A 55,293-nucleotide genomic window follows, 5' to 3' on the forward strand; every position below is an offset into this window, starting at 1 on the left:
CCGCCGCTAGGTCCAGTAGCAAGCTACCTTTCCCCGCTCGACTTGCATGTGTTAAGCCTGCCGCCAGCGTTCAATCTGAGCCATGATCAAACTCTTCAGTTTAAAATCAATAGTACCTTAAAAGGGTACCAATCTTGGCTCATCAATTTTCTGACAAATATTTCTCAAATAAACTTCGAGTAATTTCTACCATCAATCAATGAAAATAATTTCGACTGATCAACTAGTAAAAATCCACACAAGTTGTTCTTCATAATCTCTTAATGATCTTTCTAACATCTCGTCAATGCTAGAAGCTGGACTTCAATAAACTCAACAACTCAACGCTTCGCGTTTCGTTCGTTTCCGTCTATCTCGTCGGTATGGTGCTCATTATAGGGCAATTTCTTACACGTGCAAGTGCTTTTGACTCACAACAATCACGAGTGTTTTATTTTTATGCACCAAAACAGAACACATCTCACTCAAATAATACATAAGCACATGATATTTATCAAAAATATCATGTGAAATTAAATTTTAAATATTTTGCTTAGTTTTTTGCGGGCGCTGTTTTAATCACCACACTATTAATAATTACAGGTGAAACTGGCACATTTTGATGCATACCATGGTTTGCAGTTGACACTTTGGTAATTTTATCGACGATATCCATACCTTTAGTGACTTTACCAAACACAGCATAGCCAGCATTCATTGCACTTTTATTAAGAAAGTCATTATCAACTACATTGATAAAGAATTGACTGCTTGCTGAATCTGGATGATTCATTCTTGCCATAGCCAATGTGCCACGGGTATTTGATAAACCATTATAAGATTCGTTTTTAATGGCAGCCTTCGTCGGCTTTTCTTGCATAGTTGCATCCATACCACCACCCTGAATCATAAAACCAGGAATAACACGGTGGAAAATGGTACCGTTATAAAAATTCGCCTTAGCGTAGTCTTCAAAGTTCTTGGCTGAAATTGGTGCTTTATCATTAAAGAGTTCGATTTCGATATTGCCTTGATTGGTTTTCATTTCTACAAGGGTATTGGCTGCCCAGCTACTTAAACTTAGGGTTGTCGCTGTGATTGCTATTAAAGCCTTTTTTAACATTTGCTAACTCTTCTGATTCATGTCGTACTTGTTATTGACTGTATATTAGTCTGTGATGATTAAAAAGTCGTTATTCTGCCATTATTAAAATGAGAAAAAGTGATGACACTATGCAATGTGGAAAATTCGAAAATTGAACATTTCCCACCTTGGCATTTACAAGGTGATGCTTTTATTTTGAATTATTGGATTTCTCCTTCTTTTATTCAACAAGCGCAGGCTTTTCGTTTAGCCCCCTCTCCACTTGGACGAGTTGTACAAGTACTTTTGGTCCGCTATCACGAATCCCCTGTTGGGCCTTATGATGAACTACTGATTATGGATCATCCATTGCTCAGTAAAAAAAGGCTAAGCTCAATTCCTAAAATATATGTTTCAACTGAGGCTTCAGTGGTACATGGACAAAACTTATGGGGTATTCCTAAAGAACTGGCTAAGTTTGAATGGCAACAACATGAGCAAGAGCTTGTGTGTATCGTGCAGTTTCAACAGCAAAAAATGCAAATACATTTAAAGAAAACCCGTGGCACACGTTCTTTTTATATTAATAGTCATCATGTACCAGCCTCTATGTTAAAAATACAGCAAGCATGGCAAGGTAAACGTTATCAATTTTCGCCCCAATTTAGAGGTCGTATTCGTAAACTTGCCAATGTGCATTGGGAAAATACCCAAGCCATTTTTCCTGATTTTTCGCAAGCTCGATTATTACAAAGTTTTTATGTACCCACCTTTAATTTGGTCTTTCCGCAAGCAACCATTAAAGATAAGTAAATTGGCACTAAAATAAAAAAGGTGTTTCACGTGAAACACCTGTATAAAGAATTGAATCGATCAAATTAATTTAGCTGTGCTTATCCCAAAACTTACGGAATTTTTCACTGGTCTCAATCAGATATTTTTTCGCACGATGTGACACTGGTGTTAAGTTGATGAAGCCATGTGTTTGATCGGTATATTCTTGATAAAACACTTTCACACCTTGCTGGCGCAGCTTATGCGAATAAATTTCACCTTCATCGTGTAATACGTCATGTCCAGCGGTAATCAGATAGGTGGGAGCAATGCCTGTGAGCTGACCATAGGTCGGTGAAATTAATGGGTCATCCAATGCAACATCGTGCTTGTTTGCATAGAGCTCAGTAACCGTATCAATATCTTGTTCAGTTAAGACCAATCCATCTTTATATGCATAGAAAGATGGATGACGACTTTTAAAATCCACGACTGGATAAATTAATAATTGAGCTTGAGGTGCAAACACTTTTTTTGCACTACGCTGCGCCACTACAGTTGCAATATTACCGCCAGCGCTATCCCCTGCGACCGCAATTCGATTTTTCAAAATTTTAAATTGACGACTATTTTGATAAGTCCACGCTAATGCATCTTCACAAATTTGAATTAATTGAGCAGGACTAGCTTCAGGTGACAACGGATAATCAATACTGAGCACTTGCGCTTTGGCATGTACAGCCAATAATCGACATGCTTCATCATGCGTAGCTAAACTGCCGACAACAAAGCCGCCGCCATGATAAAACACGATCATCGGTAATTTTTTATTCGGTGCAGGATGATAATGCCGCGCAAACACCGTTCCACTTTGCAATGGTAAGCGAATATCTTGAATTTGTTTTACTGTAGTTGGCTTTGACTTAATCGAGTCCATTTGAAGTTCAAACAGCTTTCGAGACTTTTGATAATCTTCGGTAACAAAACCTGACTTTCCTTGTTTGAGCTGGGCAGCCATCATGCACTTCACCAGCGGATCGAGCTGAGGGAAAATAAAAGGATAGTCGAGTCGTTTAGCGAGGCTTTCTTTTGCAAAATTTGGCAGTCGATCCAGTAAACGTGCAGCCGTACCTTGGCCTTTATCTTTGAAATTTTTTAATGATTCATTTAAAGCAAACATGCCATATCCTTAGATTTATGCTCTTCATACTTTCTACATGATCATGGGCTAATGTGACCAATTTCACATACAAGTCTCAACATCAATATACATAGTACAGACTCAGTTAAGCTAATCTTCTTTTATAGAGTTGTCATTGACAATTTACCTGCGTTTCATGGGTTGATTTTGCTAACCCAGTTTAGATAAAGGACACCGACCATGGCTAAAAAAATAATTCTTCTGTCCATTGCAACCGCATTTTTGGCAGTAGGCTGCGTCGCATTTCCTGAAGATGGTTACTATGATGGACGTTATGATCAGCGTTACGACAGACGCTATGATCAGCGCTATGACAATCGTTATGATCGTCGCTATGACAATAACCGTTATGAGCAAGATCGTCATGCATGGGAGCGTCAGCAACAGCAACGCAACCGTTTGGAACTAGAGCGAAAAAAACAGCAGCTCGATCAACGTAACTGGGAACAAAACCGCAAAAACCAGCAAGAATGGGAACGTCGGAATAACCAGTTAGAACGTCAACGTATAGAACAACAACGTAAACGTGCTGATGACGATCGCCGTAAACGTGTAGAACAAGATCGTCAAAAAGCCAATAACGAGCGTCAGCGTATTGAGCAACAGCGCCAAAAAGCTGCCGAACAACGCAATAAACGCGTAGAGCAGGAACGTAAGCAACGTCATGATCAAATCAAAAAAGTTTCAGATCAACAACGTAAAGCAGCTGAAGATCGACGCAAAGCATGGGAAAACCGTCGTTAAACCTAAACGTTAGATGGTCATTCTAAAATTGAAAAAGCGTATCCTTGGATACGCTTTTTTTATTGAGCTTGATTTGCTCATTCATTAACAACTCATTTTGCGATGCTGATTATTTCCCATATCCATAAAAAATAGACAGAAGAGGCATCCTATCTCCTGTCTATTCTTTTAATGACTATATATAGGTTCACGAACCTAATGCATCGCATCCATTATTGTTGTTGACCAGCAGGCTGCTCCGCAGAAGGAGTAGCAGGTGCTGACTGAATTTCAGCCCCTTGTGCTGAAGGATCGGCTTGTACCACAGCGCCAGATTGTTCAGATGTTGCTGTTGCTTCAGCACCTGTGGTCACTTGTGCAGTTTCGGGTGATTCCACCGTTTCTTGTGATGAACAACCGACTGCGACTCCACCAAAACCCATCAACGCTAAAAGAATTAAACCAGTTTTCTTCATCTTAAATATTTCCTTAAATTAATACTTAAAAAGCAAAGCTCATCTTTGCCGGAACCATAATGGAAAATTATTTTGTGAACTTCCCACCTTCTCAGTTGTAGTTTTGACAGGGGGAAGTACGGCTTATGAAATTTTTTATTAATTTAATCATCTGAGGCATCTTGCACGCTTTCAAATCAGAAAGATGAGTAACTACATTGTTTTATATGTTTTTTTTCAAAAAATATTGGTATAGACACATTTCATAATGATTCATGAGCAAAAACATATCCCAACAAAAAGCTGCTGCTTCGTTACCTAAGTTTTTGTTTTTATAAATTTAAGGCAAAAAAAAGCCTGCTTATGAGATAAGCAGGCTATGAAAAACACATTTCAAAATATCAGGAGAAACTACAGCGATAGAATCTAAAAACAATATTAATCAATTGATCATTATTTGAGAAATACTTTATAAAGCTGACATTAATAGCTTTTATGTATAATTATTAACCAGCTCAATATTGCGACAAAAAAAAAATGCTGATCCTTGGGGAATCAGCATAAAAAACATGTCTAAATTTGGTGGTCGTCACCATACCCCCTCTCTCCAACGGATATGGTCACTTCCAATAACTAGATTATGAACAAAATCATGAATAATGAGAAACCGTAAAAATGCATCAACAATATTCAACATTCCGATTAATATACACATAATCATTCAAATCAATAATTTATAATTTCATATATTTAATTTAAATCCATTCAATCATTTCACTTTAAATACTTTAATTGGTGAAAAAACGTGAATTAATCGCTGACTTCGCTTGAATTTTTAGCTGATGCCCCGATTTCTTCTATTAATCATGAATTCAAAACGCATGGCAGTTCTGCAATGAAGTCGTTTGAACGCTTAGCTATAAGGACTGAACATGTTTAAGAACCCATTTAAACGGAGTAAATCAATGGCGACTGAGCAAAATCAAGAAGCTCAAGATCTTCAACCCGAGCAAGCAACAGAACAACAAGCCGCTCAAGCTGAGACTGAGCAAACTGAAGTTACCGTTGAATCTTTGCAAGAACAGATTGCTCAACTTGAAGGCGACTTAAAGTTAGAGAAAGCGCGTACAGCCAATGCTGTGTACGAAGCACAAAAAAGTGTAGAACGTATTCAACGTGAATCTGAAAAACATAAAGACACTGTTTTAGAAAAGTTTGCTAAACAGTTGTTAGATTCAGTCGATAACCTTGAACGTGCGATTGCTGCGGCAGGCGAAGAAAAATCTGCTTTGTCTGAAGGGGTTGAACTTACCCTTAAATCATTGCTTACCACACTTGAAAAATTTGGTGTGGTTGCAGTGGATACCGCGAACGGTTTTAACGCTGACTTACATCAAGCTGTTGGCATCGACCCAACTGCAAAAGCCAACGAAATCGGCACAGTTTTACAAAAAGGCTATAGCCTAAATGGTCGTTTATTACGTCCAGCAATGGTTATGGTTGGCGCATAAGCCCAATATTTTTGAGTGCTTATAAAAAATTTTCCTGAAATTTACTTGAAAATTTTTGATTGGCTCTCATATCGGATAACAAGTAAATCCCTTTTTATTTCCCTTTGAGAAAGGGAAGAATTTGGGAATAAAAGAATTTTAGAGGAAACATCCAAATGGCGAAAATCATTGGTATTGACTTAGGTACTACTAACTCTTGCGTAGCAGTACTTGAAGGCGACAAAGTTAAAGTAATCGACAACGCTGAAGGCGCTCGTACAACTCCATCTATTATTGCGTATAAAGATGGCGAGATCCTTGTCGGTCAATCTGCTAAACGTCAAGCAGTAACAAACCCTAAAAACACATTATTTGCAATCAAACGTTTGATCGGTCGTAAGTACCAAGACCAAGCTGTGCAAAAAGATATCGGTCTTGTACCTTACAAAATCATCAAAGCTGACAATGGCGATGCTTGGGTTGATGTAAACGACAAGAAACTTGCACCACAACAAATCTCTGCTGAAATCTTGAAAAAGATGAAAAAAACAGCTGAAGATTACCTAGGCGAAACAGTAACTGAAGCTGTTATTACTGTTCCTGCTTACTTCAACGATGCTCAGCGTCAAGCAACGAAAGATGCTGGTAAAATTGCTGGTCTTGAAGTTAAACGTATCATCAACGAACCAACTGCTGCTGCACTTGCGTTCGGTATGGACAAAAAAGAAGGCGACCGTAAAGTTGCTGTATACGACTTGGGTGGTGGTACTTTTGACGTATCAATCATCGAAATCGCTGACCTTGATGGCGACCAACAAATCGAAGTATTGTCTACTAACGGTGATACATTCCTTGGTGGTGAAGACTTCGATAACGCGTTAATCGAGTTCTTAGTTGAAGAATTCAAGAAAGAACAAAGCGTAAACTTGAAACAAGATCCGCTTGCTCTTCAACGTTTAAAAGAAGCTGCTGAAAAAGCAAAAATCGAGCTTTCTTCTTCTAACGCAACTGAAATCAACCTTCCGTACATCACTGCTGATGCGACTGGTCCTAAACACTTAGTGATCAACGTAACACGTGCGAAACTTGAAGGTTTAGTTGCTGACTTAGTTGAACGTACAATCGAGCCTTGCCGTATCGCGCTTAAAGATGCTGGTCTTTCGACTTCGGACATCTCTGACGTAATCTTGGTGGGTGGTCAATCACGTATGCCAATGGTTCAACAGAAAGTTCAAGAATTCTTCGGTCGTGAGCCACGTAAAGACGTGAACCCTGACGAAGCTGTGGCAATGGGTGCTGCGATTCAAGGTGCTGTACTTTCAGGTGATAAAACTGACGTACTTCTTCTTGACGTAACTCCATTGACTCTTGGTATCGAAACAATGGGCGGCGTGTTAACAGCAATCATCGAGAAAAACACCACGATTCCTGCGAAGAAATCTCAAGTGTTCTCAACTGCTGCGGACAACCAACCGGCTGTAGACATTTCTGTGTTCCAAGGTGAACGTAAAATGGCTCAGCAAAACAAATTGTTAGGTAACTTCCAATTAGGCGATATCCCACCTGCTCCACGTGGTGTGCCACAAATTGAAGTATCTTTCGATATCAACGCTGATGGTATCTTGAAAGTATCTGCAAAAGACAAGAGCACTGGTAAAGAGCAATCAATTCAAATTAAAGCAAACTCAGGTTTGAGCGATGCTGAAATTGAAGCGATGATCAAAGATGCTGAAGCGAATGCTGAAGAAGACCGTAAATTTGAAGAGCTTGCAAAAGCACGTAACGAAGCTGATGCTTTAGTTTCTTCTTCACAAAAAGCGGTTAAAGATCTTGGCGAACAAGTATCTGCTGACGAAAAAACTGCGGTTGAAACTGCTGTAGCTGAACTTGAAGCTTCTACCAAAGAAAATGACGTAGAAGACATCAAAGCAAAAACTGAAGCGCTTCAAAACATCATCATGCCTATTACTCAAAAGGCATATGAAGCTGCACAAGGCCAAGGTGGCGCTGAAGGTTTCGACCCGAACGCATTCCAAGGCGGTGAAGGCCAACAGCAAAAAGCGGACGATGGCGTTGTAGATGCTGAGTTCACTGAAGTGAAAGATGACAAAAAATAATTTGTCAGCTTAACTGAAAAAGACCGCGCGAAAGCGCGGTTTTTTTATGCTATTTTTCATTATCTTTAAAATAAAACATAATTTACATGAAAAATTTTATCAAGCTTTTGCTCTTAGCTGCGGGAATGTCTGTGATATTGCATTATCCGATGGGTAATCTATTAATCATTCTGCCTTCAAACATACGATTATCCCCTCTCAATGATCTACAAATTATGGGACTTGATGCGGCCTTCATACTTGGACTCATCATAAGTTGCCTAATTTTATATATGTTTAATATTCAGCAGCGCTACATGTGGAGCTTAGGATTTATCTCACTATTGATCGGCATTATTTTTTATACTTTAGCTCAATGTTTTAAACTCGAAATATCGATCTATAGTTTGGAAAACGTTAAAGAATATGGATTTAATTTCAAATATCTCATTGAATTGATTTTTTTCATATTTATCTCTATAGGATTCATTCTTATTTATAAATCCAATTTACCAGCCAAATTAACTGGAAAAAAAGCGTAATGCTGTTGTTAAGACAACGCTAAAATTTCAAGATGGTAAATATTTGACTATGACGTGGACAAAATTCAAGCTAAATTAAAACCCTATTATTGTGTTCATTTACTATGCGCATTGTCTCAGCACTCATAACGGTGGTGATACTGTATTTAGCTTATTTACAGTTTCAAGTTAGATCCCATCCACAGCTTCGCTTTAATTCTGCGTGGGATCGAATATCCCATCCTTTCGACACACGATTACGCTTTCGTGTTGCAGACGTCGACCCACGCTTTGGTTTAACCCAACAACAGGTGATTCAGCTCACTAAAGAAGCTACTGAAATTTGGCATGCAGGTACCCTAAAACCCCTATTTGTCTATGATCCACAGGCGAATTTGACCATCCATTTAATTTTTGACGAGCGTCAAGAACATTACAATGCTTATAAGCAAGCACAGCAGCAATTAAATATCGAGAAAACACGTAATGATCTTCATGCAGAAAATTTAGCAAATAGCCGTAGAGGTTTAGAAAGCCAAGAGCAGCAACTTCGTTCGCGCAAAGCCTATATACAGGCAGAAATCCTACGTTTATCGCAGGAGCGAATGAGTTGGAGTCGAACTGAACATGCGAGTGGGACGAATCTACAACGTATTGAAAGTGAACTGCATCAAGTCAAACAGCAAGCCCTTCAATTAGACCGTGAAATTGATGCGTTTAATCAACAAAATGATCATTTCAATCAGCAAATTTCCAGTTTCAATCAACAAATCGATCATTATAATGCTGGCGTGATTCAAGCCAGTCAACGCTTCCCTGCCCGAGAATTTCACAAAGGCGTATTTATGGGTGATCAGATTCAGATTTATCAATTTGATGCCGAAGATGACTTACGTCTCACGCTAGCACATGAATTAGGGCATGCGCTTGGACTTGGTCATCACAATGATCCAACGGCACTGATGTATCCGCTCTTAGGAAAGCAACAATTAGAAAACTTTAAATTAATGCCTGCAGATCAAAGTTTACTGTACGCACGCTAGAAGGAAGCACTGTAAAATAAAAAAAGCCAGCATTGCGCCGGCTTTTTCACTGCTTTGAAACGGATTACACTGCGGCAGTCAACATGACTTCAACCAAAACTTGTGGACGGGCTAAATCCGCCTGCAGCGCTGCGCGTGCAGGGGCAGCGCCTTCCGGTAGCCAGGCTTCCCAGCATTCATTAAACGCAGCAAAATCATCAGCGATATTTTTAATCCAGATCTGAGCAGTTAAAATACGGCTTTTATCACTTCCAGCCTGTTCCAGCAGCGCATCAATTTTTGCCAATACTTCCAGTGTCTGCTGTTTGGCATCTGTATCCAAAGTTGTTGGCACTTGGCCTGACACATAAACTAAACCGTTATGCACTACACAACCGGCCAAACGGGCATTTGCGCCAATACGCTGAATATCATGACTCATCTTATTTCTCCATTGTTAAACCATCTAATACGATCGGCGATTCACCACGACTAATGAGATGTGAAATCACCATAGCGCTGCCAGCTGCCAGCGTAAAGCCCAAGCTGCCCTGTCCAATATTTGACCATAAATTATCATATTTCGTGCGCCCTAAAATAGGCGGGCCTTTTGGCGTAGACGGACGCAAGCCGCTCCATTCCTGAGCAGTATTGATACCTTCTAATTCAGGGAAGGTCTTGCTTACCGTTTCTTTCAAAGCGTCCATGCGCGCTTTGCGGATGTAAATATCCTGATAGCCGATATCGACCATAGCCGCAATACGCAGCTGATCGCCGAGTTTCGCATAGACAATTTTGTGGGCGTAGTCTGTCACGCTGATGCTCGGCACAATATGCGCCTGCTGCGGGAACGGCAGCGTCAAGCTGTAGCCTTTTAAGGGATAAACCGGTACCGAAATTCCGGCCAGATCAAAAATTTGAGTGCTTCCATTGCCGGCAGCTACCACAAATTCATCCGCTTTGATGCGCCCTTTGCTGGTTTCTATTTCAGTAATTTTGCTGTTTTCAGCAAAGAAGTCTGTCACTTTATGCTCATACAGGCAGCTGAAATCGGGACTTTTTTCGAGTTCTTTATGCAGCGCCAAACAGAACTTGTAACAATCTGCAGTTTCATCATCTGGTGTGTAAATTGAGCCGACCAGCTGAGATTCAATGCCTTTTAATGCCGGTTCAACCCGAACGGTTTCTTCACGTGATAAAGCCTGCTGTACGCTTGGATCAATGCCCGCGGCAGCTTTTTTAAAGGCTTTCGGATCACGGTGGATCACCATTTTTCCGGATTTCACCCAGCAAAAACTATCAATTTGACTGCGCCATTTTGCCATGATGTTTTGGCTGTACAGCGACAAGCGTAGGATATGGCTGCCGTTGAGAATATTGTCTTTGCGGTTGCACACCATGAGAAACTGCAGCATCCAAGACCATTGAAATGGCGACAGGTTCAATTTGAAGTTGAGCGGAGAATGCGCTTTGCCCAACCATTGCAACGCTTGAAACGGCACGCCGGCATCCGCCAAAGGCGCGACATAGCGGTAGCTGAGCTGGCCGCCGTTGGCAAAACTTGTTTGACAGCCGACCTGATCATTTGCTTCGACTATTGTCACTTTATGGCCGGCTTGAATAAGTGCATATGCTGTACTTAGGCCAATTACCCCGCCGCCGATCACGGCTACATGCTTTTTCATGGTTCTGAGACATTCTTCCAAAAAACATTAGCATTAAAAAAGAAGAATTCTGCTTTAACAAATGAGTTTTTAGCGACTAGTCATAACTTTTAGTTAATTGCAGGAGTAATCAACCCGATTTCCGCTTTAATCAGCTCAATAAAATCTTCTGCGGCCTTGGCAGTACTGACATTGGCATTTCTTAAAATATAGATCGTGGTATATAGACGCGGTTTAATAGGGTGAATCATGTCTTTCGGCAATGAATAAGCTGCCGTGTAAATATCTGTGATGCTACAGCCCAGGCCCTGACGCACCAGTTCGCTGGCCATATAGTACGTCTGCACATTAACAATGCTATTGGTAAAGGTGCGGTATTTCGACACCACCTGCATCAGTGAATTTGAATCTGGCTGAATCCAGCGGTTTTCATCAATCGAATGAATATCCTGATTAGCATGCACTGGTTCTGAGTCAATATACACCAGCGGAATTTCTAAAATCGGCGTGGCGATAATGCCGTGCAGGGTTTGCGGCTGAAAGGTTACCGCAATATCAATTTCACGCTGCAGCAGTTTTTGCTCTAGCGCCAGCGTATGATCTGTGCCGATATTGACGAATACGCCCGGATATTTTTTCAGGAATTGAGCAGTCAACTTTGGTATAAGGCTAAGGCCTAAACTGGGCAGGCAGCCCAAAGTGATTTGCCCTTGAGGATTCTTTGCCAAATTGTAGGTCAGCTTGTTCAGCTCACTAATTTTGTCGTAAATCGGCTTAATTTCATCGTACAAAATATAAGCTTCTTTGGTCGGCTGCAACTTTCCTTTTACGCGCTTAAACAGTGCAAAACCAAGACGTTGCTCTGCATGTTTCAGCAGTTTGCTGGCTGCAGGTTGTGATATGCATAGTGCTGAGGCAGCTTCCGTAAGTGATCCAAAAAGCATCACGGAATAGAACATCTCAAGGTGTCTAAGGTTCATAATGTGGCGCATAACTTATAGTTATAGGTAATCTATTAGAATTCATTACTTAATGTCAATGAAGCCTTGTAAATTGTTGGAAAATTTTAAATCCAAACCAGGGAGCGGCATCTTTGCAAGCTGAGCAACCGGCAGCGTCCATGCCCGATATATGGACAACTAAGAATATCGCGCTGAGCGCAATTATTATTGTGAGTTTTGTGCTGGCATTTTATGCACGCGGCCTGCCTGTTGATCAGGTGGGATTAATCGGCCTGCTGCCGATTTTCGCTTTGGCGATCCTGACCGTGGTCGGTTTGGATATCGTCCTGTCTGTGATCATCGCCATTTTGGTCAGCGTGATCATGACTTCAACTGGGGTGCTTGAACTGGGCGCTATTTTGGCAAAATCCACCGGTTCATTTATTGCGACCGTTGGCTTAATCATTATGCTCGGCGCCGGCGTAGGCGAAGTCGCGTACCGGACTGGGGCTGCCCGTGAGCTGGTTAAATTCATCGTGAACCGAGTTGGTTTATCCAGTCAAAGCCGCGTCAAGTTCGGCATCATCATCTCCTCGATTGTAATTTGCGGCTCACTGGGCACCATGGCTGGAGGCAACGCAATCATTGTTGCGGTGGTTATTCCAATTGCGGCAGCAGTGGGCTTAACTCCGCCAACCGTGGCACTGCTGCTGATGATATCTGGCTCTATCGGGCTGTTCATTGGCCCATTTACGCCTAGCACAGTCACCATTTTAGAACTGGGCGGCTTAAGCTATCCACAATTCCTACTGACGTCTGCCCTGCCAATGAGTGTTGTCACACTGGGCGCCGGCTGGATTATGTCTTGCTATATCCAAAAATGGACGGCAGGCAAATACAGCTATAATGAAAATTTCCTGACGCAAAAAGAAAGCGAAGACCCTGAAACATTAAAACGCGGCAAACGCGCCGCATTTGTGTTTTTGGGCACGATTATCGCAATGGCAATCGTGGGCATCAGCTTAAAAGCAGGCTTCAGCTTTGCCATTATTGTGATGCTGACCGTTGCACTTTTAACTGGTTTGGTTGCCGGCCTGTCACCGAAACAGATTTTGGAAGCTTTATATGACGGCTGCGGCAAACTGGTCTGGATGTTCATTCTATACTGGCTGTACAACCCAATTTTAGAGCTGGTGGAAAAACTGAATGCTTACCAAACACTGCTGGACAGCGCGACGCCGTATTTGACCGGCTTAACCCCTGCCATGCTGTGTTTCGGTATTTTCCTATTCAACATCGTGGGGCATATTCCGGGTGCGGCGGTGGCGCAAATGACCTTTACAAATAAAATTTTCGGTCCGATTCTCGCTGCTCACGGCGTACCGCCTGCCGGCATTACAGCAGTGCTGCTGGCCAGCTCGCAAGTGGACTGGTTTGGCCCGTTTCCATCTTCAGACATGTTTGGCCAAATGGGTCTGGCGCGCTCCAGCCAGCTGAAATACATGCTTTACGGCGGCTGGGCCATTGTAGCCGCCAACGTCTGCCTGTTTGCAGTGCTGTTCCATATACTAACCTAAACTGTTAAAAAATTTAAAAAAGCGCCGAAACTCAGGCACTTTTTTGCCTACAGATTTTTTGAACCGAAATCCCTATTCATGTTAAGGTTAAGGCAAACATCTATTCAGACATCTTTGGAGAGCAATGTGAGTTACTACCATATCTTGATTGAAGTGAATGACCACATCAGCACGATTGAACAAACCCGAGATATTGAACTTTTTGATATCACAGAAATTCAACCTTACCTCCATGCTGTGCTGTTACCTTATTTCAATGAACAGTTAATTGAACTGGAAGATGAAAATCTTGAGTTTAAAGATGTATTACATCTCAAAGTAAAACAAACGCTGTTGCCCATCAATGATCTTATCGAAGAAGAGCAGCGCTTATTACCAAGTGATACGGACATTACCATTTCGGCTTATGAAATTTTTAATAATCATGAACTCAGCCAAGATGTGACCACCGTCATTTTAGATGTACTTGAAGCTTTAAAATTTGAAGCTTAAGCCCTTTTGCTTAGACATTAAAAAAGCCCTCAAATGAGGGCTTTTTTATGGCTCATCAGATCTATCTATTAGATTGAGAATGATGATCCGCAACCACAAGTCGTTGTTGCATTTGGGTTTTGTACCACAAAACGAGAACCTTCTAAACCTTCAAGATAATCAACAACTGAACCGACTAGATACTGATAGCTTAATGAATCCACTAACATTTTCACGTCTTCATTTACAAATTCAGCATCATCTTCGTTTTGGCTTTCTGCGAAATTAAAACCATAAGAGAAACCTGAACAACCACCACCAGTAACATAGACACGTAACATAAGGTCTTGGTTACCTTCGCTATCACGCAATTGGCGTACTTTATTGGCAGCATTGTCAGTCAGCACAAGTGCTTGAGCATTCATGATGGATTCCTCTGAGTCATTTGGATGTCTTTAAAAAAGAAAAGACCATATTTCAAGTATAACATACTCAATATATGGTCCGTCTTGGCAGTTTAAAGTTAAATCAGAGTATTTTTCTCAAGATTTAATTTAGACCTTATTTATAGTTCTCATCTTGAAGTGCGCATTCAAAGTTTTTCGGGTCTTGCTTACAACGGAATTGCCACAATAACTTCATCATACGTTTTTCATATACGCCACGTTTGGTTAAGTCGATACGCGCTTCTCGCATCATTTTTTGATAGCCAGCTTTATCTGCGTTTGGTACATCCATCCAATATTTTGACGGAATCTCCGACTTCATTTTCCCTAAAATAGTGAATGCACGTGGCAATTGAGTTTTTACCCAATCACGTGATTTTTGGCCATAACCTGCAGGAAATTTATCTGGGCGAATAATAATATTTCCAGTGACTTGTAAAATTGGATAATTCACAATCGCGCCTTTCGTGCCTAAACCTTTATGTAGCTCAAGTGGCTTAAATACCGCTGCTGGCGCACCAATAATATCGACTTGACCATTGTTGAACTTTGCACCAAAGTTAGTCACATCTGCACTCACCGCTTGTGCACCTACCTGCTGAACCATGATTTTCTGTGCTTCATCATAATCTAAGACTGCAATTTTCTTACCCGCCGCTTTGGCTACCGTGTTAATACTACGGTCATTTACCAAGAGATAAGCATCACCAACAGGAATGACACCGGCAACTTCATATTTGCCATTAACCATACTTTTCGCAAAAGTTGGATTGGCTAAACCCTGCATAACTTTCACCGCAAGATTTAAGTCTGGAATTGCACCTATGGCATCGAGTGAACCTGTAAAGCTGTTAAATTGGCGACCGCGCATGCCTGTAACACTGATCCCATCACATTTTCCTGCTTTAAAATCTTCTGCAATGACGGCTTCATTTTGACCAACCCTTAATTCAATATCTGCGCCCCAGTTTTTCGCTGCCAATTGATAGTCTTTCATCAAGCTAAAAACATCACCATTTTTACCAACCAAATCAAAAACACAGACCACTTGTTTTGCCTGAGTTAGTCCAGATATTGTCATGAGCACCGCACTCGCAGCCAATGCTTTTGTCCATTGTTTCATACTGACTTTCCTTGTGTTTTCACTATTTTTATTCTGAGTGAAATATATTTTTTTAATTTAACTCAATTGCTTAGCTTCATATTTTAATTTTAGCCAGCGACCATTTCCATTTAAGATTACCTGATTCTTTAACAGACTCAATGGCATAAATGCCCCGCAAATTTGCCAAAAAAAGCCTGGATCAATCCAGGCTTTTTTCTTTAGATTTCAGTTTATTCGCCGCCAAGTGAACATTCAAAATTGGCTTTATCGACAGAACAACGTGCTTTTTTCAATACTGACATCATACCTGCATCGTAAATACCACGTTTCGTCATATCCATACGACCTTCACGTAACAATTTTTGATACTTGGTTTTTTCTTCTGCTGTAAGGTTGAGTTTGTATTTCGCAGGGATCCCACCTTCTAGACGGTTAATCATTGCCATACTCTTCGGTAAGTTTTTCACAAACCAATCACGAGATTTTTGACCAAAACCTGCTGGGAACTGATCCGGGCGAATAATAAAATCCGCAGTGACTTGAAGCACTGGGAAATTAAACATCGCACCATTGGTGCCTAAACCTTTATAAATTTCTAATGGTTTGTATGCATAAGCAGGCGCACCCACCATATCCACCTGACCATTATTAAATTTCGCCACGAAGTTTGAAACATCAGAGATCACAGCTTGTGCACCAACACGTTGTACCATGATCTTTTGTGCGTCGTCATAACCTAAAACGGCAAACTTTTTACCGGCAGCTTTTTCAATTGAGTCAATTTTCTTATCACGAACAAAAATGAATGCTGAACCTAATGGAGCAATACCTGCCACTTCATATTTTTTGCCACCTAGGTTGCTGACCATTTTCGCTGCATTACGTTGATCTAAAGCAAAAGTAATGGCACGTTGCGCAATTGCGTTGCTTGGTGCGCCGCCAAGTGCATCAATAGAACCTGCAAATTTGTTGTATTGACGTGCACGCATTGCAGTCATAAATACGCCATCACATTTGCCAGCTTTGAAATCGTTATCAGCAACTGCTTCGTCTTGACGTGGAATTAAATTAATTTCTGCGCCCCAGCCTTTTGCAGCCAGTGCCCATTCTTGTGCCATTTGGTAAGACTCACCAGACTTACCTAACAAGTCAAATACACAGATGTCCACAGCTGCTGCTTGAGCGGAACTCGCAAAGCCAACTGCAGCAAATGTCGCCAACGATAGGAGTGTTTTTTTCATTGTATTGTCCTTTCAACTCTTTTTATGGTTCATGTGTCCATACACGAACCCGATATTAAGCAAGTTATTTGAAAAAAAATAGAGCATTTACTCCATTTATTTCTGTCAGTTTGGCCTATTTTGCTAATTTGTGATGTTAATCACAGTAAAAAATAAATCACTATTGTTTTAATAATCAAATTATTAGCATTAAATCAAAGCTTTATTTGCAATCTCCAAATTCACTTAAGATTTACAAACTTATAAAACAAATTTATTACTCACCTGCAACAGAACATTCAAAGTTAGTGCGTTCAATGGTACAGCGGGCTTTTTTCAACACGGTCATCATTGTCGCGTCATAAATACCTTGTCGCGTTAGATCCATACGACCTTCACGTAATATTTTCTGATATTTGACTTGATCATCTTTACTGAGGTTCATTTTATATTTGGCTGGAATTTCAGCTTCCATTCGTTTCACCATTGCAAAACTTTTCGGTAGCTGTTGAATAAACCATTGCCGAGATTGTTCAGAAAATTGATTCGGGAATTTATCAGCACGAATAATCAAATCGGCTGTGACATTTACCACTGGAAAATTCACCATCGCCCCTGTGCTACCTAGACCTTTATAAATTTCTAGAGGTTTAAAGGCATAGGCAGGTGCCGCAACAATATCGACTTCACCCTGATTAAATTTTCGAATAAAGTTAGAAATTTCAGACATGACAGGCACTGCACCCACACGATTTACCATGACTTTTTGTGCGTAGTCATAATGCAGTATTGCAAATTTTTTGCCTTCAGCTTTTTCTAAGGTATTAATATTACGGTCACGGACAAAAATATAGGCAGACCCAATTTGACCGATCCCCGCCACTTCATAACTTTCTTTACCCACGCTGGTAATCAGTCTTTTGTTATTGCGTTTATCTAAGACATAACTAATGGCTTTTTGTGCAATCGCGTTATTAGGGACGCCGCCAATGGCATCAATCGACCCTGCAAATTTGTTATAAGCCCTTGCGCGCATTGAAGTCATATAAAATGCGTCACAGACTCCTTCTTTAAAATCTTTATCGACCTTGGATTCGTCCTGATAAGCCAACAGTTGAACTTGAGCACCCCAAGTTTTACTGGCCAATGACCACTCCTCCATTAATTTATAAGATTCCCCCGCTTTACCGAGTAAGTCAAAGACACACACCTTTTGATTGGCATAGCTTGTCGTACTCAACATTGCACCCAAAGCAGATAAAATTAAAATTCCTTTTTTCATTCCCTATATTCCTAAAATGTTTTATTTATCCTTTTAAAACAAAAGCTTGAAATATTTTTAATGTTATAAAGCTTATTCAATATACATAAATGCGTGCAATGTGTCACATTTTTTCGGATGGTTGCGCTGCTTTGTTTTTTCTTTTGCAAAGGCATCCATTAGAATAGCCGCATATTCATCTTACTTAGATAGTTCCATGATTCAGTTAGACCAACTCTCCATTCGCCGTGGTGGCCGTGTTTTATTTCAAAAAGCATCTATGCAGTTGCATCCAGGGTGGAAAATCGGCCTCACTGGGGTCAATGGTGCAGGTAAATCAACCTTATTTTCTGCCTTACTCGGAGGCATGGAATCCGATGGTGGATCACTGACTCGTCCTGCGGTCTGGACTGTGGCACACATGGCGCAAGAAATTAAAGCACTGGATATGAAAGCCATCGATTTTGTGCTGTCTGGTGATGAAGAATATTGGGACATTCAACATAAGCTTGAACATCCAGAAAATTTAGACAATAACGAGTTGGCACATTTATATGGTCGATTTGATGAAATTCATGGCTATACCGCACCATCTAAAGCAGCACAGCTTATGGCGGGTCTGGGCTTTTTTGAACACCAATCGCAACTGAATGTCTCAAGTTTTTCTGGTGGTTGGCGTATGCGTTTAAACTTGGCGCGTACCCTGATGAGTCGTTCAGACTTGTTACTGCTTGATGAACCGACTAACCACTTAGATTTAGATGCTATTTTATGGTTAGAAGATTGGCTCAAAGCCTATGAAGGGACTTTAATTCTAATTTCACATGACCGTGATTTCTTAGATGCAATTACCGACCATATTCTACATATTGAAAATCAAGAACTAACGCTATACACAGGTAATTATTCGACCTTTGAGCGTACCCGTTCAGAGCGTTTAGCACAGCAACAACAGGCTTATGAAAAGCAACTGGAAACCCGTGCACATTTACAAAAATTTATTGACCGTTTTAAAGCCAAAGCCACCAAAGCCAAACAGGCACAGAGCCGGATCAAACAATTAGAACGTATGCAGGAATTATCTGCCGCGCATGTCGATACACCATTTACTTTCAGTTTCCGTGAACCAACCAAAATGAGTTCGCCGCTGTTACAAATGGAACATGCAGATATTGGTTATGGCGACAAACTGATCGTGACCAATGTAAACCTGCAAATTACCCCAACCAGCCGAATTGGTTTACTCGGGATGAACGGTGCAGGTAAATCAACTCTGATCAAATCTTTAGTCAGTGATTTAGCTTTATTACAAGGTACACGTAAAGCCTCTGAATTATTAAATATCGGCTATTTTGCCCAGCACCAAATGGACGCCTTGGACGGTAGTGCCAGCCCAATGCTGCAATTATCTCGAATTGCTGACAAAAAAATCAGTGAAGCGTCTTTACGTTCATTCTTAGGTAGCTTTGGTTTTAGTGGCGAACGAATGGACACCCCAAGTGAAGGCTTTTCAGGTGGTGAACGGGCACGTCTCGCATTAGCTTTGATTGTTTGGCAACGTCCAAATGTGTTGATTCTCGATGAACCGACCAACCATTTAGACTTAGACATGCGTCATGCCCTGACCATGGCACTACAAGATTTTGAAGGTGCGGTGGTACTTGTATCACATGAACGTCAATTGATTGCTAGCGTCTGCGATGAACTTCTATTAGTTCATAATGGAAAATGCCGTGAATTTGATGGTGACTTGGTGGCTTATGCCGACTGGTTACGTCAAGCCCGCCTCGATTTGATGAAAAATGGTCAGCAAGCACCTGAACCGATCAAATCACAAGTTGAAGTCAAACCGACGATTTCAAAATTAGATAAAGAAGCACAGCGTAAAGAAGCTGCACGTCAACGTGAGCTCACCCGCCCGATTCGTAAGAATATTGAAAAAAATGAAGCGCAAATTTCCAAAATTCAACCCAGGTTGAATGAAATCGAAACATTACTTGGCGATACTACCCTGTACGAAGCCAATCGTAAGGATGACTTGCTGAAGTTGATGAATGAACAAACCGAACTTAAAGGAAAACTTGAAGCAATTGAAGAGCAAATGCTTGAATTAATGATGGAATTAGAGGAAATGGAAAGCAGTTTTGAATGCTAAATCATTTCGAAATAAAGGCTAAATTCCACTATTAAGAAAAATTAACCAATATCTCAAAAACCAATCACCGTGTGAAATTAATGTTCCACGGTGATTTTTTAATTCTGCTAAATAAATGTAATTTACTATCATCATTAAATGATGAATCTAGCAATTAATGTATGAAGGGTTTTCATACACCATAATTTAGAAAAAAATATAAAATTCACTGACTGCAACTAATTCAATAGAAATCCCAAAATCAAGATCTATAACTTTAAATTCAAAAAAACAGAATGAAACACCAGTAAAGTTTTAAATTTAAATTAAACATTTAAATTCATTTCCAACTTTTAAATTCAAAACAAATGCCATCATAATTGTGGATAAGTTTATTCAAAAAATGATATCCACAATTATAATTAACTTTGATTTTATTCGCTATTATATGTGAACATTCACAACACTTATCCACATTTAAAAATTTATAATCATTTGCATGATGTATTTTAATGATTTTCCATGTTTATTATTTTAGGAGTTCATCCTGCTTTAATGCACAACATCTTGGCCTTTTTTGGCTTTTAAAAAGCGTAATTCTTGGATTTTCCAGCCCTGATTAAAGTGCCACATTTCTTGAATTTTCTGTTTGCTTTGCGCCAAACCAATCAAGATTGTGCATTCTGTTTGATCACGATTAAATGCATATTCTTCAAAAGCAACATCAGGTTTTTGCGGTTTCCATACACCATTATTCACTGCATGAGCGATCCGTTCATAGCGAATATAATTGCTTTCTACACGACCATCTTGCTCATAAACCACCCTAAAGTGTTCATCTTCATACTCTGCCAACACAGCATAGTTTCCAGTAAAAAATGCATTTACCCAGATGTCACGAATGTGTTCTAGTTGATTGTCCATGATAGATAGACTCCTTATTTTGTTAGATTTAGCATCAGGTTAAAGCCATGCTAACATCTCAATAAGTCAGTTTTATAAAACACAAATTGATGGTTTATTACTCAATTTAAACCACAATAGCATAAAAAAAAGCACTCCGAAGAGTGCTTTTCTAGATGATTCTGTAATCAGAAATTAAGCATCAATGTCTGCATTTAAGGCATTTTCTTCAATGAACGCACGGCGTGGCTCCACATCATCACCCATTAAACAAGAGAACATACGGTCCGCTTCAATGGCATCCTGCACTGTCACTTGCAGCATATTACGATTTTCAGGATCCATGGTTGTCTCCCAAAGCTGTTCAGCATTCATCTCACCCAAACCTTTGTAGCGCTGAATCATCATGCCACGGCGTGAGTCTTGTAAGATGTTTTGCCATACTTGGTGGAAGCTATTCACTACAATTTTGCGTTCGCCTTTTTGTAGGTAAGCGCCATCTTCAAGCAACGTAAACCAGCTCTTCGAGTTTTTCAATAATCGTGCATATTCACCAGAACCCAATAGACCAGAATCTAAAAGATAATGATGCGGCAAGTTATGTACATAGATGGTAATACGTGGGAAATAGGTCGCTGACTTATTGCCTTCCGCATCTTCATACTCAAAAGCTTCCAAGCTCAATTCTGGACGTAAACTTGGCTGTGTTTGCTCAATATTGGCACGCAATTGCTCGCCCCAATTTTGCACATAGTCTTGGTCTTTCGCTTGGTCTAATTTAAAGCCTTCTAGCGCTAACAAGCCATCCAAAACACTTGCCGGATAACGTACTGTTAAACGGTGCAAGCTCTTTTGTGAGGTTTGATAATCAGCAATCACACCGGCTAATGCTTCACCACGAATCGCTGGCGCCTCTGCACTGATATGCAATTCGAGTTCATCAATCGCATTTGAAATAAGGTAGGTTTCAAGTGCATCATTATCTTTGATGTACTGTTCCTGCTTACCTCTTTTCAGTTTGTAAAGCGGTGGTTGCGCAATATAGATATGGCCACGTTCCACAAGTTCAGGCATTTGACGGAAGAAGAAGGTCAACAGAAGCGTACGAATGTGCGAACCGTCGACGTCAGCATCGGTCATGATGATGATTTTGTGATAACGCAGTTTGTCTGGGTTATATTCTTCACGACCAATACCGCAGCCCAAAGCAGTAATTAATGTACCCACTTCAGCTGATGAAATCATCTTGTCAAAACGTGCACGTTCCACGTTGAGGATTTTACCTTTCAACGGCAGAATTGCCTGCATCTTACGGTTACGGCCCTGTTTCGCAGAACCACCCGCAGAGTCACCTTCGACTAAGTAAAGTTCAGACAATGCTGGATCTTTCTCTTGGCAATCTGCCAATTTACCTGGAAGACCTGCAATATCTAAGGCACTCTTACGGCGTGTCATTTCACGGGCTTTACGTGCTGCATCACGCGCACGTGCTGCATCAATAATTTTGCCTGCAATGGATTTTGCCGCTTGAGGATTCTCTAAAAGATATTCAGAGAATGACTTGTTCATGGCCTGCTCAACCGCAGTTTTCACTTCACTTGACACCAATTTTTCTTTGGTTTGTGAAGAGAATTTTGGATCAGGCACTTTCACAGACACAATCGCAGTCAAACCTTCACGCGCATCATCACCAGAAACTGCCACTTTCTCTTTTTTGAGTAAGTTTTCGCTTTCCATATAGCTGTTTAAGCCACGGGTCAATGCCGCACGGAAGCCCGCTAAATGCGTACCACCATCTTTTTGCGGAATGTTGTTGGTAAAGCAGCGTACATTTTCTTGGTAGGTATCATTCCACTGCAGCGCGACTTCAACTCCAATCCCATTGTCCGCTTGAGTGGTGAAATGGAAGATATCGTTGAGATGCGTTTTACCTTGGTTAATATATTTAACAAACTCAGACAAACCACCTTCGTAATCATACACATGCTCAAGGTTTACACGTTCATCACGTAAAACAATGCGTACACCCGCGTTTAGGAAAGATAATTCACGTAAACGACGTGCCAAAATATCGACATTGAAAATGGTTTGGCTAAAAGTTTCTGCGCTTGGATAGAAACGTACCGTAGTACCCGATGTATCTGTCACACCTGTTTCACGTAATTTATAAACAGGGTCACCATGGTGATATTCCTGCTCATAGGTCTTACCGGCACGTCGAATATTTAACAATAGTTTTTCAGATAAAGCGTTCACAACAGAAACACCTACACCGTGTAAACCACCTGAAACTTTATAGCTATTATCGTCAAATTTACCACCAGCATGCAGAATGGTTAAAATCACTTCTGCTGCTGAAACCCCTTCCTCAGGGTGAATATCTGTTGGGATACCACGACCGTTATCCGATACGCTTACGGACTCATCTTCATGAATAGTGACATGAATTTCATCACAGTGACCCGCCAAAGCCTCATCAATTGAGTTATCGACAACTTCAAACACCATGTGGTGTAGGCCTGTACCATCGTCAGTATCACCAATATACATGCCCGGACGCTTACGTACAGCGTCTAGACCACGTAATACTTTGATGCTAGAGGAATCATAAGCTTTTTCTATGGTTTGTTCTGTTTGAGAAGCAGCTTGATCTTCTGAACTCATGGTTTCTCCCTAGTGAAAAATAGGTCTATCCAAAGGTGGTATTTCATTGCACAACAGCCTGCACCGTACCATTTTCAACTTTGAATAATTGATAAGAAATAGATAAATCATGTAAGTGTTTTTGCACTGAATCATGGTCTAAAGTGGTAATAAAAACTTGACTACCAAGATGGCTTAAACGCTCAATTAAACGCTGTTGTGCGGTTAAATCTAATTCTGCTGTCAGATCATCCAATAATACCACAGTTTCCTTATTACAGGCATGTAGCATTGCAATCTGTGACAGTTTTAAAGCCATGATCAATAACTTTTTTTGCCCCCGTGACAGCACCACATCAGCATCCCCCATTGGGGTCTTTAAACGCAAGTCTGCACGGTGTGGACCGTACTCAGTAAAGCCACGTTCGCAGTCTTTAAAGTGTTGATTGGTTAGGTCATTCAGTAGTCCAGTTTCAGCATGAAAACCTGCACTGTATTCAAGACTGATCTTTATATCGGGCAATAAAGCCTGTAAATCTTGCTGAAAATATCGGGTCCATTGTTCCACAACATTACTGCGCTGCGCATGCAAAATTTCACCATAGTCACTGAGCATAATGTTCCACGGTTCAAGCTCTGATAAAGACAAATGACGGCGTGATTTCAGTAAACTATTTCGTTGTTTTAATGCCCGTGCATAGTATTGCCAAGCATGATAGAACTCGGGTTCCACGTGGAACATCAACCAGTCTAAAAGTTGACGTCTTGGCTTGGCGCCGTGATCAATAATATCGGTACTTTGTGGATCGATCAGTTGTAAGGGAAGGATTTTTGCCAACTGCCCTTGTGTCCCCACCAAGTCGCCATTCACTTTAATCACTTGCTCACCCGACTGCATTTTTTGCATGCCAATGCGATCTGTTGCGGACTGCGCAAAGACAACAGCGTCAGGGCTATTATTTTGAATATAATTTTTAGGGATATGGGTACGAAAGGACCGACCTGTTGCCAGCAAATGCACAGCCTCTAAAACCGAGGTTTTACCTGAACCATTTTGCCCATAAAAGACATTAAACGGCTGCAACCCTGAGAGTGCAACCGTCTTTAAATTTCGAACACGTTCTACATGTAAACGCGTAATATGCATAATAAATCCAGATGTCAGTCTGAATTAAACACGCATAGGCATCACAACATAGGTTTGGTCTTGTTGCTGTGGATCTTGTACCAATACCGACTGATTCGCTTCCGTCATGGTCATCGTAACATCATCACCGTCCAATACATTGAGTACTTCCAGTAAGTACTGTGCGTTAAATGACATTTCCATCGGTGCATCTGCATATTGAATCGCTAAGTCTTCAATAGCTTCATCTTGCTCAGGGTTGTTGGCACGTAGTTGTAAAGTGTCCGCATCAAATTTTAAGAATACGCCACGCAATTTTTCATTACTTAAAATCGCCACACGTTGCAGTGACTGTTTAAATACATCATGTGCAATACGTACGTTTTTATCGCCACCACGTGGAATTACACGGCGGTAATCTGGGAACTTGCCATCAATCAATTTTGTGGTGAAACGTACGGTAATACCGCCCTGCTCTTTATCACGGCTGGCAATGGTAATCGTTACATTTAATAATTCACGACCAATCAACAACGATAATTGCTCGTCTTCAACACTCAATAGACGCTGCAACTCACCCACGGCTTTACGTGGAACAATAGCTTGCATTGCTTGTGTCGCATTCGAACTTGCCGCTGTTTCACACATCGCCAAACGGTGACCATCGGTCGTTACTGCACGCAATTGATTTTCATCAATTTCAAGTAAAGTACCGGTCAAATAAAAACGAACATCTTGAACCGCCATGGCAAAAGAAGTTTTTTCAAAAAGACGTTTTAACTCGCGTTGTGTCACGCCGACCTGTGTACCTTGGGTATTTTCAGTGGTCAATAATGGATAATCTTCAGCAGGAAGCGTACCCAGTACAAAACGGCTATTGCCTGATTTTAAAATACAGCGCTGGTCTTCAGTAATCTGTAAATCAATCAAAGCTGCTGAAGGCAAAGATTTACAGATATCCATTAATTTACGTGCAGGAACAGTCGTCACACCTGCTTGTAAACACGCACCTTCCATCAGTGGTGTGCTAGCAACCAATTCAACTTCAAGATCAGAACCTGTAATGGTTAAGGCTTGTTCAGTTACCTGCACTTTGACATTGGATAAAATATTTAAGGTATGGCGACGTTCAACCGCTCCTACGACATGTGATAGAACATTCAGTAAGCTTTCTTTCGCGATTTTTAAACGCACAATACATTCCTCTAACAACTGAAGACAGACAAGATAAATTAATTTTTTAGCAGTGTACTATGCGGCAGAATATACCGCATTGCAAGAACAGAATTTGAACGAAAAGACTTAACTTTGCAGCAGACGCTGTAAGTTTTTATAGTCCTCATTAAAGATTGGATCTTCCTCACGCAGGCTCTGCACTTTTTCACAGGCATGCATGACGGTACTGTGATCACGGTTACCAAAGGCCATCCCAATTTCAGGGAAACTATCACCTGTAAGTTCACGTGCTAAGCCCATTGCCAATTGACGTGGGCGGGCATAAATACGTGTACGTTTTGGTCCGACCAACTCTTTCAATGGAATACGGAAATATTCACTCACCACACGCTGAATGTTTTCGGTGCTGATGGTTCGTGCACGAATGGCTAGTACATCTTTTAAAGATTCACGAACCACATCTAAATCGATAGGAGAACCTTTAAAACGTGAGATTGCCACCACTTTGTTTAATGCACCTTCCAGCTCACGGACATTCGCCACGACTTGTTGCGCAATAAACAACGCACAATTTCGCGGCAGTTCCACGCCATTGCTTTCGGCTTTTTTCAATAAAATTTCAATACGGGTTTCAATGTCTGGCGGTTCTACACCTACCGACAAGCCCCAAGAGAAACGTGAAACCAAACGTGGATCAAGCTCAGTCAGTTCTTTTGGATAGCGATCAGACGTTAAGATAATTTGCTTTGATTCATCTAACAATGCGTTGAAGGTATAGAAAAACTCAACCAAGCTGGCTTCTTTACCTGCCAACAAATGAATATCGTCGACCAAAAGCAAATCGAGTGAGCGGCAATTTTTCTTAAATTCTTCAACCTTGCCTTGCTGTAGCGAACTCACAAAGTCTTGTACAAAACTTTCTGCGGTCATATACATAACGCGTGCATTCGGTTTCGCTTGTAATAAAGCATTTCCGACAGCTTGCATTAAATGGGTTTTACCCAGACCCGTTGGTCCATACAAGAACAAGGGGTTATGTTGAGATGCTCCAGGCTGCGTCAACACTTTACGACAGGTTTCCGCCGCCATTTGGTTGGAACGACCTTCAACAAATAGGGAAAAGGTAAATAAGGGATTCAGTTGCTTTTTACGGCTATTTTTAGCCGTGCCCTCTTCTTTTTCTTTTTTAGGACGAGAAGGTGCTATGGGTTGCGGACTTGGTTCTAATGCAGCCGTTGTGGTTGCGGGTTGTTCTGCAGCCGATAAAATTGCACCAGGCCGTGAATCCACTAAAATTTCAACTTTGCGAACACGACCTTCAGAGAGCTGCTCTGCTAAAATTGAAATCAGCTCTAAATGATGTTCTTGAATATAGCGTGTCCAATACGGGTTAGGTGCATAAAGGCGCAGACTATCACCGGCGTCTTCTGCAACCAGTGGGCGAATCCACATTGTATAGACATTTCCTGATAGCTCTTGTCGCAAGCGAGTTAAGCAGTCTGTCCAAAGCATGTGAAACCCCTATTTCAGTCCATTGTACAATTAAAAAATCAATCTGGCCCCGCTAAGCGGGCAGCCATTCTAACCATCTTATCCACATCTGTCATGATTAATTCGGCGAAAATCGCTCAAAAAAGCACAAATCAGTTTTAAATTTAAATTTAAATCAGGTGTGGATAAGTTTATCCGCATACTGTGGATAAAATATCTTACAAAGTTATCCACAAACTGTCAAAAATATAAAAACATAGTTATTAACAACATAAGTTTATGTTTAAAAAAAATAAAAATGCGTTTTCCACAGAAAATATCAACACTAATAGTAATAAATTTAAATTTTAAAATTTGAATTTATTTATAGGGGTGTCAGATTTTGGGGATAACTCAACTAAAGTTTTAAATTCAAATTTAAATTCATAAAAATAAAAACCAAACAATCACATTGTGGATAAGTTTGTGAGTAAACTTGCTGATAACTTAAATCTATAATACATACAATTATTTAACTTGTGAGTATTTATTTTTTTAAATTTTAAGTTCTGTTTTCTATTGGCTTTTGCCTTGACATAACACAGCAGAGATTTTGAAAGAAAGAGCATTTTTCATTGACAGCTCAAGCAATGAGCACTAAAATCGCGAACCTTTACTGAAAGATCATTAATTGGAGTTTCGATATGAAACGTACTTTCCAACCTTCTGAGTTGAAACGTAAACGCGTTCATGGTTTCCGTGCTCGTATGGCTACTAAAGCTGGCCGTCAAGTATTGGCGCGTCGTCGTGCAAAAGGTCGTCACAGCTTAACTGTTTAATTTCAGTTAAGACTGTAAAGACTTGGGTGTTATGACAACACTTTACGGCTATAGCACAGATGTGCGAATACACTGTGCTGCCGATTATAAAAGTGTGTTCGATGGTGCGCTTTTTAAAGTGCATCAGCCCCATTTTCTTTTTCTAGCAAAAATTTCCGAACAGCCTAACAGCCGTTTGGGTATAGTTGTTGCAAAGAAAAAAGTGCGCCGTGCGCATGAAAGAAATCGAGTAAAACGACTTGCACGCGAAAGTTTTCGCCTGCATCAACAGCAGTCTAATGTATTGGATATCGTTGTTATGCCCAAAGTTGGCATAGAGACCATACCGAATGCAGAGTTGCATCAGCAATTACAATTTGCTTGGCAAAAATTACAACGCCTTGCAAATAAGCATAAAAAAATAGCTACCTCCCCACAAGCGTAGAGATGACCAATGGTTCGTTTACTGCATTGGCTCATTCGTTTCTATCAGATCGCGATTAGTCCTTTATTGGGCCCCCGCTGTCGTTATATTCCAACATGTTCTCAATATTCTTTGGAAGCAGTCCATACACATGGTGCTGTACGTGGAGTGTGTCTAGCTGTTCAGCGTATTTGCCGTTGTCATCCTTGGGGAGGCTCGGGTTATGATCCTGTCCCATTAAAAGCAATTCGTTTTATTTCATTTCAGCAAATAGATTCTCAAACGCATCACGTTGCTGTACCCTTTCGTGATCGTTTAATGAACCAAAATCACTCAAACCACTTGGGGTAATACATATGCAACAATGGGCCAGGATTGCAATTCTAGGGGCCATGTTTGTTGTCGCATATTTGCTCATTTTGGCTTGGCAGAAAGATTATGGAAATGCGGAACAAAAACCTCAGCAAAATGCTGCGGTTGTATCGCATGAAGTATCTGCTGACTTACCAAATGGCCAGACAGCAACTGCTGCTTCAGATGTGCCACAAGCAAATAATGCTGCTACGCAACAAACAACAGATGCCGCTGCACCTGTTAGTCAACAGCTAATTTCAGTACAAACTGACCTCTACCATCTTTGGATCAGTCCAAAAGGTGGCGATATTGTTCGTGTTGAATTACTAAACCATGACAAAAATAAAGACAGCGATGAACCGTTCGTGATGCTCGAAAGCGATGCAAAACGTACCTATGTTGCTCAGTCTGGTTTAATTGGTCTAAATGGTCCAGATAGTAATCCGAAAGGACGTCCAAACTATGAAGTTGAAAAAACATCTTATAGTTTGAATGATGCTAAAGCGGTAAAAGGTCAAGACGGTCAAACCGTGAAAGTTTTGTCAGTACCAATGGTGTATAAAACTGCAGATGGCGTAGAGGTAATCAAAACCTTTACCTTCACGCAAGGTGAATACCCTGTAGTGGTGAATCATAAGATCATCAACCGCAGTGCACAAAACTGGCAAGGTCAGATGTTTGGTCAGCTCAAACGCGACAACTCTGAAGACCCTGGTAAATCTGACCAAGGTATTTTCACTTTAGGTACATTCCTGGGTGGTGCATGGGGTTCGCCTGATGAACATTACAACAAGCTTAAATTTGCCAACTTCAATGACGAAAAATTGAATGTTGAAGCAACTGGCGGCTGGGTTGCAATGGTTCAGCATTACTTCGTGAGTGCTTGGGTACCTGGTGAAATTAAACTGACTCAAAAAGGTCAGCCTTTTGCTGCAAAACTTGAATCACGCAAATCGAATGATGATATGAACATCATTGGTTTTACTTCACCTGCGATCAATGTACCAGCAGGTACAGTGGCTGAAGTGGATGCGACTTTCTACTCAGGTCCAAAAATTCAATCAGAATTGAAAGACTTGGCGGTTGGTTTGAACCAAACTGTGGACTATGGTTGGTTATGGCCAATCGCGAAATTATTGTTCTTGGGTCTGCAATTTTTCCATGGTTTAGTTGGTAACTGGGGTTGGTCAATTATTCTATTGACGATTCTAGTGAAACTCATCCTGTGGCCATTATCGTCGAAGAGCTACCGTTCTATGGCGAAAATGCGTGTGATTGCACCTGAAATGCAACGTATGAAAGAAGAGTTCGGTGAAGACCGTATGCGCTTCTCGCAAGAAATGATGGCTTTGTATAAACGTGAACAAGTGAATCCATTATCTGGTTGCTTGCCATTATTACTACAAATGCCGATCTTCCTTGCATTGTACTGGGTATTGATGGAATCCGTTGAACTACGTCATGCGCCGTGGTTAGGTTGGATTCAAGATTTATCTGCAATGGACCCATGGTTTATTCTCCCATTATTAATGGGTGCAACCATGTTCATTCAGCAAATGTTGAACCCACAGCCAGCTGATCCAATGCAGGCGAAAGTGTTCCGCATTATGCCAATCATTTTCACTGTATTTATGTTGTTCTTCCCTGCAGGCTTGGTACTGTACTGGATCTGTAACAACAGTATTACGATCCTTCAACAAAGTTTGATCAACAAAGCTGTTGCAAAAGATCGTGCAAAGCGTGAAGAGGCAGATTCAGTCAACTAAGTCTTGCTGACTAGCTGAATCGATCCGCTTAAGATGATATTCTTAAGCGGATTTTTTATTGCCAAAATTTTGAGAATTGCATCATGACCCAGCCACTACATCTGACCACTATTGCTGCTATTGCAACACCGCCGGGTCGTGGCGGGGTTGGGGTGATCCGTTTGTCTGGTCCAAAGTCTTATGCCATTGCGGAAGCTTTAACCCAACAGTCATTGCCACAAGCGCGGTTTGCCGGTTTTCGTAAATTCCACGATGCTGCTGGCGAAATTATGGATGAGGGTTTGGTGCTATGCTTCCCTAACCCACATTCATTTACGGGTGAAGATGTGGTGGAATTGCAAGGTCATGGTGGCCCTGTCATTCAAAATGCGTTATTGGCGCGTTTACTTGAATTGGGTGCGACTGCGGCCAAAGCAGGTGAATTTTCTATGCGTGCTTTTGAAAATGGCAAGATGGATTTGGTGCAAGCGGAAGCGATTGCTGACCTGATTGATGCTACTTCGCAAGCTGCCGCACGTTCTGCAGTACGTTCACTACAAGGCGCATTTTCCACCAAAGTCAATACGGTGCTTGAGCAACTGATTCACTTACGCTTGCATGTGGAAGCTGCGATTGATTTTCCAGAAGAAGAAATCGACTTTTTGGCAGATGGTAAAATTTTAGGTTTATTGGATGATGTCGCAAGTTCAGTGACGGCCGTTCAACAATCGGCACGCCAAGGTCAGTTATTACGTGAAGGTTTGCAGGTGGTGATTGCAGGTAAGCCAAATGCAGGTAAATCCTCTTTGTTGAATGCGCTTGCTGGGATTGATCGTGCCATCGTGACGGATATTGCCGGAACCACACGCGATGTATTACATGAAAAAATTAGCTTAAATGGCTTGCCCATTACGTTGACTGATACCGCAGGCTTACGTGAAACAGGTGATATTGTTGAAAAAGAAGGGATTCGCCGTGCAATACAAGAAATTGAGCAGGCTGATTTATTGCTGTTGGTGTATGACTTAAGCCAAGGTGATGATCCACTACAATTGGCGCAAGCGTATTTTGCAGAACATATTGAACCGAAGCGCTTAATGTTGATTGGGAATAAATGTGATTTGACCCATTCAATTGCGGAAATCAGTGATTTTCAAGGTTTTCGCCATATTACCGTCTCTGCCAAACAAGAAACTGGCGTTCAATCGCTCATAGATGCGATTACAGCGCATGCAGGCTTCCAACCAGAAGAAGATACATTTATTGCACGTACGCGCCATTTAGATGCAATGAAACGCACTCAGCACTATCTTGCTGAAGCACGTGAACAGTTGGTGGTGTATAACGCAGGTGAGTTAGTCGCAGAGTCATTGCGTTTAGCGCAAAATGCCTTGGGTGAAATTACCGGTGACTTTAGTGCGGATGATTTACTCGGCAAGATTTTTGGATCGTTTTGTATTGGAAAATAATTAAACGATTTAGCCCTGAAGTTCATTAATTGATGAATCCATCCAAAGCACGATGTTCGAAAATATCGTGCTTTTTTTGAAACGCTTTAGCGTGGATTCGAACCAAAAATGATTTTAAAGATCGATCTCAGCACATCTTTTATTTTCATCCCATAAAAAGGATTGATTGCTGCTCGTTTCGATGCTGCCTCAACTTTGACTTTGAGTGTTGCATAGTCTGGAAAATGCTGTTGTAGAGAGGATTTTTCGACAGCCGACAAAATATCAATTAAAAAAGCGCGATTGATTTTTGAACTTAATGGAATGGATTGATACCACTTTTCCCCAAAATGCTGGTCTAAAAAAATATCTGGAATTTCGGGGCTAGTGGCATAAAACATAGCTTTGGTGCGCATACATTTGCTGCATTTACCACAATTTTTAGGTCGAGCTGTATAATCCACACAGATCGATAGGGTTTGTAAATCTAAGTTAGATTGGCTTAAAAATGCGGTTTTTTGTGATCGAGTGACATCATCGTCGAGCGTAATTAACTTTGCTGATCTGTTTTTCATCAACCGATTGGATGCTGTATTTGAGCCATAGGGATGAACAAACAATTGTTGATCTAAACGATAATCGGCTGAAATTCGGTATTGCTGGTAATCTTCAAAAATTGAAGCACAGGAAAACAGCGAAAATATATGCGTGACATGTGACCCTTTTGGATTACAGCCATATTTACTGTATAGCGCATAGGCATTGGTTTTCACGACGTGACTTTGTTTAAAAACCTGCGCTCTAAAGCGATGTGTCTGTTCCATTAAGGCATGAAATTTTTCATGGTCATCAAATTTATAATCCATGCCATGCACAGTTAGACAATCAGAATCTTGCCCATTTTCGAGAAAAGCTTTGTATGAACTATAGGTAGAATCGATCCCACCACTAAAAAAGGTTAAATTTTTAGCTTGTTGGTTTGTAGGTGGCGCTTGGATGATTGATGAAGCATTTAGCATGACGGGTTGATATAAATCAGGTAACCAAGCAGTCCAGACCGCTGCAACTTCACGTGCAGAATGGATGGTTTGTATTGAAATTGGACCCTCTACATGCAGCGAGATGCCTAAGCGCATAGCAATTGGTAAAAAGCCCCAAACAATAAAATCGTAGGTTTCTAAATGCGGTAAAGATTCAAAAGGTAAAATATAGTGAATATCTCCGTATTCGCTAGAGGCAATGATTTCATTTTCTGTGGTGTTAATTTGACATTGAATTTTTAGCATTTTTTAAAATTATGAATTTATTTAATCAAGATATTAATGTGTTTTTCTTTACTTTTATATGTTTTTTTAATTGGTTTAGCATTCAAGAAGTACCTAATACAAGATACATCTTGAACAAGAAAAGTGGTTAATTTGATTTCAGACTGCGCTGCCATAACAACAGGATTAAACACAGCATACCGACGCCAATACAAAAGCCCAGTACTCCTGTGATTAAACCAAAATGGTCAGATAAATAACCAGCAGCAATAATCGGAATAATCGTACCCAAATAACCAATAAATAAGTAGGTTGAAATGACCGCAGCACGATTTTGGATATTAGTCATTTTATGCACTAAGCCAAATGCGCCGAGTAAGCCTAAACCATGTCCTACACCGACCAAGACATCACTTATAAAAAATAAGATGCTCCAATGTTGGGTCATACATAAGGCAAGTAAAACATAACTGATCATCAAAACGATTAGACCCGCATTGACACAAGTGCTGGGATTGACTGATTTGGCGATAAACTGGACCAAGGCAGATACCAGTAAAATACTGGCAATGGCAGTACCACTGACCAAAGGCCCATGCCATGGAATAGCGTCTTTTACAAAGGAAGGCGCTAAAGAGGCAAATAAGCTGAAGGAACCAAATGCGCAAAATGCGGTTAGCCCTGCAATAAAAAATTGCGAGCGGAATTGTGGTTCAGGTACTTCTAAATGCGGTGCAACTGAAAATGGCTGTGTTTGAAATGACGGGCTGCGAATGAAAAATAAACCAATCAAACATGCAAAGCCGCCAATAATCACAGGGATATACGGTGTGACCAATGGCTGTGCTGAAAATTGTGCAATGACCCCACCTATAAATGGCCCAAGACCAAAGCCAATGACGGTAATGATAGAGCTGAGCTGCGGCGCATTTTGCTTATGGCTCTCTGGAATGGTATAGACCAAACCTAGCATCGCTGAGGTGCTAATAAGCCCTGAAGCAATACCAATAATAAAGCGCCCGAATGACAACCATAGTGCATTAGAGGCAAACACCGATAAGCTCAGGCCAGCAATAATACAGCCCATGCCGATTTGCAGCGTTCTTAAAAAACCGAAACTATTACTGGTACGTCCTAGAAATAAAAGTGTGGCCAAACAGCCAAACATATAGGCGACAAATATATAGGTGATATGACTGGGCAACAGTCCCCAGAGCTGTTGGTAAATGGGGTACAGTGGACTTGCCAGCGCTGTACCTATGGTGCCCATACAGAGCGCAAGGCTGACCATAATAAAGGGTCGCCAAGATGGAGAAGTGGTCATTTTAAAGTCGCTTAGATACAGAAAAATTGATGTAAATTTTTCTGTATATGAGGAATAAGGTGAAGAATGCAGTGTAATGCTGAATGGATTAAAAGGGCAAATTTAAGTTGTAACTTTAGCCATAGCGTTTTAGCAGCTTCACAAATTCAGCCAGTTCGGCTTCATTGACTTCTGTACCTTCAGGTAAAACATGATGACGTAAATGTGCTTCGATTAATTCATTCATCAGGCCATTTACAGCGCCTTTAATCGCAGCCACCTGTTGTAAAACCTCTATACAGCCTGCTTCGGGCAGTTGCAACGCATGTTCAACCGCATTGACTTGACCTTGTAGGCGCTTAACCCGATTCAGAATTTTTTTGTCTTGATGCAAATGACTCAACACTTTCTCCCTAAATTAAATATACTATGGGGGAGTATATTAAAACACACAACTTTATGAAAACTTCCCCATCCATCCGAATTCATCATCACCAATTTGATGAAGGTAATCCACTGGCACAAAAACGTATTTTACTGGCGACTATTTTAACTGCAGTGATGATGTTGTTAGAAGTCATCGGCGGATGGATTTTTAACTCCATGGCTTTATTGGCAGATGGCTGGCATATGAGTTCGCATATGTTGGCATTGGGTCTAGCCTATTTTGCCTATCGCGCTGCGCGGCACTATGCACAAGATACACGCTTTAGTTTTGGCACATGGAAAATAGAAATCCTTGCGGGATACAGCAGTGCGATTTTATTGATGGTGGTGGCTATTTTTATGGCTTTTCACTCAGTTGAACGCTTATTTAACCCCGTGCAAATTCACTACAATGAAGCCATCCCAATTGCGATTTTAGGTCTGGTGGTGAACTTGATTTGTGCATGGTTGTTGCACGATGACCATCACCATCACCATCACCATCACCATCACCATCATCATCACCATCACCATCATGAGCAGGCACACGATCATTCTCCCCATGAACACCATCATGACTTAAATCAAAAAGCAGCCTTTATGCATGTAGTGGCTGACGCAGTCACTTCCGTATTGGCGATTGTGGCACTCATTGCTGGAAAATGGATGGGTTGGAGCTTTCTCGATGCACTACTCGGCATAGTGGGTGCTGTCCTTGTTGCTAAATGGGCAATTGGGTTAATGAAAGAAACGGGGCAAACATTGTTAGATGCTGAAATGGATCATCCCGTGGTTGTCGAGATCCGTGAGGTTTTGGACGAATTAAACCCTCCAGTTGAGATTACAGATTTACATGTGTGGAAAGTCGGTAAAGGTCAGTTTTCCTGTATTGTAGCGTTGGAAACGACCAATCATTTAACGGCAGATCAAGTCCGCGAAGCCCTGTCAATCCATGAAGAAATTGTCCATGTTTCGGTTGAAATTAATCGTCCGAATGTTGCTTAAAATGTTCCACGTGAAACCGCATGTATTTTTTGCGTAATGAACTGAAAAAAGCCCATGACTTTTGCTTAATTCAACTTAGAATGGCAAAAGTTTGATTTCAATTGAGTTCTATCTATGCTGAAACACCTATGTGCAGCAATCATGACGGTATCAGTATCGACAGTGGCGCTGGCAGATGCCGCTTCTGTGCAAAAGCTTTTATCGCAAAAACATCCCAGCTTAAAAATCGACAATATTCAAAGTACGGAAATGACGGGAGTCTACAGTGGATTTGTTGAAGACCAAGTGGTGTATGTGAGTGAAAATGCGGATTATATCCTTGCAGGTTCGATGATTCGCTTAAAAGATCAGAAAAATCTGACCAAACAATTGGTCATGAATCAGCATAAAACTGAATGGAATAAGCTACCCTTTCAAGATGCAATTAAAACTGTGCGGGGGAATGGAAAACGCCAGATCGCGATCTTTTCTGACCCAAATTGCCCATATTGCAAGAAACTTGAAGTAGAACTGGCAAAGCTCAATGACCTGACAATTTACACCTTTGTCACGGCTTTAAAGCCGCAATCAATCGCGCCGTCAAAACAGATATTTTGCGAAGCCAGTCCTACCTTGGCTTGGAATAATCTAATCAATAAAGGCATTGCACCGAAAAGTAGTAAAAGCTGTGAAAATCCAATCGAACGCAATATCAAACTGGCGAAAAGTTTAAAACTCAGTGGGACCCCAGGCATTGTCTTTTCCAATGGCTCGGTACTTACAGGTGCCTACCCTGCTGAAGAATTGGAATCCATTTTAAAAGAAATTGCGCAATGATTATCTGCTAGAAATCGCTGGATTGAAGTAAAAAAATACCCGTCTTGGACGGGTATTTTTTATTTTTAAGCTCTGGATTTTTTGGTAACCAAATTGTAGATAAACAAAATAATAATGGCACCAATCACTGAGGCAATGAAACCTGCGACCGAGTTTTCACCATATAGACCGAGTAGGCGTCCGCCATAGGTCGCGAGCAAGGAACCTGCGATCCCCAAAACAGTGGTCATGATGAAACCTGCTTTGTCATCTCCAGGATGGATTGCGCGTGCAATCAAACCAGCAATAAAACCAACAACAATCGCAACAATGAGTGACCACATAGTAAATCTCCTTTTGTTATCATGTATTTGTTTTTTACGACTTCATATTCTATAGTCCATCAAAATCAAAGAGATCAATAGTCGTAACATGATAAAAACTGTTGTTTTTTTGTTCAAATTGAAAATTTTAAAAATAAAAAAAGTGGCCTTCGGCCACTCCTTCTGCATGAAACTGACTTAAAGGCCAATTTCACCAATAAATGGGATATGACGATATTTTTGGTCATAGTCCAGACCATAGCCAACAATAAATTTGTCTTCAACTTCGAAGCCCAAAAATTTAACGTCAAGTTCAATTTCACGACGAGACGGTTTGCTGACCAAAGTACATAACTCGATTGAATTTGGGTTACGTGTTTTTAAAATCTCTAACACTTTGCTTAAGGTATTACCTGAGTCAATAATATCTTCTACCACCAGCACGTCTTTATCGTTGATGTCACCATCTAGGTCTTTCAAGATTTTTACATCACGTGTAGACACTGTGCCACCGCCATAGCTTGATACGGTCATGAAGTCTAATTCGTGTGGTTTTGTAATTGCACGGCATAAGTCAGCCATAAAGATGACTGAACCGCGTAATAGACCAATAAGGACAAGTTCTTTGTCGCTGTTGGCATAGTGTGCGTCAATTTTGGCGCCAAGCTCTTTCACTTTAGCTTGAATTTCTTCAGTGGAAATCAATACGCTCATTTGAACAGACATGGGTAGATACCTAAAAAAGCAAATCAAAAAAATAAAAAAGGTGTTGACCTGCAACACCTCTAAAGATACTCCAATTTTAATACATCTCGATCGGAGTTGCATCTATTTTGCCGTCGAAAATGTAATCAGTTTGGCTTAGATTGACTGTCCCGCTTGAGCAAACAGGCACATCCAATCAGCACGACGCCCCATTTCAGCCATGTACGTTTCGATTTTGATTTATTTTCCGGTTTTGACATAGGCACATTGTCCAAAGATGTAAGTAGCGTGAATATTACGATCATCCCCCATTAGCATCAGGGCAAACAAAGCGTCTTCCAGATTTTGAGCACGCTGCTGGCGCAGTGCTTGTAAAGCTGTGGCTTTTAAATCCAGCACGACAAAATCAGCCTCTTTACCGACTTTAAAGTTCCCTAGTTTGTCATCCAAATCCAGTGCTTTGGCACCACCCAACGTGGCGTGATACAAAGCTTCAAAGGCAGATAATTTATCACCTTGTAGTTGTTGCACTTTATAGGCTTCATTAATGGTTTGTAGTTGATTGAAGGACGTTCCTGCACCAATGTCTGTACCTAAACCAACTTTTACCTGTTTTTCCCAGGTTTTTTTCAATGGAAATAAACCACTACCCAAGAACAGGTTTGACGTTGGGCAAAAAGCAATTGCGGAGTCAGTTGCATGCATGCAGTCCCATTCGTTTTCTTCTAAATGAACACAGTGTGCAAACACCGATTTCGACCCCGTTAGCCCATAATGATGGTAGACATCCAAATAGCCTTTTTGTTCAGGGTAGAGTTCTTTCACCCACGCGATTTCATTTTTATTTTCACTTAAATGTGTGTGGACATAGACATCTGGATATTCAGCCTTTAGCTCCCCTGCCCGTGCCAATTGCTCAGCTGTGGAGGTTGGGGCAAAGCGTGGGGTGATGGCATAGAGGTTTCTGCCTTTGCCATGCCACTTTTCAATCAGGGCTTTGGAATCGTGATAGCTACTGTCTGCGGTGTCACATAGCGCGTCAGGTGCATGTCGATCCATCATGACTTTACCCGCGATCAAGCGCATTTGGTGCTGCTCTGCCGCCTGAAATAGTGCATCTACCGACTGAGGATGTACGGTACAAAAAACCAATGCGGTGGTGGTGCCATTTTTTAGCAGTTCTTGCACAAAAAATGCCGCAATTTTTTGTGCATAGGCAGGGTCTGCAAATTGCATTTCAGTCGGAAAGGTGTAGGTATCGAGCCATTCTAAAAGTTGCTCACCATATGCCCCGACCATTTCCGTTTGTGGATAATGAATATGGGTGTCAATAAAACCCGGAACGATCAATTGGTCAGGATAATGCTGAACATCAAGGTCTGGTGGCAGCTGAGCTTGCCCTTCCTGCCAAGAACCAAACCATTGAATTTTACCCGCTTGGGTAATTAACAATCCATCTTCGAAATAGCGCACTTGGTCGTGAATTTCACGTGCTTGGGCAACTGTATTCTGAATATCTAGAAAGCGACCACGGATCGCTGTAGATGTGATAACAGAAGACATGACATACCTGCAGTTTAGAATTTTTTCGGTTGATTGTAGCTTAATTTGGCTAGAAATGGCGTTGCTGTAATTAGACGATCTTGTGCTAAAACATCGAACAGCCATTCAGGCATGTCGAGTGCATGTCATTTTTCCAAAGCGATTGATTAAACCAATGGGCTTGTGTCAGGCTAAATCGAATCAAAGAATAGAATCAAACAACAGTGTATCTATGTCCCATCCAATGCATCCTGTGAATCAAGCACAACTCGAAGCCACTTATGATGAGCGCTTGCAGCAGCTGATTCAACAACATGACGGCATCATGTCTATTTTAAAGCAGCTTTATTTGGTGGATGCCAGTGCGTATATTGCCGCAGGGGTAATTCGAAATATGCTGTGGTCAGTGCTACACCAATACAGCTATACACTGTCCCATACTGAGGTGGATGTCATTTTTTATAATCCTGAGGATGATGATGCTCATAGTGATCAGATCCAAACACAGATGCAGTCTTTATTTCCGTCTATACAGTGGGATGTGACCAACCAAGCTTTGGTACATCATTGGTATCGTTTAGACAATGGTGATTCTATTTCGCCCTTAACATCGATTTTCCATGCCCTTTCTTTGTGGCCTGAAACTGCAACAGCGGTTGCGGTCCGTTTAAATGCACGTGATCAATTGGAAATCGTGGCACCATTTGGACTGACTGATTTGTTTGAATTAAAACTGCGTTGGAATCCGCGTTTAGTCAGTCGAGCGACCTTTTTGCAACGTATGGAAGCGAAACAATTTCTGCAACGCTGGCCACAATTAAGTTTGCTTGAGCCAGAACATTCAGTGTTATTTTCCGATGAGGGATTGAATTAAAAAAGCCTCCGATGTCGGAGGCTTTGTGTTGATTTTACAAGGTGGTTTGGTTGTGCTTTTTACTGTGTCGAATCGATAACCATGCGGTAATGGTTAACGTGATGACAATGAAGCCCAATGAGATCCAAATTGGCATATGGAAGACGTCCAACATCAACATTTTGAAACCAATGAACAATAAGATGATGCCAAGACCATAAGGCAAGTAATGCATTTTCGATGCTGCACCAGACAACAAGAAGAACATTGCGCGTAGGCCCAAAATCGCCATCAGGTTTGCAGTCAAGACAATGAACGGATCTGAGGTGACAGCAAAAATTGCTGGGATCGAATCGACCGCGAAAATAACATCAGATGCTTCAACCAAGATCAAGACCAAAAATAACGGTGTTGCCCACAGCATGCCATTTTGGCGGACAAAGAATTTGTCTTCATGCATCTGTGGCGTAATGCGCATGTGCTTACGCAACCATTTTAAAATGGCCATATCCTCAATATTGCTTTCTTCTTCATCCTGACCTTTGAGGAACTTAAAGCCGGTATACACCAAGAACGCACCGAAGATATACAGTACCCAAGAAAACTCTTGCACAAACCATGCGCCAATAAAAATAAAGATGGTTCGTAAAACGATTGCACCGAGTACGCCATACAGTAGTAATTTACGTTGTAATGCAGGTGGAATCGCAAAGGATGCAAAGATCATGAGCCAGACAAAAACGTTGTCAATGGCGAGGGATTTTTCTAACAGATAACCTGCAAAGTATTCCATGACTTTGGTATTGGCCACGGTGACACCTGCGGTTTGTTGCAAGTAGAGCCAAAGTGCACCACCAAATAAGGTCGCAACCGAAACCCAAGCAATACTCCAGTAGGCCGCAGTTTTGACTTTTACTTCTTGGCCTTGGTTATTTTTAAAGCCCATAAAGTCGATGATGAGCATTACGGTCACTAAACCGAAAAATGCTAGATACAGCCACAAGGTGCCGATCGTTTCCATGTGTATTCTCCACATCTAACAACCAGCCATAAAAAAACCTTGACCAGTTGCCAGACGAAATAAAACGTCTGTGACAACATGATCAAGGTCTTGCCTACATCTTACTGTAATGTTTTGCAGTTCAGATGCTCAGATACCGACTTTTTGCAAAGTGTAATGACGATATTCTGACACGTAAATCTAGATTTACGCTTGGAGGAGGCTACTCCCCTTGTTCAAATTCTGTTTTTGGATCGTGTCCAAATATGCGGCGAAGCATGACATTATTTTTGTGCTAGTGCAATCGTAAATTACAATTTCATAGTTAATCTGGCTTCGAAACAAAATCTCGACGCTGCACCAAAATTAAGGCCAATATCGTACCCAAAATAGCAAGGATACCGCCGACCAGACCGATTGAGCTTAAACCAAGTTGAACCGTGACGATGCCACCCAATAATGCACCACCACCAATTCCAACGTTATATAGTCCTGAGTAAATTGCCATAGCGACATCAGTGGCATCGGATGCGAGGTTTAATGTTTTGGACTGTAGTGCCAAACTAAAACCAATAATACTCATGCCCCAGAGTAGGCATACTGCACTGATTCCAATAAAACTGGCATTTAATGGAAGGAGTAACAGCATCGCAAAGGCTAAACATGCTGTACTGAGCGGAATAGCCAACTTGGGATATTTCGCGCCAAATTTACCAAACAAATAAGAACCCATAAAACCTGCGCCACCAAAAATTAATAGCAAGCTGGTGGTTTGCCCTGAGCTAAAGTTTGCGACATTCAGCGCGAAGGGTTCGATATAACTATAAGCTGTAAATTGTGCAGTAATCACTAAAATGGTTAATGCAAAAACCAACATGAGACTAGGACGTTTCACCAATACCTTTAGACTGCTCAGTGAACCTGAGTTCATGCTTGGCAGTAATGGGAGTGCCTTGGCTAAAATGATACACACTATGGTTGCGCCAATAGCAATCAGCGCAAAGGTATTGCGCCAACCATAGGTTTCACCGACCATACGACCAAATGGAATACCGAGTACCATGGCCAATGCTGTGCCTGTTGCAAGTAAGCCTAAGGCCTGGAATTCCTTGCCTTTAGGCGCTACACGTACAGCTAAAGATGCGGTAATGGACCAAAATAAAGCATGGGAGAAAGCAATGCCGATACGACTGAGCAAAAGCGTATTAAAACTCCACGCAAAATAGGACAGCACATGACTCAAAATAAAAACGATGAACAAAGCAATTAATAAAAAGCGTCGTTCAATATTTTTGGTCAACAGCATAATGGGCAAGGAAATTGGTGCAACCACCCATGCATAGAGGGTAATCATGATTCCTACATCGGTTGCTGCCATATTGAAGCTTTTACCGATATCACTCAGTAATGCGACGGGAACAAATTCTGTGGTATTAAAAATAAAGGCAGCAAAAGCGAGCGCAATGACGCAGATCCATGAACCTGAAGCGCTGGAATCGGAGGAGGGAGAAGCAGACATAATTGTCTTCGCTTGAAAAATTGGATGCTATTTTAACGCTAGACATATTGCACAGGAAATGATTTTAATTCCATATCACTCCTTTTTACTTAATAGAAAAACAACAGTTTTATGTGCTAAAACATGCGACTTTATAAAAAAATCTCAAGGAAAAATTATGTTAGTGCAACAACAAGATGATCAGAAAAAAGGTGCATTTTTTATTGAACAAGAGGGCGATCGTTTAGCGGAAATGACTTATTCATGGGCGGGTGACGATAAATTTATTATTGACCATACCGATGTCAGTGACAGCTTGCGTGGGCAAGGTGTCGGTCGGCATTTACTGGATGCTGCTGTGAACTTTGCTCGTGAAAAACACGTGAAAATTATTCCGCTTTGCCCTTACGCAAAGTCAGTTTTTGATAAAGATCCCATCATCCATGATGTTTTACGTTAAACATCAGATGGATTGAATTTAAGGACACAAAAAAACCGCCCATTCATAGGAATGGTCGGTTTTTTAACATGAATAAATCTGTTTTAAGGTCCTTTAATGGCGTGATTTATACATTGAGATAACCAATAAAGTCGCGACGAGAAGCAATGTGAAGATTGCAATGATATATAAGTCCATGAGAAACATCCGGCTAGTGTGTTTAATTTGTTTTTTTAATTAATGTGAATTATCTACAGATTTATTGTGCGCTAACTGCTAAGTTTAGTTGTGTTAGTTCTGTTTTATTACACTTATAAGTTTGTTACATCACATATCTTTTCATAAATAGGGAGAAAATCCATTGGCTTTTCAACATATTGATGATCGTCACAAAGGCGAATTTTTTCAACTGAATGAACAAGGGCAGCGTATTGCCGAAATCAGCTATATTTGGAGCAATGAGCATAAAATTATTGCCAATCATACGTGGGTCGATGATTCACTTCGTGGACAAGGTGTAGCACGTCAATTGCTAGATACTTTAGTTAATTTTGCCCGTGAACAGGATTTAAAAATTATTCCAACTTGTTCTTATGTTGATGTGATGTTTCGTCGTGAAAAAAGCTTTGCGGATGTTGCGGCTTAAAGATTATTAACAGTTTAGCCATGTTGCGCTTTATTTTAGAATCTAAGAATGAAAAAAGCCCGCGAAGCGGGCTTTTTTTCATTTAATTCTGTTGCGTTAGGCTTTCAGTGCACTGATCAACTTTTGATGTAAACCACCAAAACCGCCATTCGACATTATCACCACAGCATCACCCTCGCCTGCTTCAGTCACAATCGTTTGAATGATTTCATCCAGCGAACGCGCTACAACGGCTTTATTTGGTGCTGCTTCAATGACTGGTGCTAAGTCCCAATCCAGACCTTCAGGTTGATACCAAATCACTTCATCTGCCAAACGTGCAGAATGCGCTAAACCGTCTTTGTGGCTGCCCATGCGCATGGTATTTGAACGAGGTTCAATCACTGCCCACAGTTTACGTTCGCCTAGATGCTTACGTGCACCTTCAAGCGTGGTGTCAATTGCGGTTGGATGGTGGGCAAAGTCATCATACACTTCAATGCCACGTACCGTACCCAAAAGCTCCATTCGACGTTTCACACCGCCAAAGTTAGACAGTGCTTCACAAGCTGTTTCAATCGACACACCAACATGTTCGGCTGCGGCAATGGTCGCTAAAGCATTGGCAACACTATGTTGACCTGTCATGTTCCATTTTACTTCGCCTTTGACGACACCGTGTTGTAGCACTTTGAAATGAGAACCATCGGCAGAGAGCTGTTCAGCATAAACTTCAGCGCTATCATTGGCATCTAAAGATGTACGCACTACTGGCGTCCAGCAGCCCATGTCCAGTACTTCATCAATATTGGTTTCAGTAATCGGTGCAATAATGCGACCTTCAGATGGAATGGTACGCACCAGATGATGGAATTGTTTTTGAATGGCCGCTAAGTCATCAAAAATATCGGCATGGTCAAATTCAAGGTTATTTAAAATCGCTGTTTTAGGATGGTAATGCACGAACTTAGAACGTTTGTCGAAGAATGCAGAATCGTATTCATCCGCTTCCACACAGAAGTATTTGCCCGCGCCCAAACGTGCACTTTCACTAAAACCTAAAGGCACACCACCAATCAAGAAACCTGGTTCTAAACCCGCTTGATCAAGTACCCACGCTAGCATAGTGGTTGTAGTGGTTTTACCATGGGTACCCGCAACACCTAAAACGTGTTTGCCTTGTAGGACATGGTCAGCCAAAAATTGTGGGCCTGAAATATACGGCAAGCCTTCGTTCAGCATGTATTCAACCGCATCAATACCACGTTTCATGGCATTCCCCACGATCACCAAATCGGGATGGGGTTGTAAATGGCTACGATCATAGCCTTGCATTAAGGTAATGCCTGCATTTTCGAGTTGGGTCGACATCGGTGGATACACGCTCTGGTCTGAACCTGTCACTGTATGTCCTAAATCACGAGCAAGTAGCGCTAACGAACCCATAAAGGTGCCACAAATACCCAAAATATGCAGATGCATGCCTGTTTACTCCACTTCTTTTATAGACACATCACTTTGTTTTTGGTGGTGTTGTCAGATTTATTTCAATTTGAAAGCAACCATAGCAAGGGTCTTGGGGAAAAGATAGATTTTTTTGTATAACTTCATGCAAAAAATAAGGTGCCAAAACCCGCTGAAAATGACGACTATTTTCAATTCAGCGATGCTGAGAATTTTTCAAAAAAATCTGCTGGAAAAGACCTGAAAATCGTACAATATGCCCAAAATTTTGTGATGTATTTTGCTGATGTCTCTCGCCCTCTTGCTACTCTTAATTTCCAACTGCTTTATGACATTGGCCTGGTATGGTCATCTCAAATTTTTGCATGATGCCCCACTCTGGCAAGCGATTCTTTTTGGCTGGGCAATCGCCTTGTTGGAATATAGCTTTATGATTCCTGCAACACGCTTATTGGCACAGCATGGTTGGTCTTTGGGCCAAATGAAGATCACCCAAGAAGTGGTCACCTTGTTGGTCTTTGTACCATTTATGATTTTTTTGTTTAAGCAGCCATTTAAATTGGATTATTTATGGGCTGGTCTGTGCCTATTCGGCTGTGTTTATTTTGTCTTTAGAAGTCAATGAATGAAAAAGTAACATCAACGAAAAAGGACCAGATCAACGGGTCCTTTTTGACTTTTATGGTATTTATTTTGCTGAATATTTACAGGCTTTCTTTAGCACTTTACTAAATTCTCGATCTCTTGCGGTTGGATCATCATAATCAAACACATAATCGCTATCACTGGTCAGCACAGTCATTTCACCATTCGCTTCAAAGTTCATGAGCGCATAGCCATAGGTTTGATCATCACAATACACGCGATATTCTGAAATCGAATACATTTTATCCTGACCATCATCTGCCTTGTAGTAACCCGTCATAAGGACTGGCTCACGTTCATCTGTGGCAGATTTTCCTGTAATCAAGAACTTTTCATGTATATAACCATTACTTTTAATTTCACCGTTATAGCCTTTTTGCTTTTGTAATTGACTAAAGTCTTTTTCAAATTGGCTGGTATTCAGTTGGATCAGTTGAGCAAAACTACTCGAGCTAATTGCGAGTGCAAGCAGAATAAACAGTGGTTTCATCATTTTAATATCGTATTCATGTTGATTTAAAAAAAGTTTTTATAAATTTGAAAAAAGAAAATAATTTTCGAAAAAATATTATGGAGTTTTCTCTTTTATTACAACCGTTAAATTTTATTGAGATGAATTTTCAGTCTATAATATGGGGCTCTTATTAAAGCTTGGCTCTAGTCGAGATTTACTCTCTCTTACTTTAATCTCTGGAAACATTGCAATGAATGCGGCCGCTTCACAAGACACTCCTCTCGTTGGAATTATCATGGGTTCTCAATCCGATTGGGCAACCCTCGAAAACACTGCCAATATGCTAAAACAGCTTGGCGTCCCTTTTGAAGCGGAAGTGGTGTCTGCACACCGTACTCCAGATCGTTTATTCGAATATGCTGAAACTGCACGTGAGCGTGGGATTCAAGTGATTATTGCGGGTGCAGGTGGCGCAGCGCATTTACCCGGTATGTGCGCAGCGAAGACCGACCTTCCTGTACTTGGCGTACCAGTAAAATCATCGATTTTAAATGGTGTCGATTCACTGCTTTCAATTGTACAAATGCCTGCGGGTATTGCAGTAGGAACATTGGCGATTGGCCCAGCAGGTGCAACCAATGCGGCGATTATGGCCGCGCAAATTTTAGGTTTAACGCGTCCTGAAATTGCAAAAAATGTGGCAGATTTCCGTGCTGCGCAAACCGATAAAGTTGCGAGCAAAAATATTCCAGGTCAAGACTAAACCAAGCTTTAAAATGGGACAAATGTTATGAATAAAACCATTGGTATTTTTGGTGGTGGTCAATTGGGCCGCATGATGGCGCAAGCTGCGTTGCCACTAAACATTCAATGCACATTCTTTGAAGCCAATACTGACTGCCCTTCTGCGGCTTTGGGTCAGGTGATTTCAACGAATGCCATAAATGGTTTGCAAGACTTCATGAATAGTGCCGATGTTTTCAGCCTAGAGTTTGAAAATACGCCTTTGGTTGATGTTGATGTACTGACCAAAAACAAAGAATTACACCCGCCTCGTCAAGCTTTAGCCATTGCTCAGCATCGCTTGTCTGAAAAAGCCTTGTTTGATGAATTGGCAATTCCAGTTGCGCCTTATAAAGCGGTGACGTCACTGGAAAGCTTACAGGCAGCTGTGGCTGATTTGGGTTTACCGATCGTACTGAAAACCTCACGTGGTGGTTATGATGGTAAAGGTCAGTTTGTGCTGCGTATAGCCGATCAAATTGATCAAGCTTGGGCAGAACTTGGTCCAGCGGGTGAATTGATTGCAGAAAGCTTTGTGACCTTCTCTCGCGAAGTGTCGATTATTGCGGTACGTGGTCAAAATGGCGATGTTAAAACTTGGCCTTTGGCTGAAAATCATCACCACAATGGTATTTTGTCGCATTCAATTGTGCCTGCGCCAAATAGTGCAGATTTGCAGCCTGTGGCTCAAGACTACATTACCCGCTTACTCAATCATTTGGACTATGTCGGTGTATTGACGCTTGAATTATTTGTGACTGACAAAGGCTTATATGCCAATGAAATGGCACCACGCGTACATAACTCTGGGCATTGGTCGATTGAAGGCGCAGTGTGTTCACAGTTTGAAAACCACATTCGTGCTGTGGCAGGTTTACCTTTAGGCTCTACTGAAGTGGTTCGCCCGACGGTGATGATCAATATTATTGGTCAATATCCGAAGTCTGAGGACGTGTTGGCACTGAATGGCGCACATTTGCACCTGTACAACAAAACAGAGCGTGAAGGCCGTAAAATTGGTCACATCACCTTAATGCCAAATGACAGCGCTGAATTGACGCCACTCTGTCGTGCATTGGCGAAAATTTTGCCGAATCCACTGGCGCTTAGCGAAGATATGACCATTTAAACGCGAGTTTGAATGATAAAAAAGCGGTCATGCATATGGCCGCTTTTTTTATGCCTGAACTTCGGGCATGATTGCGCCTCTTCGCAATTTAACGCCGTTTGTCGGTGTCGCAGATTGATCTATTGCTCATAAAGCATTCAATCGTTTATAAATATTCAGCTGAAAAATCGTTCAAGATGCGCCAAACTTGGTGGCATCTATTGGATTTTTTATCTCAAAAAACAATTAAAGGTAGTTTTGAATTCAAAAGGTGTTTTTAAATTTAAACCGTGAATTTGAATTCAAAAATCCATACCCTAAACAATGAATTCAAAGTTTATGAATTTAAATTTGAAAAAAATGAATTCATTTGCTGTTTTTTAAATTTAAACATTTGAATTTAAAAGCTGTCCAATCTTGCTAGATCAATAAAATGTGTTATTGATTTCTATAGCATATTGATTATTAAGAATAAAAATTAATTTTAATTTTGTTTTGGTCTTGTGGATAACTTTTTTATTGCAAGCAATTTATTTTTAAATTTAAAAGTTTTGAATTTAAATTTAAAACGCCGTTTGTTTTGTAATGAATTTAAAGCTGGGGTGTGGATAACTACTTTTGAATTCAAATTCTAAAAAAGAATTTAAATAAGTAGAAATTATGAATTTAAATTTACGTTTTGAACCTTTAACTTTTGCTTTGAGCTGTTATTGTTAAAGCAACAATTTAAATTCAAAAAAAGATTAAGGGTATGAAACATCACTTAGGATTTGTTTTCGGGACTGCTTTTTTGGCAATGACTCAGGCAAATGCCGAGTTGATTATTAATGGTCAGTCCGTCAATGCATCAAACATGCCTGCAACAAGCAGCATTTCACCACAAAATAATTTTCAAAGTTGTCTAGCCAACTTACGCCCACAAGCAATCAATGCGGGTGTGAGTGCTTCTAGCTATGACCGATATACGCAAAATTTAACGCCAGATTATTCAGTAATTGAAAAGCTCAACTATCAGCCTGAGTTTTCAACACCAATTTGGGACTATTTATCTGGTCTTGTGGATGAAGAGCGTGTGCAACTGGGTCGTCAGAAACTTGCACAACATCGGGATGTGTTAAACCGCGTGGCAGCAGCTTATGGTGTTCCTGCGGAAACTGTCGTGGCGGTATGGGGTGTGGAAAGTAATTTTGGTGATATTGCTGGAAGCTATCCATTATTACAGTCATTAGGAACGTTGAGCTGTGAAGGGCGACGTCAAAGTTATTTCCGTGGTGAATTTTTTGCTGCCATGCGTATTTTGCAACGTGGTGATTTGAATGAATCACAACTCAAAGGCTCATGGGCGGGTGCTTTTGGTCATACCCAATTTATGCCGAGTACCTATGAAGAGCTGGCCGTTGATTTTGATGGTGATGGTCGTCGCGACTTGGTTTCGAGTACCACTGACGCTTTAGCATCGACTGCGAATTTCCTGAAAAAACGTGGTTGGCAAACTGGTCAGCCTTGGGGCTTTGAGGTCAAAATCCCTGAGGGAATGTCCATTAGTGGTGAAAGCCGCCGTAATAAAAAGTCTTTAGATAGTTGGATAAACCGTGGTTTGGTGCGTGCAGATGGGACAGCTTTAATTCAAGGTGAGCTTTCAGGGGCGAGCCAAGCAGGATTAATGGCACCCGCTGGCGCAAGTGGGCCGATGTTCTTGGTGTTTAAAAACTTTGATGCCATTTATAGTTATAACGCGGCAGAAAGTTATGCATTAGCCATTGCACATTTATCCGATCATTTGCAAGGCAAGGGCGCTATTATGGCAACTTGGCCTACAGATGATCCGGGCACGTCACGTTCCGAGCGTCGTGAAATTCAGCAGTTTTTGCTGAATCGTGGCTATGACATTGGTAAAGTCGACGGATTAATAGGTGATAAAACCCGTCAAGCCATTCGTCAGGAGCAAAATCGACTGGGACTTAGTCCAACTGGGCGTGCGGGACAACAAATTTTGCGCGCGTTCCGTAATGAACATGCCAAAATCATGATGCAATAAACAGCTAATGCAAAAAAAAGGTCTGCATGTGCAGACCTTTTTATTTCAATTATTTATAGCTCACTTATTTATAGCTCACTAAACCGCAGTGATCGTGCCTAAAATACGATATCCCGCAGCGCCTGTAACGCTTGGTAAGTTCCCGCTCAATTGATTCATAAAGCGCATCGCTAACCAAGCAAAAGCAGTGGCTTCGACCCAAGTTGGACTTAAACCTAAGTCGGCAGTGCTTTGAACCGTCCATTCATGTTTACGTAAACGCCAACGTAATTGTTCCAGTAAGTGCGAGTTATAGGCGCCACCACCACAGACATACACTTCGCCAGTGTCCATATCGGAACGGTAAATGGCTTTTTTAATCGCACGTGTGGTGAGTTTCATTAAGGTTGCTTGAATGTTTTCAGGCGTATCTTCGAGTTCGTCATATTCGAGATCTCCACGCCAATCCAAAATCTGTTCATCTAACCACTCAAGGTTGAAATCTTCGCGACCTGTGCTTTTTGGCGGTTCTTTAGAAAAATATTCATGGGCTTGTAAACGATCGAGCAGGCTGCGAATCGGTTGACCATAAGCTGCCCAGTTACCATTTTCATCATAAGGCTGACCGGTATAACGTTCACACCAAGCATCCATTAAGATATTGGCAGGGCCAGTATCAAAGCCATAGACGTCTTCAGGTTTGCCCGCAGGTAACATGCTGACATTAGCAATGCCACCTAAGTTTAAAATCACGCGATGAATCGTGTCATGTTGGAAAAGCGCTTGATGAAATGCAGGTACCAACGGTGCACCTTGACCACCTGCTGCCATATCACGACGGCGAAAATCCGAAATCACTGGAATTTGAGTCAATTCGGTAATGATATTCGGGTCGCCAATTTGCAGCGTGAAACCATGTTCAGGGCGGTGGCGGATGGTTTGACCATGAGAACCAATCGCCTTGATTAGACTACGATCCAACTGATTTTTCTCGATCAGTTCATTGATGCCATGTCCGATCATTTGCGCTAGTGCGACATCTGCTTTGCCCATACGATCAATTTCGTTGTCATTTGGCAAAGTCAGTGCCATCAGTTCATCACGTAGGTCGGGATCAAAGGGCAATGTGAGCGATGCATGAATCTCTAGAGGATCAAAAGAAGCAGCAACAATATCGACACCATCCATGCTTGTGCCGGTCATTACCCCAATATAGATCGCTGTCATGATGATTCTTAAGCCTGCAATATGCTGAAAAAGTGTTAGTATATCGCACAAATTGTATAACTGATCTATTTGGATTTTGTGATGTCAAATTTCCTGCCGGCTGAAGAACAACTTGCCCTCATCCAACGAGGCACTCATGAAATTATTTCTGAGGAAGATCTTCTTAAAAAGTTAAAACAGAACCGTCCGCTTAAAATTAAAGCGGGTTTCGATCCAACAGCACCAGATTTGCATTTAGGTCATACGGTTTTAATTAATAAACTTAAAGTTTTCCAAGATTTAGGTCATGAAGTTTACTTCTTGATTGGCGACTATACTGCGATGATCGGCGACCCAACAGGGAAAAGTGCAACACGTCCGCCTTTGTCACGTGAAAAAGTTTTAGAAAATGCAAAAACCTATCAAGAACAAGTCTTTAAAATTCTTGATCCAGCTGAAACTAAAGTGGTATTCAACTCTGAGTGGTTTGCTCAAAAATCTGCAGCAGATTTGATTCAATTGGCTTCACAGCAAACTGTCGCGCGTATGTTAGAGCGTGATGACTTTACAAAACGTTATAACAGTCATCAACCGATTGCGATTCACGAATTTTTATATCCATTGGTTCAGGGTTATGACTCTGTTGCGCTAGAAGCTGATGTTGAGCTTGGCGGTACAGACCAAACCTTTAACTTGTTGATGGGTCGTACATTACAAAGCCGTTATGACCAAGAGTCTCAAGTCTGCATTACTGTGCCAATTCTTGAAGGTTTAGATGGCGTAAATAAGATGTCTAAATCATTAGGCAACTATATTGCAGTGTTTGATGCACCGGGTGCGATGTACCAAAAAGTGCTTTCAATGCCAGATGCTTTAATTGAACGTTACTTTGACTTGCTCAGCTTTAAAACAGTTGAAGAAATTCAAGCCTTACTCAAAGAAGTGGCTGAAGGTCGTAACCCACAAGATGTGAAGAAAATCCTAGCACTTGAATTGGTTGAGCGTTTCCACGGAAGCGATGCTGCTGCAAATGCACATAAAGGTGCGGGTAACTTGATTACCGAAGGTGAATTACCTGAGGGTACACCTGAAGTGACGATTTCACGTAGTGAATTTGGTGGTGAAATTTTTATTACTTCTATTCTTCGTGAATCGGGTTTGACTAAAAATGCTGCACAAGCCAAGGATGCTTTAGGTCGTGGTGCTGTCAAAGTAGATTGGGAAGTGGTTGATGCGGGTTATTCTGTTGCTGAAAACAAGACTTTAATCATCCAAGCGAGCAAAAAAGCGATCGCAAAAGTGACCTTTACAGACTAATAATTTTGACAAATTTTAGTTAAGTTATTGAATTAAAAGCAGGCTTTGGCCTGCTTTTTTTTTCCAATTAGTATATTAATAATATAAATAAGCAAATTCAAAAAAAACCTTATAAAAACAATACTTAAATTTTGCCAAATCTGTTGCATTTCATAAATTTTATGTATAAGATTTATTCATCTAGAGAGATTTATATACCATCTAGAGGGTACATAACGATAACTCCACTTTTTATAAGTCTCTTCCCCAAGGGACTCTTTTTTTAGTGGGTTAATGAGATAACTATAATAACTACACGATGGATCGACTAAAGATTCAATTCTAAGGGAGAGATTTTGGGAGAGATCTTTCCCTTTTTTATTTCCAAAATTTATTTTTTTCTTTTTAATTTTCGTTCAAAAAATTTTAGACGAAAATTTTTAATCTAGGAAAATACAACATATAAAAAAAGCCTCATGTTCATGAGGCTTTCAAAGTAATTATTTTTTATCTGAGTGAATGATTCGATTAGGCCTGAACTTTGAACTGAATAAAGTTTAATTTTGGAAAAATGTGTTTGACTAATGTGCCGACAAGTAGAGCAGTAATAATGGTTCCTTCACGTACCCCGATGATTTCATGTAATACAAACCAGCTAGCGATCACTGCAATACTCACCAAGACAATATCACCATAGGTTTTACAGTTGCCAAAATCCAGCTTAAAACGTAGCGCAATGGCTTGATAGAGACCTTCACCCGCTAAAAAAACCAGACTGGCTTTGACCATTAAGCTGAAAGCGCTGTGATCAAGCAGCTCGCAAGACAAGCAAGAAGCTGTAGCGCGTAATTTTCAATGCTCCAACCTTGCGTCGACCACATGAGTACGTCGATAAAAGCCCCAAATAAAATACCAACAGAAAGCTGTAACCACTGAATCCATTGAAATTGAGATTTTAAAATCAACATTTGCAGCAAAATCATCACAATGTGCATGATCACTGTAAGGGAGCCAATACTCAATGGAAAAATATAACTAAAGCTATAGGGTACAGAGGAAATAGGTGATGTACTTAAATTTGAATGAATAGAGAGCACTACACCAAAGGCGAGTAATCCTAACCTACTCAGAAGTAGCAATAAACGCGGAAAAAATGCGTTGGCATATGCTCAGCCTTAAAAAATAAAATAGAGTATGACTTTGAAAAAAGCGGCTCTATGCGTCTAAAGCCTTAAAAGCTTAAGTTTTCATACTGATCATCCTTAATAGTGATAATTAAAATGAACAGCTGGGCTAAATCAGTAAAAATGACTAAGCATTTAACTAAAATGATTTTTGTGAAAACCATGCTTATGGAACAATAAGGTCTAATTAAAAGAAGAGCAGCACATGGCATATTACGATACGCAGAATAATGATGAACAAATTGATGAAATATTGAGATTCTTATTTGAATATCAGCCTGTACAAATCAAACAACAGTTATTGGCACAAACCAAGCAACAATTGGATGCACTAGATATAGCGGCAAAATATCAACTCTTTGCATTGGTGCGTGAGCAATTACCCAAACGAGCAAAACTATTTTTTTCAGCAGAAGACTTTATGGGTAAGCAGCAAGTGATCTTGGATGTTATGCAGCATTTGGTTTGTGTGTACGAATAAACCTGCCTAAAAATGTACGAAAATAAGAGAAAAAATATTTATGGTGATAAGGATTTCGGGTTGTTTATCACTTTAAGGGTGTTTTTTTGCGCATAAATCGCTTGCAATGTTGATTGCAGGTAGAAAAAACCGCTTTTTAATGATTTTGATTGGGTTTGTCGCAGAATTAGATTGGTTTTTTGAACATTGCTAAAAGAGTTAGACCTAAAAGCTCTGAAAGTATTTTTCTGTGAAAGTTAATATAAATAAATAAAATTCCAAATAACACGAGATTTTTTATAAAAAATGGCTAAAAAATAGATAAAAATGCAATTTTTTTAGCAAAAACGTCTATAAAAGATACATACGTGAAAAATATAGTGAATTGGGGGTTGCAATGATTCTGAAATGCTCTAGAATGCACCCCATACCGACGAGATAGACGGAAACGAACGAAACGCGAAGCGTTGAGTTGTTGAGTTTATTGAAGTCCAGCTTCTAGCATTGACGAGATGTTAGAAAGATCATTAAGAGATTATGAAGAACAACTTGTGTGGATTTTTACTAGTTGATCAGTCGAAATTATTTTCATTGATTGATGGTAGAAATTACTCGAAGTTTATTTG

Annotated in this window: 52 protein-coding genes and 1 rRNA gene; 24 read left to right on the top strand and 29 right to left on the bottom strand. The window is 40.8% G+C overall.

Annotated elements, in window-relative coordinates; genetic code table 11:
• A 16S ribosomal RNA gene (locus B9T33_RS15850) occupies positions 1–102 on the bottom strand; the annotation flags it as partial.
• Positions 103–532: 430 nt separating this feature from the next.
• Entirely contained in the window at positions 533–1,102 is a 570-nt protein-coding gene (locus B9T33_RS15855; RefSeq protein WP_086179855.1) for a peptidylprolyl isomerase, read from the bottom strand.
• A 102-nt stretch (positions 1,103–1,204) separates the two neighbouring features.
• On the opposite strand from B9T33_RS15855, the gene B9T33_RS15860 reads away from it, so the two are divergent.
• Complete coding sequence (locus tag B9T33_RS15860; RefSeq protein WP_086179856.1) at positions 1,205–1,876, top strand: acetoacetate decarboxylase family protein; 672 nt, start codon at positions 1,205–1,207, stop codon at positions 1,874–1,876.
• Positions 1,877–1,946: 70 nt separating this feature from the next.
• On the opposite strand, the gene B9T33_RS15865 is transcribed toward B9T33_RS15860, so the two are convergent.
• Positions 1,947–3,017 (bottom strand): alpha/beta hydrolase, encoded by a 1,071-nt coding sequence (locus tag B9T33_RS15865; protein WP_086179857.1) that lies wholly within the window; start codon positions 3,015–3,017, stop codon positions 1,947–1,949.
• A gap of 201 nt (positions 3,018–3,218) precedes the next feature.
• Here B9T33_RS15865 and B9T33_RS15870 point away from each other — a divergent pair, with 201 nt between their 5' ends.
• Complete coding sequence (locus B9T33_RS15870; protein ID WP_086179858.1) at positions 3,219–3,782, top strand: hypothetical protein; 564 nt, start codon at positions 3,219–3,221, stop codon at positions 3,780–3,782.
• 212 nt (positions 3,783–3,994) lie between these two features.
• Here the strand turns inward: B9T33_RS15870 and B9T33_RS15875 are convergent, their stop codons facing one another.
• On the bottom strand, positions 3,995–4,237 hold the full coding sequence (locus B9T33_RS15875; protein WP_086179859.1) for a hypothetical protein: 243 nt from the start codon (positions 4,235–4,237) through the stop codon (positions 3,995–3,997).
• A 944-nt stretch (positions 4,238–5,181) separates the two neighbouring features.
• On the opposite strand from B9T33_RS15875, the gene grpE reads away from it, so the two are divergent.
• The 3 genes from grpE to B9T33_RS15895 all read left to right on the top strand — a co-directional run bounded on the left by grpE (position 5,182) and on the right by B9T33_RS15895 (position 9,366).
• Positions 5,182–5,727, top strand: coding sequence for a nucleotide exchange factor GrpE (gene grpE, locus B9T33_RS15880; protein WP_086179860.1), 546 nt, complete (start codon positions 5,182–5,184; stop codon positions 5,725–5,727).
• Between the two features lie 155 nt (positions 5,728–5,882).
• On the top strand, positions 5,883–7,823 hold the full coding sequence (dnaK, locus tag B9T33_RS15885; protein WP_086179861.1) for a molecular chaperone DnaK: 1,941 nt from the start codon (positions 5,883–5,885) through the stop codon (positions 7,821–7,823).
• Between the two features lie 625 nt (positions 7,824–8,448).
• Positions 8,449–9,366: a matrixin family metalloprotease gene (locus B9T33_RS15895; RefSeq protein ID WP_086179862.1), complete on the top strand. Its 918-nt coding sequence runs from the start codon at positions 8,449–8,451 to the stop codon at positions 9,364–9,366.
• A 64-nt stretch (positions 9,367–9,430) separates the two neighbouring features.
• Here B9T33_RS15895 and B9T33_RS15900 read toward each other — a convergent pair whose 3' ends face one another.
• The 3 genes from B9T33_RS15900 to B9T33_RS15910 all read right to left on the bottom strand — a co-directional run bounded on the left by B9T33_RS15900 (position 9,431) and on the right by B9T33_RS15910 (position 11,989).
• Positions 9,431–9,787 carry a RidA family protein gene (locus B9T33_RS15900; RefSeq protein ID WP_086179863.1) on the bottom strand — a complete coding sequence of 119 codons (357 nt, stop codon included), beginning with the start codon at positions 9,785–9,787 and terminating at the stop codon, positions 9,431–9,433.
• Between the two features lies 1 nt (position 9,788).
• Positions 9,789–11,030 carry a D-amino acid dehydrogenase gene (locus tag B9T33_RS15905; protein ID WP_086179864.1) on the bottom strand — a complete coding sequence of 414 codons (1,242 nt, stop codon included), beginning with the start codon at positions 11,028–11,030 and terminating at the stop codon, positions 9,789–9,791.
• An 89-nt stretch (positions 11,031–11,119) separates the two neighbouring features.
• Positions 11,120–11,989: a LysR family transcriptional regulator gene (locus tag B9T33_RS15910; protein WP_086179865.1), complete on the bottom strand. Its 870-nt coding sequence runs from the start codon at positions 11,987–11,989 to the stop codon at positions 11,120–11,122.
• 113 nt (positions 11,990–12,102) lie between these two features.
• Here B9T33_RS15910 and B9T33_RS15915 point away from each other — a divergent pair, with 113 nt between their 5' ends.
• Together B9T33_RS15915 and B9T33_RS15920 are read left to right on the top strand one after the other, a co-directional pair.
• On the top strand, positions 12,103–13,527 hold the full coding sequence (locus tag B9T33_RS15915; protein ID WP_086179866.1) for a Na+/H+ antiporter NhaC family protein: 1,425 nt from the start codon (positions 12,103–12,105) through the stop codon (positions 13,525–13,527).
• Positions 13,528–13,641: 114 nt separating this feature from the next.
• Positions 13,642–14,019 carry a hypothetical protein gene (locus tag B9T33_RS15920; RefSeq protein WP_171263658.1) on the top strand — a complete coding sequence of 126 codons (378 nt, stop codon included), beginning with the start codon at positions 13,642–13,644 and terminating at the stop codon, positions 14,017–14,019.
• A 68-nt stretch (positions 14,020–14,087) separates the two neighbouring features.
• Here the strand turns inward: B9T33_RS15920 and erpA are convergent, their stop codons facing one another.
• The 4 genes from erpA to B9T33_RS15940 form a co-directional block, all read right to left on the bottom strand.
• Positions 14,088–14,423: an iron-sulfur cluster insertion protein ErpA gene (gene erpA, locus B9T33_RS15925; protein ID WP_086179868.1), complete on the bottom strand. Its 336-nt coding sequence runs from the start codon at positions 14,421–14,423 to the stop codon at positions 14,088–14,090.
• Positions 14,424–14,559: 136 nt separating this feature from the next.
• The gene (locus B9T33_RS15930) at positions 14,560–15,567 is read right to left on the bottom strand and encodes a putative solute-binding protein (RefSeq protein ID WP_086179869.1); all 1,008 of its coding nucleotides are present in this window, start codon (positions 15,565–15,567) and stop codon (positions 14,560–14,562) included.
• Positions 15,568–15,779: 212 nt separating this feature from the next.
• Entirely contained in the window at positions 15,780–16,790 is a 1,011-nt protein-coding gene (locus B9T33_RS15935) for a putative solute-binding protein (RefSeq protein ID WP_086179870.1), read from the bottom strand.
• Between the two features lie 256 nt (positions 16,791–17,046).
• The gene (locus B9T33_RS15940; RefSeq protein WP_086179871.1) at positions 17,047–18,051 is read right to left on the bottom strand and encodes a putative solute-binding protein; all 1,005 of its coding nucleotides are present in this window, start codon (positions 18,049–18,051) and stop codon (positions 17,047–17,049) included.
• 196 nt (positions 18,052–18,247) lie between these two features.
• On the opposite strand from B9T33_RS15940, the gene B9T33_RS15945 reads away from it, so the two are divergent.
• Complete coding sequence (locus tag B9T33_RS15945; RefSeq protein ID WP_086179872.1) at positions 18,248–20,185, top strand: ATP-binding cassette domain-containing protein; 1,938 nt, start codon at positions 18,248–18,250, stop codon at positions 20,183–20,185.
• Between the two features lie 531 nt (positions 20,186–20,716).
• Here the strand turns inward: B9T33_RS15945 and B9T33_RS15950 are convergent.
• The 5 genes from B9T33_RS15950 to dnaA all read right to left on the bottom strand — a co-directional run bounded on the left by B9T33_RS15950 (position 20,717) and on the right by dnaA (position 27,524).
• Positions 20,717–21,088, bottom strand: coding sequence for a hypothetical protein (locus B9T33_RS15950; protein ID WP_171263659.1), 372 nt, complete (start codon positions 21,086–21,088; stop codon positions 20,717–20,719).
• Between the two features lie 174 nt (positions 21,089–21,262).
• Complete coding sequence (gene gyrB / locus B9T33_RS15955) at positions 21,263–23,731, bottom strand: DNA topoisomerase (ATP-hydrolyzing) subunit B (protein ID WP_086179874.1); 2,469 nt, start codon at positions 23,729–23,731, stop codon at positions 21,263–21,265.
• Between the two features lie 43 nt (positions 23,732–23,774).
• Positions 23,775–24,857 (bottom strand): DNA replication/repair protein RecF, encoded by a 1,083-nt coding sequence (gene recF / locus B9T33_RS15960; protein ID WP_086179875.1) that lies wholly within the window; start codon positions 24,855–24,857, stop codon positions 23,775–23,777.
• Positions 24,858–24,881: 24 nt separating this feature from the next.
• The gene (dnaN, locus tag B9T33_RS15965; RefSeq protein WP_086179876.1) at positions 24,882–26,030 is read right to left on the bottom strand and encodes a DNA polymerase III subunit beta; all 1,149 of its coding nucleotides are present in this window, start codon (positions 26,028–26,030) and stop codon (positions 24,882–24,884) included.
• Between the two features lie 108 nt (positions 26,031–26,138).
• Complete coding sequence (gene dnaA, locus B9T33_RS15970) at positions 26,139–27,524, bottom strand: chromosomal replication initiator protein DnaA (RefSeq protein WP_086179877.1); 1,386 nt, start codon at positions 27,522–27,524, stop codon at positions 26,139–26,141.
• A 662-nt stretch (positions 27,525–28,186) separates the two neighbouring features.
• Here dnaA and rpmH point away from each other — a divergent pair.
• From rpmH to mnmE, 5 genes are all read left to right on the top strand, one after another.
• Positions 28,187–28,321, top strand: coding sequence for a 50S ribosomal protein L34 (gene rpmH / locus B9T33_RS15975; protein WP_000831329.1), 135 nt, complete (start codon positions 28,187–28,189; stop codon positions 28,319–28,321).
• A gap of 31 nt (positions 28,322–28,352) precedes the next feature.
• Positions 28,353–28,745: a ribonuclease P protein component gene (rnpA, locus tag B9T33_RS15980; RefSeq protein ID WP_086179878.1), complete on the top strand. Its 393-nt coding sequence runs from the start codon at positions 28,353–28,355 to the stop codon at positions 28,743–28,745.
• Positions 28,746–28,754: 9 nt separating this feature from the next.
• Positions 28,755–29,075, top strand: a complete 321-nt coding sequence (yidD, locus tag B9T33_RS15985) for a membrane protein insertion efficiency factor YidD (RefSeq protein ID WP_086179879.1) — start codon at positions 28,755–28,757, stop codon at positions 29,073–29,075.
• Positions 29,076–29,080: 5 nt separating this feature from the next.
• Entirely contained in the window at positions 29,081–30,844 is a 1,764-nt protein-coding gene (gene yidC / locus B9T33_RS15990; protein ID WP_086179880.1) for a membrane protein insertase YidC, read from the top strand.
• Positions 30,845–30,927: 83 nt separating this feature from the next.
• Positions 30,928–32,292, top strand: coding sequence for a tRNA uridine-5-carboxymethylaminomethyl(34) synthesis GTPase MnmE (mnmE, locus tag B9T33_RS15995; RefSeq protein WP_086179881.1), 1,365 nt, complete (start codon positions 30,928–30,930; stop codon positions 32,290–32,292).
• A gap of 86 nt (positions 32,293–32,378) precedes the next feature.
• Here mnmE and B9T33_RS16000 read toward each other — a convergent pair whose 3' ends face one another.
• The 3 genes from B9T33_RS16000 to B9T33_RS16010 form a co-directional block, all read right to left on the bottom strand.
• Positions 32,379–33,557, bottom strand: coding sequence for a hypothetical protein (locus B9T33_RS16000; RefSeq protein ID WP_086179882.1), 1,179 nt, complete (start codon positions 33,555–33,557; stop codon positions 32,379–32,381).
• Between the two features lie 127 nt (positions 33,558–33,684).
• Entirely contained in the window at positions 33,685–34,827 is a 1,143-nt protein-coding gene (locus tag B9T33_RS16005; protein WP_086179883.1) for an MFS transporter, read from the bottom strand.
• Positions 34,828–34,975: 148 nt separating this feature from the next.
• Positions 34,976–35,242, bottom strand: coding sequence for a metal/formaldehyde-sensitive transcriptional repressor (locus B9T33_RS16010; protein WP_086179884.1), 267 nt, complete (start codon positions 35,240–35,242; stop codon positions 34,976–34,978).
• 56 nt (positions 35,243–35,298) lie between these two features.
• Between B9T33_RS16010 and dmeF the strand changes: the two genes are divergently transcribed.
• Complete coding sequence (dmeF, locus tag B9T33_RS16015; protein WP_086179885.1) at positions 35,299–36,270, top strand: CDF family Co(II)/Ni(II) efflux transporter DmeF; 972 nt, start codon at positions 35,299–35,301, stop codon at positions 36,268–36,270.
• Positions 36,271–36,384: 114 nt separating this feature from the next.
• Positions 36,385–37,086 (top strand): DsbC family protein, encoded by a 702-nt coding sequence (locus tag B9T33_RS16020; protein WP_086179886.1) that lies wholly within the window; start codon positions 36,385–36,387, stop codon positions 37,084–37,086.
• A 65-nt stretch (positions 37,087–37,151) separates the two neighbouring features.
• Here B9T33_RS16020 and B9T33_RS16025 read toward each other — a convergent pair whose 3' ends face one another.
• From B9T33_RS16025 to guaD, 3 genes are all read right to left on the bottom strand, one after another.
• Positions 37,152–37,409, bottom strand: coding sequence for a GlsB/YeaQ/YmgE family stress response membrane protein (locus B9T33_RS16025; protein ID WP_086179887.1), 258 nt, complete (start codon positions 37,407–37,409; stop codon positions 37,152–37,154).
• Positions 37,410–37,586: 177 nt separating this feature from the next.
• The gene (gene hpt / locus B9T33_RS16030) at positions 37,587–38,114 is read right to left on the bottom strand and encodes a hypoxanthine phosphoribosyltransferase (protein ID WP_086179888.1); all 528 of its coding nucleotides are present in this window, start codon (positions 38,112–38,114) and stop codon (positions 37,587–37,589) included.
• A gap of 219 nt (positions 38,115–38,333) precedes the next feature.
• Positions 38,334–39,656, bottom strand: coding sequence for a guanine deaminase (gene guaD / locus B9T33_RS16035; RefSeq protein ID WP_086179889.1), 1,323 nt, complete (start codon positions 39,654–39,656; stop codon positions 38,334–38,336).
• Positions 39,657–39,867: 211 nt separating this feature from the next.
• Between guaD and B9T33_RS16040 the strand changes: the two genes are divergently transcribed.
• Positions 39,868–40,509 carry a nucleotidyltransferase family protein gene (locus B9T33_RS16040; RefSeq protein WP_228145851.1) on the top strand — a complete coding sequence of 214 codons (642 nt, stop codon included), beginning with the start codon at positions 39,868–39,870 and terminating at the stop codon, positions 40,507–40,509.
• 34 nt (positions 40,510–40,543) lie between these two features.
• Here B9T33_RS16040 and B9T33_RS16045 read toward each other — a convergent pair whose 3' ends face one another.
• Positions 40,544–41,509 (bottom strand): TerC family protein, encoded by a 966-nt coding sequence (locus B9T33_RS16045; protein ID WP_086179891.1) that lies wholly within the window; start codon positions 41,507–41,509, stop codon positions 40,544–40,546.
• Between the two features lie 304 nt (positions 41,510–41,813).
• Positions 41,814–43,007, bottom strand: coding sequence for a sugar transporter (locus B9T33_RS16050; protein ID WP_086179892.1), 1,194 nt, complete (start codon positions 43,005–43,007; stop codon positions 41,814–41,816).
• Positions 43,008–43,164: 157 nt separating this feature from the next.
• Between B9T33_RS16050 and B9T33_RS16055 the strand changes: the two genes are divergently transcribed.
• Together B9T33_RS16055 and B9T33_RS16060 are read left to right on the top strand one after the other, a co-directional pair.
• Positions 43,165–43,446 carry a GNAT family N-acetyltransferase gene (locus B9T33_RS16055; protein WP_086179893.1) on the top strand — a complete coding sequence of 94 codons (282 nt, stop codon included), beginning with the start codon at positions 43,165–43,167 and terminating at the stop codon, positions 43,444–43,446.
• 340 nt (positions 43,447–43,786) lie between these two features.
• Positions 43,787–44,071, top strand: coding sequence for a GNAT family N-acetyltransferase (locus B9T33_RS16060; RefSeq protein ID WP_086179894.1), 285 nt, complete (start codon positions 43,787–43,789; stop codon positions 44,069–44,071).
• Between the two features lie 96 nt (positions 44,072–44,167).
• On the opposite strand, the gene mpl is transcribed toward B9T33_RS16060, so the two are convergent.
• Positions 44,168–45,532: a UDP-N-acetylmuramate:L-alanyl-gamma-D-glutamyl-meso-diaminopimelate ligase gene (gene mpl, locus B9T33_RS16065; RefSeq protein ID WP_086179895.1), complete on the bottom strand. Its 1,365-nt coding sequence runs from the start codon at positions 45,530–45,532 to the stop codon at positions 44,168–44,170.
• A 268-nt stretch (positions 45,533–45,800) separates the two neighbouring features.
• On the opposite strand from mpl, the gene B9T33_RS16070 reads away from it, so the two are divergent.
• A complete protein-coding gene (locus tag B9T33_RS16070; protein ID WP_086179896.1) occupies positions 45,801–46,139 on the top strand; it encodes a DMT family protein in 339 nt (112 codons plus the stop codon).
• Positions 46,140–46,202: 63 nt separating this feature from the next.
• Here the strand turns inward: B9T33_RS16070 and B9T33_RS16075 are convergent, their stop codons facing one another.
• On the bottom strand, positions 46,203–46,652 hold the full coding sequence (locus tag B9T33_RS16075; protein ID WP_086179897.1) for a hypothetical protein: 450 nt from the start codon (positions 46,650–46,652) through the stop codon (positions 46,203–46,205).
• Between the two features lie 211 nt (positions 46,653–46,863).
• On the opposite strand from B9T33_RS16075, the gene purE reads away from it, so the two are divergent.
• From purE to B9T33_RS16090, 3 genes are all read left to right on the top strand, one after another.
• A complete protein-coding gene (gene purE, locus B9T33_RS16080; protein WP_086179898.1) occupies positions 46,864–47,376 on the top strand; it encodes a 5-(carboxyamino)imidazole ribonucleotide mutase in 513 nt (170 codons plus the stop codon).
• Positions 47,377–47,403: 27 nt separating this feature from the next.
• Positions 47,404–48,525, top strand: coding sequence for a 5-(carboxyamino)imidazole ribonucleotide synthase (locus B9T33_RS16085; protein WP_086179899.1), 1,122 nt, complete (start codon positions 47,404–47,406; stop codon positions 48,523–48,525).
• Positions 48,526–49,255: 730 nt separating this feature from the next.
• Positions 49,256–50,542 carry a lytic murein transglycosylase gene (locus B9T33_RS16090; RefSeq protein ID WP_086179900.1) on the top strand — a complete coding sequence of 429 codons (1,287 nt, stop codon included), beginning with the start codon at positions 49,256–49,258 and terminating at the stop codon, positions 50,540–50,542.
• 78 nt (positions 50,543–50,620) lie between these two features.
• Here B9T33_RS16090 and B9T33_RS16095 read toward each other — a convergent pair whose 3' ends face one another.
• Positions 50,621–51,748 carry an anhydro-N-acetylmuramic acid kinase gene (locus tag B9T33_RS16095; RefSeq protein ID WP_086179901.1) on the bottom strand — a complete coding sequence of 376 codons (1,128 nt, stop codon included), beginning with the start codon at positions 51,746–51,748 and terminating at the stop codon, positions 50,621–50,623.
• Positions 51,749–51,811: 63 nt separating this feature from the next.
• Between B9T33_RS16095 and tyrS the strand changes: the two genes are divergently transcribed.
• Positions 51,812–53,044 carry a tyrosine--tRNA ligase gene (gene tyrS, locus B9T33_RS16100; RefSeq protein WP_171263662.1) on the top strand — a complete coding sequence of 411 codons (1,233 nt, stop codon included), beginning with the start codon at positions 51,812–51,814 and terminating at the stop codon, positions 53,042–53,044.
• A gap of 507 nt (positions 53,045–53,551) precedes the next feature.
• Here tyrS and B9T33_RS16105 read toward each other — a convergent pair.
• Positions 53,552–53,812: a hypothetical protein gene (locus tag B9T33_RS16105; protein ID WP_086179903.1), complete on the bottom strand. Its 261-nt coding sequence runs from the start codon at positions 53,810–53,812 to the stop codon at positions 53,552–53,554.
• Entirely contained in the window at positions 53,812–54,162 is a 351-nt protein-coding gene (locus B9T33_RS16625; protein WP_228145854.1) for a DUF6198 family protein, read from the bottom strand. The genes B9T33_RS16105 and B9T33_RS16625 overlap by 1 nt, the downstream gene beginning before the upstream one ends.
• A 250-nt stretch (positions 54,163–54,412) precedes the next feature.
• Between B9T33_RS16625 and B9T33_RS16115 the strand changes: the two genes are divergently transcribed.
• Complete coding sequence (locus B9T33_RS16115) at positions 54,413–54,688, top strand: hypothetical protein (protein ID WP_086179905.1); 276 nt, start codon at positions 54,413–54,415, stop codon at positions 54,686–54,688.
• Positions 54,689–55,293: the final 605 nt, after the last annotated feature.

It is taken from the genome of Acinetobacter sp. ANC 5054 (assembly GCF_002135295.1).
Taxonomy (GTDB): domain Bacteria; phylum Pseudomonadota; class Gammaproteobacteria; order Pseudomonadales; family Moraxellaceae; genus Acinetobacter.

What these genes read in the sequence shown, in the direction of transcription:
- B9T33_RS16115 (WP_086179905.1), top strand. Translation starts at nt 54,413, where the DNA reads ATGGCATATTACGATACGCAGAATAATGATGAACAAATTGATGAAATA.
- dnaA (WP_086179877.1), bottom strand. Translation starts at nt 27,524, where the DNA reads ATGCTTTGGACAGACTGCTTAACTCGCTTGCGACAAGAGCTATCAGGA.
- B9T33_RS15910 (WP_086179865.1), bottom strand. Translation starts at nt 11,989, where the DNA reads ATGAACCTTAGACACCTTGAGATGTTCTATTCCGTGATGCTTTTTGGA.
- hpt (WP_086179888.1), bottom strand. Translation starts at nt 38,114, where the DNA reads ATGTCTGTTCAAATGAGCGTATTGATTTCCACTGAAGAAATTCAAGCT.
- rnpA (WP_086179878.1), top strand. Translation starts at nt 28,353, where the DNA reads ATGACAACACTTTACGGCTATAGCACAGATGTGCGAATACACTGTGCT.
- B9T33_RS16040 (WP_228145851.1), top strand. Translation starts at nt 39,868, where the DNA reads ATGTCCCATCCAATGCATCCTGTGAATCAAGCACAACTCGAAGCCACT.
- B9T33_RS16050 (WP_086179892.1), bottom strand. Translation starts at nt 43,007, where the DNA reads ATGTCTGCTTCTCCCTCCTCCGATTCCAGCGCTTCAGGTTCATGGATC.
- yidC (WP_086179880.1), top strand. Translation starts at nt 29,081, where the DNA reads ATGCAACAATGGGCCAGGATTGCAATTCTAGGGGCCATGTTTGTTGTC.
- gyrB (WP_086179874.1), bottom strand. Translation starts at nt 23,731, where the DNA reads ATGAGTTCAGAAGATCAAGCTGCTTCTCAAACAGAACAAACCATAGAA.
- erpA (WP_086179868.1), bottom strand. Translation starts at nt 14,423, where the DNA reads ATGAATGCTCAAGCACTTGTGCTGACTGACAATGCTGCCAATAAAGTA.
- mpl (WP_086179895.1), bottom strand. Translation starts at nt 45,532, where the DNA reads ATGCATCTGCATATTTTGGGTATTTGTGGCACCTTTATGGGTTCGTTA.
- dnaK (WP_086179861.1), top strand. Translation starts at nt 5,883, where the DNA reads ATGGCGAAAATCATTGGTATTGACTTAGGTACTACTAACTCTTGCGTA.
- B9T33_RS16075 (WP_086179897.1), bottom strand. Translation starts at nt 46,652, where the DNA reads ATGATGAAACCACTGTTTATTCTGCTTGCACTCGCAATTAGCTCGAGT.
- B9T33_RS15860 (WP_086179856.1), top strand. Translation starts at nt 1,205, where the DNA reads ATGACACTATGCAATGTGGAAAATTCGAAAATTGAACATTTCCCACCT.
- guaD (WP_086179889.1), bottom strand. Translation starts at nt 39,656, where the DNA reads ATGTCTTCTGTTATCACATCTACAGCGATCCGTGGTCGCTTTCTAGAT.
- B9T33_RS15865 (WP_086179857.1), bottom strand. Translation starts at nt 3,017, where the DNA reads ATGTTTGCTTTAAATGAATCATTAAAAAATTTCAAAGATAAAGGCCAA.
- B9T33_RS15855 (WP_086179855.1), bottom strand. Translation starts at nt 1,102, where the DNA reads ATGTTAAAAAAGGCTTTAATAGCAATCACAGCGACAACCCTAAGTTTA.
- B9T33_RS15940 (WP_086179871.1), bottom strand. Translation starts at nt 18,051, where the DNA reads ATGAAAAAAGGAATTTTAATTTTATCTGCTTTGGGTGCAATGTTGAGT.
- B9T33_RS16095 (WP_086179901.1), bottom strand. Translation starts at nt 51,748, where the DNA reads ATGACAGCGATCTATATTGGGGTAATGACCGGCACAAGCATGGATGGT.
- B9T33_RS16090 (WP_086179900.1), top strand. Translation starts at nt 49,256, where the DNA reads ATGAAACATCACTTAGGATTTGTTTTCGGGACTGCTTTTTTGGCAATG.
- mnmE (WP_086179881.1), top strand. Translation starts at nt 30,928, where the DNA reads ATGACCCAGCCACTACATCTGACCACTATTGCTGCTATTGCAACACCG.
- B9T33_RS15905 (WP_086179864.1), bottom strand. Translation starts at nt 11,030, where the DNA reads ATGAAAAAGCATGTAGCCGTGATCGGCGGCGGGGTAATTGGCCTAAGT.
- B9T33_RS15935 (WP_086179870.1), bottom strand. Translation starts at nt 16,790, where the DNA reads ATGAAAAAAACACTCCTATCGTTGGCGACATTTGCTGCAGTTGGCTTT.
- recF (WP_086179875.1), bottom strand. Translation starts at nt 24,857, where the DNA reads ATGCATATTACGCGTTTACATGTAGAACGTGTTCGAAATTTAAAGACG.
- B9T33_RS15900 (WP_086179863.1), bottom strand. Translation starts at nt 9,787, where the DNA reads ATGAGTCATGATATTCAGCGTATTGGCGCAAATGCCCGTTTGGCCGGT.
- B9T33_RS15950 (WP_171263659.1), bottom strand. Translation starts at nt 21,088, where the DNA reads ATGGACAATCAACTAGAACACATTCGTGACATCTGGGTAAATGCATTT.
- B9T33_RS15945 (WP_086179872.1), top strand. Translation starts at nt 18,248, where the DNA reads ATGATTCAGTTAGACCAACTCTCCATTCGCCGTGGTGGCCGTGTTTTA.
- grpE (WP_086179860.1), top strand. Translation starts at nt 5,182, where the DNA reads ATGGCGACTGAGCAAAATCAAGAAGCTCAAGATCTTCAACCCGAGCAA.
- B9T33_RS16055 (WP_086179893.1), top strand. Translation starts at nt 43,165, where the DNA reads ATGTTAGTGCAACAACAAGATGATCAGAAAAAAGGTGCATTTTTTATT.
- B9T33_RS15870 (WP_086179858.1), top strand. Translation starts at nt 3,219, where the DNA reads ATGGCTAAAAAAATAATTCTTCTGTCCATTGCAACCGCATTTTTGGCA.
- B9T33_RS16005 (WP_086179883.1), bottom strand. Translation starts at nt 34,827, where the DNA reads ATGGTCAGCCTTGCGCTCTGTATGGGCACCATAGGTACAGCGCTGGCA.
- dmeF (WP_086179885.1), top strand. Translation starts at nt 35,299, where the DNA reads ATGAAAACTTCCCCATCCATCCGAATTCATCATCACCAATTTGATGAA.
- B9T33_RS16020 (WP_086179886.1), top strand. Translation starts at nt 36,385, where the DNA reads ATGCTGAAACACCTATGTGCAGCAATCATGACGGTATCAGTATCGACA.
- B9T33_RS15875 (WP_086179859.1), bottom strand. Translation starts at nt 4,237, where the DNA reads ATGAAGAAAACTGGTTTAATTCTTTTAGCGTTGATGGGTTTTGGTGGA.
- B9T33_RS16070 (WP_086179896.1), top strand. Translation starts at nt 45,801, where the DNA reads ATGTCTCTCGCCCTCTTGCTACTCTTAATTTCCAACTGCTTTATGACA.
- yidD (WP_086179879.1), top strand. Translation starts at nt 28,755, where the DNA reads ATGGTTCGTTTACTGCATTGGCTCATTCGTTTCTATCAGATCGCGATT.
- B9T33_RS15930 (WP_086179869.1), bottom strand. Translation starts at nt 15,567, where the DNA reads ATGAAACAATGGACAAAAGCATTGGCTGCGAGTGCGGTGCTCATGACA.
- B9T33_RS16000 (WP_086179882.1), bottom strand. Translation starts at nt 33,557, where the DNA reads ATGCTAAAAATTCAATGTCAAATTAACACCACAGAAAATGAAATCATT.
- B9T33_RS15895 (WP_086179862.1), top strand. Translation starts at nt 8,449, where the DNA reads ATGCGCATTGTCTCAGCACTCATAACGGTGGTGATACTGTATTTAGCT.
- purE (WP_086179898.1), top strand. Translation starts at nt 46,864, where the DNA reads ATGAATGCGGCCGCTTCACAAGACACTCCTCTCGTTGGAATTATCATG.
- B9T33_RS16045 (WP_086179891.1), bottom strand. Translation starts at nt 41,509, where the DNA reads ATGGAAACGATCGGCACCTTGTGGCTGTATCTAGCATTTTTCGGTTTA.
- B9T33_RS16085 (WP_086179899.1), top strand. Translation starts at nt 47,404, where the DNA reads ATGAATAAAACCATTGGTATTTTTGGTGGTGGTCAATTGGGCCGCATG.
- B9T33_RS16105 (WP_086179903.1), bottom strand. Translation starts at nt 53,812, where the DNA reads ATGGTCAAAGCCAGTCTGGTTTTTTTAGCGGGTGAAGGTCTCTATCAA.
- B9T33_RS16025 (WP_086179887.1), bottom strand. Translation starts at nt 37,409, where the DNA reads ATGTGGTCACTCATTGTTGCGATTGTTGTTGGTTTTATTGCTGGTTTG.
- rpmH (WP_000831329.1), top strand. Translation starts at nt 28,187, where the DNA reads ATGAAACGTACTTTCCAACCTTCTGAGTTGAAACGTAAACGCGTTCAT.